We start from the raw sequence: 57,671 nt of genomic DNA on the forward strand, positions 1-57,671 counted from the left end.
AACTGCTCCTGTTCGGGCGTGAAACCGATGCGCATGGCCGCTACTCTAGAACAAGTTCTACTTGCTGTCAGGAGGCTGCGATGAAGGTCGGCGTCGACCCCGCGCTGTGCGAGGCGCACGGTGAGTGCGTGTCAATCCTGCCTGAGGTGTTTGACCTTGACGATGACGAGGTTCTGCAGATCCGGGATGGTGAGCTCGCAGCGGACGAGATCCCATTGGCCGAACGTGCCGTGGCGTCCTGTCCGATGGGCGCGCTGAGGTTTACACGCTGATGGGCCTTGTCAAGAACAGGAACAGATTCTAGTGTCCGACGGGTAGTTCGGCCGTGAGCTCAGCGAGGAGTGATACCGGTGAAGGCTGCCGTGCTCAACCAGGTAGGCGACGACAAGCTCGAGCTCCGGGACGACGTGACGACGACCGCGCCGGGGCCGCAGGAAGTCAAAATCAAGATCAAGGCGTGCGGGGTGTGCCACAGCGATCTGTCCGCTATGGACGGAACGCTGCCGGCGCTCGCACCCGGTGTCATCGGCCACGAAGGCGCCGGTGAGATCGTGGAGATCGGGAGCGCCGTCACGCAGCTCGCGGTGGGCGATCACGTGGCGATCACGTTCGTGCCGCCGTGCGGGAAGTGCGCCCAGTGCGTCACCGGCCAGTCCCACTTGTGCCTCATCCACACGATTTCCGCGTTCACCCAGCCGCGGTTCGTCGTCGGCGGCAACCCCGCCTTCGGTTACGCCGGGCTGGGCGCGTTCGCCGAGGAGATGGTCGTTCCGGCCGATGCCGCGGTGAAGATCGACGACGACGTGCCGTGGGAGGTCGCGGCACTGCTGTCGTGCGGCATCCTGACCGGCGTCGGCGCCGTGCTGAACACCGCGAAGGTCGAACCGGGCTCCAGCGTCGCGGTCATCGGCTGCGGTGGTGTCGGCGTCGCGGTGATCCAGGGCGCCCGGCTCGCCGCGGCGGCGAAGATCGTGGCGGTCGACCCGGTCACCGAGAAGCACGAGGTGGCCCAACGGTTCGGCGCGACGCACGCAACGGCACCCGACGGCGTCGCGGACCTCAACAACCAGCTCAACATGGGCATGGGCTTCGACTACGTGTTCGACGTGGTCGGCATCCCCGCGACCATCCGCCAGGCGTGGGACCTGACCCGGCGCGGCGGCCACACGGTCGTCGTCGGTGCGGGGCGGGCGGACGCGATGGTCTCGTTCAGCGCCCAGGAACTCTTCCTGCACGACAAGACTTTGCACGGTTCGTTCTACGGGACGGCGAACTTCCGCCGCGACGTGCCGCGCATGATCGCACTGTGGCGGCAGGGCCGGCTCGACCTCGAAGGCATGATCAGCAAGCGGATCAGGCTCGAGGACGTCAACGAGGGCCTGCAGGCCTTGCGCGGCGGAGGTTCTCTCATCCGCCAGGTGATCCTCTTCGATTAGGAGTCTTCTGTGGACCTTGCGGGGAAGGTCGCCGTCGTCACCGGTGCCGGTGCCGGACTCGGCCGGGCGGAAGCACTGGAACTGGCTCGTGCCGGTGCTTCGCTCGTCCTCAACGACCTGCCGGGCTCGGCCGGCGCCGCCGCGGCCGAGATCGAGGAGCTGGGCGGCAAGTGTGTGGTGGTCGAGGGTGACGTGGGGGAGCGGAGCACCGCTGATTCCCTCGTCAGCGCGGCTTTGGAGGAGTTCGGAGGGCTGCACGTCGTCGTGAACAACGCCGGTGTGTTGCGCGACCGGATGCTGTTCAACATGTCCGACGACGAGTGGGACCTGGTCGTGAAGGTGCATCTTCGCGGCCACTTCCTGTTGTCGCGCAACGCAGTCTCGCTGTGGAAGCAGCAGTCGAAGTCCGCGGGCGAACCGGTCTACGGGCGGATCGTCAACACCTCGTCCGAGGCGTTCCTGCTCGGGTCGGAGGGGCAGGCGAACTACGCGGCGGCCAAGGCGGGCATCGCGGCGCTGACGGTCGCGACCGCGCGCGGCACGTCCCGTTATGGCGTGCGTGCCAACGCGATCTGCCCGCGCGCCCGCACCGGGATGACCGCGCACGTCTTCGGCGACGCACCAGAGGGCGACGACTCGCTGGCGCCTGAACACGTCGCGAAGTTCGTGGCGTACCTGGCAGGCCCGTCCGGCGACAAGATCAACGGTCAGGTCTTCGTGGTGCACGGCGGAATGGTCGCGCTGATGGCACCGCCGACGGTCGAGCAGAAGTTCGGCGCTTTCACCGATCTCGACGGCTACTTCGCCGACCGTGATCCGGAAAAGACGTTCTCGTGCACTGAAACGATGTCTCTGTAGGAGGAGCTGTGACGCTCACCGTCCAACCGCATCGCGAGACGCTGGGCCTGAAGGACGGCCGGCTCCTCATCGGCGGAGAGTTCCGCGAGACCGACGAGACCTGGACCCACCACCACCCCGCGACCGGCGAGGAGATCGGCAGTTTCGCCGTCGCGTCGGCCAAGGACGTCGACGCCGCCGTGATGGCCGCGCGCAAGGCGTTCGACGAGGGCAGGTGGCCGCGCTCGGGGGCAGGTGAGCGCATCAAGATCCTGCGCAGGTACAGCGACCTGCTGCGCGAGCACTCGGACGAGCTGCGCGGCCTGCAGGCGCTGGACAACGGCGTGCCGCTGTCGTTCGGCCAGATCTACGCGACCTCGGTCGGCATCGCGGCGGACATCTTCGACCACCACGCGGGCTGGATCGACAAGGTCGGCGGCCAGACGCTGCCGCCGTACCAGGGCGGCGACCACCTGGCGATGACGTTCCGCGAACCGGTCGGCGTCGTGGCGGCGATCCTGCCGTGGAACGCGCCTTTCGTGCTCTTCGCCCAAAAACTCGCGCCCGCGCTCGCGGCCGGCTGCACGGTCGTCGTGAAGCCGTCGGAGTACGCGTCGTTCTGCGTGATCCGCATGGTCGAGCTGCTGATCGAGGCCGGTCTGCCCGAGGGCGTGATCAACCTCGTCACCGGACCCGGCGACCCGACCGGTGAAGCGCTGATCACCCACCCCGGCGTCGACAAGATCAGCTTCACCGGCAGCCGCGCGGTGGGCCGCCGGATCGTCGAGGCCTCGGCGGGCACGATGAAGCGCGTGTCCCTCGAGCTGGGCGGGAAGTCGCCCGCACTGGTGTTCGCGGACGCCCCGAACGTCGGTCTCGCCGCGATGACCTGCATGGGCATGGTCACCATGGGACTGTCCGGTCAGGCCTGCGTGGCGCACACACGTGCGTTGGTCGCGCGGGAGGTCCAGGACGAGTTCGTCAACATGGCGTCGATGCTCGCGAGCGCCGTGACGTTCGGCGACCCGTTCGACCCGGCCGTGCTCGCCAGCCCGTTGATCAACGCCAAGCAGCTCGAGCGCGTGCTCGGCTACATCGAACGCGGCCAGGAGGACGGCGCCCGCCTGGTCACGGGCGGCAAGAGGCTCGACGGCGACTACGCGTCCGGGAACTTCGTCGCACCAACGATTTTCGCTGACGCCAACAACGACATGGCGATCGCGCGCGACGAGATCTTCGGCCCGGTGCTCACGGTCGTGCCGTTCGACGACGAAGAAGAAGCCATCCGCATCGCGAACGACACCGAGTACGGCCTGGGCGCGGGCGTCTACACGAACGACGTGCGCCGCGCGTTCCGGGTGTCGAAGCGACTGCGGGTCGGCATGGTCGGCATCAACGGGTTCCAGCTCGAACCGCACGTGCCGTTCGGCGGCTACAAGCAGTCCGGACTGGGCCGCGAGGGCGGGCAGAGCGCCTACGAGGCCTTCACCGAGCTCAAGACCGTGATGATGCCGCTGACCGACGAGCTGATGTAGATGCGACTGGACGGCAAGATCGCCCTGATCACCGGCGCCGCCCGTGGTCAGGGCGCGGCCGCGGCGCGCAGGTTCGTCGCGGAGGGCGCGCGGGTGATGATCACCGACGTCCTCGACGACCAGGGCAAGGAGCTCGCGGCCGAGCTGGGCGCGGAGTACTGCCACCTCGACGTGTCCGACGAGGACGGGTGGTCCGAGGCCGTCGCGTACACGGTGGAAACCTTCGGCGACATCACGGTTCTCGTGAACAACGCGGGCATTCTGCACTTTTCGGCGTTGGCGGACACCACGCTCGCCGACTACCAGCGGGTGATCGGCATCAACCAGGTCGGCACGTTCCTCGGCATGCGCGCCGTCGTGGCGTCGATGAAACAGGCCGGCGGCGGCTCGATCGTCAACGTGTCCTCCGTCGAAGGCCTGGCCGGCATGCCCTACCTGGTGGCGTACACGGCGTCGAAGTTCGCGATCCGCGGCATGACCAAGGTCGCCGCGATGGAGCTGGGGCAGCACGGCATCCGGGTCAACTCGGTGCATCCCGGCGCCATCGACACCCCGATGGTGAGCGAGGCGCTGGGACGGCCGATCGACGTCTCGCCGATCGGCAAGAAGCTGGCGTTGCGCCGGATCGGCCAGCCGGAGGACGTCGCGAACGTCGTGTTGTTCCTCGCCAGTGACGACAGCGCGTACTGCACCGGCGGGGAGTTCGCGGTGGACGGAGGAGCGACCGCGACGCACGCGTTGAGCGGTTGATCCAAAACAGGAGGCAACCCGGAGCATCTCGATGGCGTCTTCGTGATCGAGAGGTATGACCTGGGGAGCTTCATTTGAAATCAATATTGATCGCGGCCGCGCTCCTGATCGGACTGGCGCCGGCCGTGTCGGCTGCGGAAGAGACGCAGACGCCCGTTTTGTCCTGGCAGGACTGTCAGGACGGGTTCCAGTGCTCGACGGCGAAGGTGCCGCTCGACTACGACCACCCCGGCGGCACGAAGATCGACCTCGCGGTCATCAAGCTGCCGGCGACCGACCCGTCCAAGCGGATCGGCTCGCTGTTCGTCAACTTCGGCGGGCCCGGCGCGTCCGGCGTCGACCGGCTGCGGGGCCGCGGCAAGTGGGAGTGGCTCTTCTCGCCCGAGCTGCGGGCGCGGTTCGACCTGGTGTCGTGGGATCCCCGCGGCATAGGCCGTTCGGCGACCGTTCGTTGTTTCGACACCGTTGAGGAGCAGCAGAACTTCCTCAACTCCCTTCCCGTCTACCCCGACACGGCGGCTCAGGAGCCGGCGTTCTACGAGGGGTACCGGGAGTTCGTCCGGCGGTGCGAGGCGAAGTCCGGCGACCTGCTGGACCACGTCTCGTCCGCCAACACAGCGCGTGACCTGGACCAGCTGCGCAAGGCCGTCGGCGACAAGAAGCTGACGTACCACGGCATCTCGTACGGCACGCACCTCGGCGCCATCTACGCGAACATGTTCCCGGACAAGGTCCGCGCGCTGGCGTTCGACGGATCGCTCGACTTCATCGGCAACGCGACCGGGCACGGGAACCAGGGCACGACCGTGCCGCTGGACACGCGCCAGGACGTGCCGCGCGGTGTGGCCGAGACGTTCGAGCAGTTCCTGTCGCTGTGCGCGGCTCCCGGGGCCAAGTGCGCGTTCGCCGGCGGCGATCTTCACAAGAAGTGGGCGGACCTGGTCGCCAAGGTGGCGGCCTCTCCGGTGACCACGCCGGACGGCCGGTTCGACCGCGTCACGCTGATCAGCACCGTCTGGGACGCGCTGGCGCAGCCGGAGACCTGGCAGGACACCGCCAGGATCCTGCAGGCCGTGTGGGACGCGCCGGCTTCGTTGCGTGCGGCCTCCGAGCCTTACATCACCAACCGGTTCGAGGGCTTCAACGCTGTCCAGTGCTCGGACAGCGACTTCCCGCGCGACACGGCGGCGTACACGGCCTACGGCAAGAGCGAGGACGAGCGCGTGCCGTACTGGGGCCGTGCGGTGGTCTACGACATGATGGCCTGCGCGTTCTGGCAGGGTCGTGACGACGACCGCTACACCGGTCCGTGGAACCGCTGGACGTCGGCGCCGATCCTGTTCATCAACAACAGGTTCGACCCGTCGACTCCGTTGCACGGTGCTCACGACGGTGCGGCGGAGATGTCTCGGACCGGGTTCCTGACGGTCGAGGGCTACGGGCACACCACGATGTTCGTGCACAGCGCGTGCGCGGAGAAGGTGAAGCGGGACTACCTCTTCACCGGTGTGCTGCCCGCGCAGAAGACGTGCGGCATCGACAAGGGGCCGTTCGCCTGACGTTGTGTTCTGAGGGGCTCCACCCGGCTGGGTGGGGCCCCTCTTGCTTTGGTCGCGTTGCCGTAGCTACGGTAAGGAAACTGAACCGGTAAGAAAAGTGAACCAGGAGGAACCTCGTGCTGGCAGCCGCGCAGACCGTGGCCGATCTGGCCCGTTCGGTCGCACCGAGGACGGAGGCCGGGCGCGCGCTCGCTCCTGAGTTGTTGGACCTGCTGCACTCGGAGCGGATTTTCGGGCTCGGCGTGCCGAGTGCTTTGGGTGGTCTCGAACGTCCGCCGGGGGAGACGCTGGCAGTTGCCGAGACCATCGCCCGAGGTGACGCTTCCGCCGGCTGGTGTGTGTCGATCGCGGCGACGAGCGGCCTGCTCGGTGCGTACCTGCCTGCTGAGGGTGCCTCGGAGGTGTTCGGGGATCCGCAGACGGTGGCTGCCGGCGTGTGGGCGCCCAAGGGTCGGGGTGTCGCTGTTTCCGGTGGTGTCGAGATCACCGGCCAGTGGTCGTTCTGTTCGGGGATCTCGCACGCTTCCTGGTTGTTCGCCGGGTTCGTCGACCCGTCCGGGGCGTTGAAGGTGGCGGCGATGCCGAAGTCGTCGCTGGAGGTGCTGGACACCTGGCACACGACCGGGTTGCGCGGCACCGGCAGTCACGACTGCGTGGCTCGTTCGGTGTTCGTTCCTTCGCATCGCTTGTTGTCTGTTTTGGGCGGTCCTCTGGGGGATGCTCCTGCGCTGTACCGGTTCCCGGTGTTCGGGTTCTTCGCGTTGTCGGTGGCCGCGGCGGCTTTGGGCAACGCTTTCGGTGCGCTGGACGACTTTCTCGCTCTGGCGGTCGATCGCAGTCCGCTGGGGTCCAGCCGGACTCTGGCGGAGCGGCCGTCGACCCAGGCCGCGGTTGCTTCGGCGTCGGCTTCTTTGCAGGCGGCGCGGGCGTTCTACTATTCGGCGGTGTCCGCGGCCTGGGAGGCGGCGCAGGGCTCTTCGCCGGTGCCGGTGGAGGCTCGGGCGTCGTTGCGCCTGGCTGCCACTCATGCGACCCGGACGGCTCAGTGTGTGGTTTCCTCCCTCTACGATCTCTCTGGTGGGGGCGCGATCTACGACGGGCCTTTGCAACGGCGGTTCCGTGACGCGCACACGGCCACGGCTCATTTCCAGGTGAACCTCGCGTCGTTCGAGCTGCCGGGCAAGGTTTTGCTGGGCCTGCCCGCTCGGACGGAGCAGCTGTGAACACTGTCGGTGTGGTGACGCCGTTCTGGCTCGACCGCCCGCCTTCCGAGGCGCTCGACATCGCTGTGGCGGCGGATTCTGCCGGGTTCGGCACGCTGTGGATCGGTGAGATGGCGACGTTCGACGCGTTCGCCCTGGCCACCGCCGTCGGTCTGCGCACGTCCGGCATCTCGCTGCGGATCGGTCCGCTTGCCGTTGGTGTGCGGAGTCCTGTGGCGCTGGCACTTGGGCTGTCCACAGTGGTCGCTGCTACTGGGCGGCGTGCAGACTTGGCCCTGGGCGCTTCTAGTCCACGGATCGTGTCGGAGTGGCACGGGCGGCCGTTCTCGCCGGTTCGCGCTATGCGTGGTGCTGTGCGTGACACGCGGGCGATCTTGAACGGCAATCGGGTGTCTGGATTTCGGTTGCAGCAACCGGTTCCGGGCACGTCGATCTCGGTTGCGGCGTTCGGGCCGGCGATGATGCGCGTGGCCGCGTCGGAGGGTGACGAGGTGGTGCTGAACCTGGTCAGCGCTGCTCATGTCGCTTCGGTCAGTCGGTCGCTTGCGTCGCTTGTGCGGGTGCCTCCGCCTCTCGCGGTGTGGGTGCCTGCCGCGCTCTCGCCGGGGCCGGAGACGCTGCGTCAGTTGCGGTCGCAGCTCGCTGTTTATCTTGCTCCGCCCGGCTACGGCGAGATGTTCACGGCTCTTGGCTATGGCTCGCTGGTGGAGCGCGCCCGTGCTGGGGTTGCGCGTGCCTCGTTGGCCGCGGACATTCCGGTCTCGTTGATCGAGGCTGTGGGTGCCATCGGTTCGGCTGCGGATGTCGCCGGGCGCGTCGCTGAGTATTTCGCGGCGGGCGCCTCGCACGTTGGTCTGGTGCCGGCTACCGCGTCGGATCCGGCAGGTGCGCGGCTGCTGACTACGCTTTCGCCACTGCTGACGGAGGGACACCGATGACCGACTCTGTCGATTCTCTTGGCCGCCGGTTCCGAGGCGAGTCCGTCGGGCGCGCGCTTGATCTCGTGGGGGAGCGGTGGACGCTGCTGATCCTGCGGGAGGCGTTCTTCGGGGTGCGGCGGTATGGCCAGTTCGTGCGCAACCTGACGATCCCGCGGCCCACGTTGTCCGCTCGGCTGAAGTCGCTTGTGGACGCCGGGTTGCTGCAGCGGGTGCCGTATGCGGAGGATCGTGACGAGTACCGGCTGACTGCTGCGGGGCTGGAGTTGTTTCCCGCCATCGTGATTCTGATGAAGTGGGGGGACAAGTACGTGCCGGATGGTGATGGGCCTGCCGTTGTGCTTGAGCACAGTGTTTGTGGGCAGGTGGGTGATGCTTACGTTGCTTGCCGGTGTTGTGGGGAGGAGATCACGGCGCACAACGTGAAGGCTTACTCCGGGTCGGAGGCTTAGGCCTGGGTGGGTCGCGAAGTAGAGATTTTGTTTGGGGGAGCTGAATCTTTGAAGCCCGCGTCCTGTACGACAAGACCGTCCCGCTGTCCGCCGATCTGGCGGCCGAGGTGGAGGTCCAGCGCATCGCCGCGGCGATCTGTTTCTCATGATGAGCGAGAACCTCGACGGCTTCCATGCCCACAATTCTATTCGAGATCAATTTCTCCAAATCGGGCCAGCGGCTGCGCGATGGAGTGAACTCGCAGGTCAGGCCGCATGCGAAACCGTGCGTCGCTTCTCTCTCTAGACGCAAAAAATAGGAAAACGACGCACGCGAACAAGGCGGTGGCAGCGGGCTGACAGCGCGCTGTGCGTGCGCTGACAGCGGCCGGGCGCACACTTCGGCTCGACCCACAGGGAGGGACGAACGATGTCGCTGGCGATCAGGGCACAAGGCCTGGTCAAGCATTACGGGGAGACCAAGGCTCTGGACGGGGTGGACCTCGAGGTTCCGGAGGGGAAGGTCGTGGGTGTGCTCGGGCCGAACGGCGCGGGCAAGACCACGGCGGTGCGGGTGCTGGCGACGTTGCTGCGGCCGGATGCGGGACATGCCACGGTCGGGGGATACGACGTGGTGAAGAACCCGCGTGCGGTGCGGTCGTTGATCGGGCTGACCGGGCAGTACGCGTCGGTGGACGAGGATCTGTCGGGGACGGAGAACCTCGTGCTGCTGGCGCGGTTGCTCGACTTCTCCCGCACGGGGGCGCGGGCCAGGGCGGCTGAGCTGTTGGAGCAGTTCGAGCTGTCCGATGCCGCGGGGCGAGCCGCCAAGACGTATTCAGGGGGTATGCGTCGGCGGCTCGACCTCGCGGCGAGCCTGGTCGGGAATCCGTCGGTGCTGTACCTGGACGAACCCACGACGGGGCTGGATCCGCACGCGCGCAACGAGGTGTGGGCCGTGGTCCGCAAGCTTGTGGCGAACGGGGTGACGGTGCTGCTCACCACGCAGTATCTGGAGGAGGCGGATCAGCTCGCGGACACGATCACGGTGTTCGACCACGGCAAGGTGGTGGCCGAGGGACGGTCGGACGAGCTGAAGCGGCGCGTCGGTGGGCAGACGTTGCAGGTGCGGCCGTCGTCGGCGCGTGATCTCGATGTGGTGCAACGGATTCTCGGCGATCTCACCGGGACTAGGCCGCATCGGGACGACGACACCGGGCTGCTGACAGCGCCCGTCAACGATCCGGTGCTGCTGTCCACATTGGTCCGCAAGCTCGACGAGGCCGGGATCACGGCGGACGAACTGGCGCTGCGGTTGCCCTCGCTCGACGAGGTCTTCCTGGCGCTGACGGGGAAGCGCGAGCCCGAGGGGAGCCTGGCATGACGACCATCTCGATGGACAGGGGTGTGCGGCACGGGCTCGCGCTGGCGTGGCGCGGCATCCTGAAGATCCGCAAGAACCCCGAGCAGCTGGCGGACGTCACGATCGCGCCGATCGTGTTCCTGGTGATGTTCACGTACCTGTTCGGCGGTGCGCTCGCCGGCAACACCGACGCGTACCTGCAGATGCTCGTACCGGGCGTGCTGGTGATGAACATCCTGCAGGCCAGCATGACGGCGGGCGTGCAGCTCAACACGGACGTGTCCAAGGGCGTGTTCGACAGGTTCCGCGCCATGCCGATCGCCCGGTCCGCACCGCTGGTCGGGGCGGTGCTGGCAGACATCGTGCGGTACGTGGTGTGCGTGCTGGTGTTGCTGGTCGTCGCGACGGTCATGGGCTTCCGGGTGCAGACCGGGCCGGTCGAACTGCTGATCGCGGTCGGGCTGGCACTGCTGTTCGGGCTGTGCTTCTGCTGGGCGTCGGTGTTCGTGGGCATGCTGCTCAAGACTCCGGGAGCGGTGCAGGGCATGATGTTCGTGCTGATCATGCCGTTGACGTTCGGCAGCAACGTGTTCGTCGGCACGTCGACCATGCCGGGCTGGCTCAAGGCGTGGGCGGACATCAGCCCGGTCTCGTTGATGGCGGACGCCCTGCGCGGACTGCTCAACGGCGGTCCGATCGCGGGACCGCTCACCGGCTCGCTGATCTGGATGGTCGGGGCGGTCGCGGTGTTCTTCCCGCTGGCCACCTGGGCCTACCGCAAACAGGTCTGAGCACACCGGAGGCGGGCGTCAGGAGTCGCTGACGCCCGCTTCCGCGCGAATCTCCTGCAACGCCTCGGCTTTCGTGAGCCCGAGGCGTTGCGGCGCACCGAGCGACGCCACCAGCCGCCTCAGGTCGGGCTCGCCCAGATCGAGCCGGCCGCGGATCACCTGCGCGAGCGCCAGCAACCGGGCCGCCCTGTCGTCGCGGCCTTGCGCGTGCCGGACGAGCGCGAGCAGTTCCGTCACCGACGCCACGTCCGGCATGTCACTGCGGTCCGAGGTCGTCCGGACCGCCACCGCGATGTGGGCCTCGGCTTCCGCAGGCTTGCCGGAGGCGAGCGCGATGCGGCCTTCGAGCATCGCCGACCACTCCGTGACGAACCCGTTGAGCACGACCGAATCCGTGGCCAGCCGCCTGAACCGGGTGCTGAACTCGCGTGCCTCGGCGACCCGGCCGGCGCGCAGTGCGACCTCCGCCCGCGCGTAGCCGATCATGATGGTCATCTGGTCGTTGCCGATGCCCTGGACGTACTTCTCCGCCTCGGCGACCTCGCGCGCGGCCGACTCGTGGTCTCCGGCCCGGGCGTACTCGACCGCGAGCCGCCACCGTTGCTGCACGGCGTCGTCCTGCGACCGCAGCTCCAGCGCCACCGCGAGACCCCGGTGGTACAGCTCGATCGCGGCCTCGTTGTCGCCGGTGTGCGAGACGAACGCGGCTTTCATGCCGAGCGTCATCGCCGAACCCCACCGGTCGCCGACGGCCATGAACTGCTCGTACGCGCGGTCGCGGGCCTCTTCGGCGCTGTCGAGCTCACCCTCGTCGGCGAGGATGAAGCTCAACGCCCAGTCCGCCGCCGCCCGCGCCCACGCGTCCTCGCTCGCCGCCGCCCGCGCCACCTCGCGGCGCGCCAGTTTCGGGTTCTGGCTCAGGAACGCGAGCATCGGCAGCGCGATCGACAGCGACGGCCACTTGTTCGTCGCGCCGGTGCGCACGCAGTCCTCGATGACCCCCACGGCCTCCGCCGGATCCGGCAGGCCCGGGATCGCGGTCATGATGAGGTGCATCGCCCGGAAGGTCGCCTCGAGGTCCGCCGGCAGGGCCTCCCCGAGCGCGAGCACCTCGCGCACCGACAGCTCCGCGCGCTCGTTGTCGCCCTTGACCAGCCAGTACCAGAAGACACCGCTGAGGAGATCCGCGGCCACCTCCACCTGGCGGTCGTCGACCGCACCGCGCAGGGCGCCCACGATGTTGTCCTGCTCGGCCTCGTAGACGCTGATCGCCTCGAGCTGCCTGGTGGTGCGGGTGAGCGGTTCCCACCGGACCAGCAGGTCGCGGTAGTACCGCCGGAACCGCGCCAGGATCTCGGGTTTCTCACCGGACGCGTCGAGCTGCTCGGCCGCGTACACCCGGATCGTCTCCAGCATCCGGTACCGCGGCTCACCCTCCATCTCGACGACGTCCACAATGGACTTCTCGACGAGTGACGTGAGCACGTACAGCGCGTCCTCGTGGCAGACCTTCTCGATGCCGGCGAGGTTCGCTCCCGCGGGGAAGACCGCGAGCCTGCTGGCGAGCCGGCGTTCCTCGTCGGTCAGCAGGTCCCAGCTCCACTCCACGACCGCCCGCAACGTGCGCTGGCGGGGCAGTGCCGTGCGGCTGCCCGAGGTCAGCAACCGGAACCTGTCGTCGAGCCGCTGCGTGATCTGCCGGATCGTCATCGACCGCAACCGCGCGGCCGCCAGTTCCAGCGCCAGCGGCATGCCGTCGAGCCTGCGACAGATCTGCTTCACGTCGTCCACAGTGGACTCGTCGAGCCGGAACCCCGGCTTCACGGCGTTCGCCCGGTCCAGGAACAGCCTGACCGCGCCGAACCCGGCGATGTCCGCCTGACCGTCGGGCACCGAGAGCGGACCGACCGGGCACAGCGACTCGCCGTCGATCGCGAGCGGTTCCCGGCTGGTCGCGAGCACGCGCAGGTTCGGCACCCTGCGCAGCAGGTCGCCGGCGAACTCGGCGGCCGCGGTGATCAGGTGCTCGCAGTTGTCCAGCACCAGCAACGACTCGCCCGCGCCCAGCACCTCCACGATCCGGTCCACGCCCTCGGCCCGGCGCCGCAACGGATCTCCGCCGATCGTCAGGTCGAACTCGGCCAGCACCGCACCCGCCAGGTCCTCCGCCGCCCGCACGCCGGCCAGCGCGGCGAACCACACGCGCCCCTTGCCGTGCAACGGATGCCGTGCCGCGGTCTCGGTGGCGAGCCGCGTCTTGCCCGCGCCGCCCGGCCCGACCAGGGTCACCAGCCGGGCGTTGTCGAGCTGGTCGTTGATCTGGGCGAGCTCCTCTTCGCGGCCGACGAAGCTGGTGAGCCGCACCGGCAGCCGGTCGACCGTCGTCCGCGGCTTCAGCTCACCCCGCAGGGCCGCGAGGTGCACGTCCTGGAGCTCCTGCGACGGGTCGACGCCCAGCTCGTCGGCGAGCCTGCGGCGGACCTCCTCGTAGACGCGCAGCGCCTCGGACTGCCTGCCTTGCGCGCACAACGCCCGCATCAGCAGCCCCGCCAGGCGTTCCCGCAGCGGGTGCTTCTCGTGCATCGCGGTGAGCGCCGAGACGTCCAGGTCGCCGGTCTGGAAGCGCTCTTCCTCCGCGCTCAACCGGGCCTCGTCGAGCCGCACGGCCGCAGATGACGCGAACGGCGCCTCCCGCACGTCGGCGAGCGCCTCACCGCGCCACAGCCCGAGCGCCTCGTCGAGCCGGCCCGCGGCACGCAGCCGTTCGAACCGGTGCACGTCGACGTCGTCCTGGGCGATCGCGAGCCGGTACCCACCCGGCTCCAGCGTCACGTCAGGGCAGACCTTGCGCAGCCGCGACACGAGCGACTGCAGCGCGTTCGACGCGTCCGCGGGCGGCTGCTCGCCCCACAGGTCGTCGATCAGCGTGGTGGTCGGCACCGGGCGGCCCGGGTCGAGCGCCAGGCGGGCCAGGAGCATGCGGACGCGGGCACCACCGATGTCGACCGGTGTGCCGTCGTCGGCCTCGACCGTCGTCGGGCCCAGCAATGCCACGCGCACACGTCCAGCTTTCCAGATCACTTGCCGCGATCACGCGAGAACGTCGAGTGTGCGCGTGAGCGCGTCAGTGATAAGGCTCTCCGACCGGGGATCGGAAGTCGCCCGCGGCACCCGCTCGACCAGCATGATCGAGTACAGGTACGCCTGGTAGGAGGCGAGCCGGACCCGCGCCGAGTCGGTGAACTCGAAGCCGTAGCTCGTCAGGAAATCCGTGTCCGGCTCGATCGACCCGAACAGCGCGAGCGACACGAACTCGGCCACCGGATCGCCCCAGAACGCCCGCTCACCGTCGACGAGCCCGGTCAGGCCGGTGTCGGTGAGGATGTTGCCGTCCCAGAGGTCGAAATGCACCAGCGACGGCCGCTTGACCTCGTCGAACACGGCGGGATGCAGCGGGATCTCCGGCAGTGCGACGCCGAAGCGCCGGGCGTCGGCCCGCACTGCGTCGACCATCGCCCGGAACGCCGACGTCCACGTCGAGTGCAGGCCGAGCTGCGGGTAGCCGAAGCCCGGCCCGGTGACCTCGTGCAACGCCGCCACGGCGGCCCCGAGTTGACGGCGGATCAACGGCCGGTCGACGTCGGTCCGCCCGAACAGGGGCTGACCCGGCAGCCAGGTCGTGAGCAGCGCGTCGCTGTCCACCAGAGCACGGGAGAAGTCGGTGTGCACGACCTCCGGCACCGGTGCGACCGCGTGCCCCAGCCTGCAGAACATCGCCTCGGTACGCATCAGATTGCGCTCGTAGGTCAGTCCTGGCCGGTCGGACGGCGAGACCTTGAGCACGAAGTCGCCCTCGGGTGACGTCACCCGGTACACGTCGTTGTACGTGCCGCCACCCAGCGGGCGGATGGTGAACTCGGTCAGGTCGGCCTCGGCCAGAATCAGCTCCACCGTCACACCGGCAAATGTAATGATCGTTCGATGGACGCGTACTGGGGGACCGCCGAGGCAGCCTGGCGGTGGGTACTGGATCTGGTCCACTACGACGACGCGGTGTGGATACCGCCGTCGGTGGGCGTCGAGCTCGATCCTGAGGACCGCGACAGCATGTACGCGGGCGTCGGCGGCCTGGCCCACGTGCTGGCGGAGATCCGGCTGTGCCGCGAGTGGACCGGCGAGGAACAGCGGCTCGCGGAGGCCATCACCGAGCAAATCCGCGCGGGCTTCGGCACGGCGACCGACTACATGTTCTTCAGCGGCCTGGTCAGCGCGATCGGTGTGCTGACCGTGCTGGACGCGCCCGGCTCCGACGCCGCCGTCGCCCGCCTGGTCGAACTGTCCACACCGGACGGCTGGGCGCACGAGTACTTCAGCCCGCCGCGCTTCCTGGAAGGCGCCAAGTGCCACGACCTGACGCTGGGCACCGCGGGCGTGCTGCTGGCCGCGGTGCACGCCAGGCGGCACGGCGTGGAGGACGCGGACAAGCTGGCCGACCTGGCCGCCGAGATCCTGCTGGCAGAACGCGAGGAGACGCCGACCGGCCTCAACTGGCGCATGGTGCCGGTGCGCCACTCCGTTGTGCAACGGGAGAATCCGAACTTCTCGCACGGCCTCTCGGGCATCGCGACCGCGCTCGCCCTGGCCGGTGCCGAGTTCGAACGGCGAGACCTCGTCGAGGCCGCGAAAGCAGGCGCCGAGCATCTCGTGGCGCTCTCCGACGTCAGCGACGGCGGTTTCCGGGCCCCGCTGCGCATTCCCGCGCTGGAGGACATGGAGCCGTTCAGCTACGGCTGGTGCCACGGCCCGACCGGAACCTCGCTGCTGTGGCGGGCGCTGGGGCTTGCCGGAGTGGCCGAGGTGGCTGGAAGGCAGGTGACCGACTGGCACGACCGCTGCCTGCACAGCGTCCGCGTCTCCGGCCTGCCCGAACGCCGGTATCCGGGCTTCTGGGACAACGACGGCCGTTGCTGCGGCACCGCGGGCGTCGGCGACCGGCTGCTCGACGCGGGTGAGCACACGGACTTCGCGCTCCACCTGGCTGATGTGCTGGTGGAACGGGCGATTCCGGACGGATCTGGCGTGTGCTGGCGGTTCATCGAGCACAGGAACGAGGACCCGCTGCTGCCGGCAGGTGTGGGCTGGATGGCGGGTGCGGCGGGCATCGCCGGATTCCTGTTCCACGCCGGCCGCGTCGCTCAGGGCGACACGACCGCCGTGCCGCGCATGGACACCTGGTGGGCCCTCTAAGCGGGCTGCCAGCCCAGTTCTGGGCCCAGCTTCGTCGCGATGTCGGTGAGGATCTGCACGTAGTCCTCGTGCTCGAAGCTGAACGGCAGCGCGAACGCCACCTCGTCGACCTCCTGGAAGGCGAGGTGCGCGTAAAGCTGCTCGGCGATCTCCGCGGACGTGCCGATCAGGTCGCGCGCGAACATGAACCGCCGCGGCCCGAACGGCGTGCGAGTGCGTTCCGTGCGCTGGTCCACGTAGTCCTGGTACTTCGCGCGCTGTTCAGCAGTTGCCGAGTCGGTCGGGATCACGACGAGACCCTGCGAGACCCGCCCGCCGCCGTTCTCCCGGAACGCCCTGACGTGCGACAGCTGGATCTCGGCGAAGTCCTCCGACTCCTCGGCCTGGACCACGTTGCTGCACAGCAGGTTCAGGCCGTGCGAGCCCGCCCACCGCGCCGACCGCAGACTGCCGCCGCCGTACCACATCCGCTCGCGCAGACCGGCCGAATGCGGCTGCACGTGGTCCGAGAACTGCTCGATGCCCCTGGTGCCGCTGAACTCCGTGACCTTCTCGCCGCCCACGAAGTCCAGCAGCCGCTGCAACCGGTCGTAGCCGAAGTCCTCGACGTCCGCGGTTTGCGGGTAGAGCGCGTGCTTGACGTCGTCGTAGAACATCGGCGGCCCGACGCTCACTCCGGGATTGAGCCGGCCGCCGGACAGCACGTCGACCGTCGCCAGGTCCTCGGCGAGCCGCAGCGGGTTCTCCCAGCCCAGCGGGATCACGGCGGTGCCGAGGCTGATCCGGCTGGTGCGCTGGGAGGCCGCGGCGAGGATCGCGACGGGCGAGGAGATGCCGAACTGCAGGTGTCGGTGCCGCACCCACGCGCTGTCGAACCCCAGCTCCTCGCCCAGCTCGATGATCTCCAGGGTCGACCGGTGGCCCGCGCCGGGGCTGTGCTCGTCGAACAGCCCGATGGTCAGAAAACCCAGCTTCCGCAACGGTTCTGTCTTGCGCGGCACGGGCGCCTCCTCGGTCAGGTCTCCTTCCGAGTTTAGGTGACGTTTCAACTAGGTCCACATGCTGGAATCAGGGGGTGAAGGTGACCGAGAAGCTCGCCTTCGCGGCGTGCAGCCGGTACTGCGGCAGCACACCCGGCCCGCACGACGCCGTACCCAGGCCCTGCTGAGCCAGGTCGAGGTTCACGTAGACGTGGTCGCGGGGCTCGAGGTCGGTCGTGTGCCGGGCGGCGTCGAGGTCCTCGGTCGTCCAGCGGCGAGCGGTGAAGTCGAACACCGGTTCGCCGGTGATCTGGACGGACCCGAGCCGCAGCCAGCGGGCGTCCTTGCGGTTGCCGTTCTCCTGCGGGAAGACGTACGGCGTCTGCAACGCGTCCACAGTGGACGAGAAGCGGCCGATCCTGGCGGACTGCCGGCTGTCCGCGTACGCCTCGCCTGGACCGGCACCGAACCATTCGACGGTGTCGAGCGTGCCGGGCAGCGCCAGGCGGAGACCGAGGCGGGGCAGCGTGCACGGCCACTCGCCGTCGGGGGTGACGTCGACCTGCAGCCTGAGCTGGTTGTCGTCGGCGGTCCAGCGGTAGTCGGCGAACATGCCGAAACCCCGGCTCGGCGGCGCCACCCTCGTCCGGACCACCAGCGCGGTCTCCTGGGCGTCGACCTCGATCACCCGGTGTTGCAGGCGGTGCAGGCCTGCTTCACGCCAGGCGCGCTCCTCGGGGTGGTCGGAGCCGCGGTCGTTGTCGGTGGGCGCGCGCCAGAGGTCGAGGCGAGGGCCGTCGACCTGGTGCTCGCCGAGCCTCGTCAGGCGACCGGTGGTCGGGTCGAACTCGCCGGGGCCGAGCCACAGTACGTCGCCCACGCCGACCAGTTCCACGCCGCTGATCGGGGTGACCGAGGTGGCCTCCGTGATCGCGATCTGACCCCACGCGATGACGTGACCGGCTTCGGCCCAGGTCGTGGCGGTGGCCAGGGACGCCCGGACGGTCAGCCAGCCCTCACCGGACACCGCGGGCAGCTCGGGAAGCGGCAGGTCTGCCTGTTGTCGAGCCGAAACGGCCGGTACCGCGAGCGACCCCGCCGCCACCTCGACGCCGTCGGCCTCGTACAGCCACTCGAAGCGCAGGTGGTCGAGCGAGACGTGGTCGTAGTGGCTCTCGATCCGGATGCCCCCGGCGGTCCCGGTGATCCGCACCGGCTCGAAGACCTTGGCGAACTCCAGCAGGCCCGGCGACGGCGTGCGGTCCGGGAACACCAGACCGTCGATCACGAAGTTGCCGTCGTGGATCGTCTCGCCGAAGTCGCCGCCGTAGGCGTAGTGCCCGCCGGCCTCCAGCCCGTGGTCGATCCACTCCCAGATGAATCCGCCCTGCACGGTCCGATGGCGCTCGAACAGCTCGCGGTACTCCAGCATCCCGCCCGGCCCGTTGCCCATGGCGTGCGCGAACTCGCACAGCACGAACGGCAGGCCGTGCCTCCGCTCGCGCCCGATCTGGTCCACCTCCTCGTGCGAGGCGTACATGCGGCTGTAGACGTCGACGTACTCGCAGTCCAAGTCACCCTCGTAGTGCACCGGGCGCGACGGGTCGCGGTCGCGCGTCCACGAGGCCATCGCGGCGAGGTTGCGGCCGGTGTGGGACTCGTTGCCCAGCGACCACAGCACAATTGACGGGTGGTTCTTGTCGCGTTCGACCATCCGGCGCATCCGGTCCAGATAGGACTCGGCCCAGCGCGGGTCGTCGCTCGGGTTGCCCGCCCAACCCAGCTCGCCGAAACCGTGCGTCTCCAGGTCGCACTCGTCGATCACCCACAGGCCGTACTCGTCGCACAGGTCCAGGAAGTGCGGGTCCGGCGGGTAGTGGCTGGTCCGGACGGCGTTGACGTTGTGCCGCTTCATCAGCAGCACGTCGGCGAGCATGACCTCCCGTGGCACCGCGCGCCCGAACCGCGGGTGGTGCTCGTGCCGGTTCACGCCGCGGAACACCACGCGCGAGCCGTTGATCAGGATCACGCCGTCCTCGATGACGACCGTCCGGAACCCGATCCGCACCGGTACCCGTTCGGCGGCGGTGTGCACGAAACCGTCGTAGAGCCTGGGGTTCTCGGCGCTCCACGGCTCGACCGGCACCTCGGCGGACTGTGCGTTCTCCACGCCCAATTCCGGCACGGTGACCAGACCACCCTCGACGGACAGCGTGCCGAGTCCGGAAACGTGGTCGTAGGAGGCCTGCACGTGATAGTCGGCGACACCGCCGCGTGGCCGCGACAACAGCGTGACGTTGCGGAAGATGCCGGACATCCACCACATGTCCTGGTCTTCGAGGTAGCTGCCGGACGACCACTGGTGCACGCGCACCACCAGCACGTTCCCCTGCGGGCGCAGCAGGTGGCCGACCTCGAACTCGGAAGGAAGCCGGCTCCCTCGGGTGATGCCGAGTTCGGTGCCGTTGAGCCAGATCCGTCCGCACGAGTCGATGCCGTCGAACCGGAGCACAGCCGGTTCGCCAGGCCAGTCCGCGGGCAGGTCGAAGGAGCGGCGGTAGTCGCCGGTCGGGTTCTCCGACGGCACGAACGGCGGCTCGACCGGGAACGGGTACACCACGTTGGTGTACGCGGGCGAACCGTGGCCCTGCAGTTGCCAGTGACCTGGAACGGTGATCGTGCCCCACTCGTCGTCAGCGGAGTCCGCTGCGGCGACGGAGGAGGACAGCCGGAACTCCCAGGTCCCGTTGAGCGACGACGAGGCCGCGTCGGAGGTGAAGAAGGCACGCGGTGGCAACGCTCCTGTGCCCGGACCCATGTCTTCGAGGTACAAAATCTCAGCCTTTCAACGCGCCGGCGGCGATGTTGCGGATGAAATGGCGCGCGCCGATCAGGAACACGATCACCAGCGGCACGATCGCCACCAGCGTCCCGGCCATCACGACGGCGTAGTCCTTCAGGTACAAGCCGTTGAGCTGTGACAACGCCACCTGCAGCGTCACGTTGTTCGAGTCGATCAGCACGACCAACGGCCACAGGTAGTCGTTCCAGGTGTTGACGAACGTGAAGATGCCGAGGAACGCGAGCGCGGGCCGCAGCACCGGCAGGCCGACGGACCAGTAGGTGCGGAAGAAACCCGCGCCGTCGGCCCGCGCGGCCTCCAGCAGCTCGTCCGGGATCGCACCGCGGGCGTACTGGCGCATCCAGAAGATGCCGAACGCGTTGGCCGCCGCGGGGATGATCAACGCTTTGAGATCGCCGACCCAGCCGAACTTGGCCATCAGGGTGAACTGCGGGATCGCCGCGAGTTGCGTCGGCACCACGAACGTCGCCAGCAGGAGTCCGAAGAGGACGTTGCTGCCAGGGAAGTCGTACTTGGCGAACGTGAAGGCGGCCAGCGAGTCGAAGAACAGCACCAGCAATGTCGTCGCGACCGCCACCACGAGCGTGTTCAGCACCGAACCGAAGAAGTCGACCTTCGCGAACACCTCGCCGATGTTCTCGACCAGGTGGCCGCCGAACCAGAACTTCGGCGGCGACGAGTAGATGTCCGCGGTGGTGTTCGAGGCCATCACCGCGAGCTGGTAGTAGGGGAACAGCGTGATCAACGCGCCGATCGCCAGCGCCGCGGAGGTGAAGGCGCGGTTCACCGGCTCGCTCCCTTCAGCTGTGATGTCAGTCTGGGCGGGCGCTGCACGAGCCGCCAGTTGAGGATCGAGAAGAGGACGACCACGACGAAGATGCCCCACGCGATGGCGGCGCCGTAGCCGAAGTCGTTGTCGGCGAACGCGGTGTTGTAGAAGTAGAGGACCATCGTCATGCCCGCGCCCTCGGGGCCGCCGCGGTTGCCGAGCAGGATCTGCGACTCGGTGAAGATCTGCAGCCCGCCGATCGCCGACATCACCACCGAGAACAGGATCACCGGGCGCAGCAACGGAAGCGTGACCCGGAAGAACGTCTGCACGGGCCCGGCGCCGTCGAGCTTCGCGGCCTCGAAGACGTCGCCGGGCAGCGCCTGGAGGCCGGCCAGCAGGATGATCGCGTTGTAGCCGGTCCAGCGCCAAATGATCATCAACGAGATCGCGGTGCGGATCGCCCACGGATCGTTGAGCCACTGCACCGGATCCACGCCGGCGAGGCCGAGGAACCAGTTCAGCACACCGAACTCGTTGGAGAAGAACGACCCGAACACCAGCGACATCGCGACGATCGACGTGACGTTCGGCAGGAAGTAGGCCACCCGCAGCACGCCCTTGTGACGCACCGACGAGTTCAGTCCCAGTGCGACGAGCATCGACAGGACCAGCATCGGCACCGTCGACATCACCCAGATGACGAACGTGTTGCCGATCGCGTCCCAGAACGCGGTGTCGCTGATGAGGAACCGGAAGTTCTCCAGCCCCACGAACTTCATTGGGCTGACGCCGTTCCAGCGCTGCAGCGACAACCACAGCGAGTACAGCACCGGGTAGACGCCGAACACCGCGAACAGCACGAAGAACGGCGCGATCGCCAGGTACTGCGGGAGATACCGCCTCACGCCAGGACCCCCTGACGGCGCAGCAGCCGTTCGACCGCCGTCCGAGCGTCTTCCCACGCGCGTTCCGGATCCTTGCCCGCACTCTCGACGTTGGCCAGCTCATCGGTGTAGGTGTCGCTGATCGTGATGTCGTACGGCGAGAAGTAAACGGGCTGGACCTCCTCGGCGATCTTGCCGAAGACGGTCATCGTCGACTGGCCGCCGAAGAACTCCTCCGGCCGCAGCACGCGCGGATCGCCGAACGCGGCGGGCGCGGACGGGAACAGGCCGAGCTCCAGGTAGGCCAACGCCAGGTTCTCCGGCGACAGCAACCACTTCACGACCTCGTACGCGCCGTGTGGATCCGGGCAGTACTTCGTGATCGCGAGGAACGACCCGCCCTGGTTGCCGGGACCGCCCGGTGGCCTGCACACGTGCCACTTGCCGGACGTGCCGGGCGCGGACTGCCGGAGGTTGCCGGTGATCCAGGAGGCGTTGACGAACGCGATCTCCTTGTCGTTGTTCCAGGCCGCGAGCCGGTCGACGCCCTCGCCGCCGGCCGAGTTCGCGTACCCCGCCGTGAGCCCCATCCGGAACGCCGTGACCGCGCGGTCCCACGCGCGCCGCACCTGCGACTGGTCGGCGAGGTAGCGGTTCTGCCGGTCGAGGTACTTCTGCCTCTCCTGTGCCAGCGAGTACGTGAACACCATCTTCGTGTCGGTGACCAGGTACTTGCCGGGCAGCTTCTCCTTGACCCGCGCGGCGAACTCGAAGTAGTCGTCCCAGGTGGACACCGCCTGCGCCACCTCGTCGGGCTCGCTCGGCAGCCCGGCGCGGGCGAAGAGGTCGTGCCGGTAGTAGAGCGCGGCCGGTCCGATGTCGATGGGGAAGCCGAGCTGGAAGCCGTCCGGGCTGCGGCCCGCCTGCCACTTCCAGAGCAGGTAGTTCGGCTCGTCGGCGGCCGCGCCGAGCGCGGCGAGGTCGGCGAACCGGTCGGTGGCGGAGAAGTACGTGGAGATGCCGTCGCCGAGCATCGTGATGTCCGGCAGGTACGCCTCGCCGGACAGCGCGGCGAGCAACCGCTGGTTCAGCTCGCCGCTGATCTTGGACGGCGTCAGCTTCTGCGCGGGGAAACGCCGCACGGCTTCCGCGAGCACCTTCTCCGACATGCCGCCGGAGGAGTGCCAGAGCGTCATGCGGCCGGGGTTGGCCGTGGTCGGGCTGCTGCACGCCCCCGCACCGAGCGCGGCCACCGCCGCCGTGCCGGTCAGGAACCTGCGTCGAGTCAACGTCATCGGGGACCCTCCGAGGAGCCCGTGAACGCTCCCGTGAACGTTCACGGCATGGCGCGAAGCATGAGCTGAACAGACGAGGAGTGTCAAGCCCCGCCTGCTGGAACAGCAGCTCAGGCCGATGTGTGCAGGGTCAGGCCGAAGTGTGCGGGTTAGGCGGACTCGCGCAGGAGCAGCGTGGCCTGCACCACCAGTTCCTCACCTGACAGCGGCTGTTCGCCGGCCAGCAGCCTCGCGGCCTGCTCGACTGCGAGCGCGCCGATCCGGCGCGTGTCGAGCGCGACGGTGGTCAGCTCCGGATCGACCACGGTGCCGAGCTGCAACCCGTCGAACCCGATCACCGCCAGGTCCCTGCCGAGCCTGCGGGTCGCACGCAGGGCACCGATCGCGATGATGTCGTTGAAGGTGAAGACGGCGGTGACGTCCGGGTGTTCGTCCAGGAGGTCGCCCAGCGCCCCGGCACCCCCGGCGACCGACTGCAGGGCGCCCGCGACGGCGTCCGTGGCGAGCCCGTGCGCGGTCATCGCGTCGCAGAACCACCGGTGCTTGTCGCTGGGTTCGGCGTGCGCGTGGTCGAGCATGCCAATGCGGTGGTGACCCGCGGCGACGAGGTGGTCGACGGCCGCGCGGACGCCCTGGGCGCCCTCGATGCGGATGGAGCTGAAGCGCGGCGCGTGGTGCTCGCGGCCGATCAGCACCACCGGGATACCCCGCGTGTGCTGGTCGAGTTCGGACTCGGGCAGGTTGAAGTAGCCGACCACGGCGTCGACCTGCGTGCCGATGACCTGCAGCGTGCCGCGTTCCTCGTCGGCGCTGTCGGCCGTGTCGTAGATGACCACGTGCCAGCCGCGGGCGCGGGCGGCGTCCAGCGCGGCGGCGGCGACCTCGGTGAAGAACGGGTTGAGCAGGTCGGGGATGACCAGGCCGATCGAGGTGGTGTCCGGCCGGACCAGGCCGCGGGCGAAGCGGCTGGGCCGGTATCCCAGCTCCCGTGCGGCGTCGAGGACGCGCTGCTTGGTGTCGCCGTCGATCTCGCCCTTGTCGTTGAGCGCCCGCGACACCGTCTGCCGCGACACTCCTGCGGCGCTCGCGACGTCGTTGATCGTGACCCGTTGCTTCATGATCACCTCCCCTCCGGCAGGGACCGAGTATGCAGGGCGTCGAGCACCACTGTGATCGCGGCGCGCGAGTCCCGCCGCACGGCCGCGGTGATCCTCCTGGTCACCGGCAGCTCGTTCGTCACGACGTCGAACCGCGGGTCGACGGCCAGCGCGGGCAGCACCGCGACCGCCAGACCCGCCTCGACGTGCTTGAGCGTCAGCATGTAGTTGCTGAACCGGCCGACCACCTTCGGCTCGAACCCCGCCTGGCGGCACAGGCGGGTCGCGAGAGCCGCCATGTAGGAGCCGGGGATGTCGAACGCCCAGGGCTCGTCCTCGCAGTGGCCGACCTCGGTCGCCGGGTGGTCCGGTCGTGTGACCAGCACGATCGGGTCCTGCCCGAGCGGGACGACGTCGATGTCCTTCGGCACCGGCAGCTCGACGAAGTCCGTGGTCGTGATGATCACGTCCACCTCACCCGCGAGCAGCGCGGGCATGCTCCCGTGCGGTTCCAGCTCGACCAGTTCGACGTCGAGGTGCGGGTGGTTCAGGGTGTGGACGGCGGGCACGGCCAGGGTGTGGATCGAGCTCTGGAAACCGCCCAGCCGCACCCGTCCGGACGGCTCCTCGTTCAGGCCGCGCAGCTCGGCCTCGACCGCGTCCATGTGGTCGAGGATCGACCTCGCCCGCCTGGCCAGGATCAGGCCGGCCGACGTCAGCCTGACCCGGCGCCCCGTGCGTTCGAGCAACTGGGTGCGGGTCTCGCTCTCCAGCACCGCGAGCTGCTGCGACACGCTCGAAGCGCTCAGGTTCGCGGCCTGCGCGACCGCTCTCACCGTGCCCAGCGCGTCGAGCTGGCTGAGCAGTCTGAGCCGCCACGGGTTGAGCGTCATGCTGTGCAGTATTACCGAACAGCGAGCGTGGAATTGTGAGATGGACCTGATGCTCGCGGGTTCGTAGCGTCTGTCGCATGGACACTTTCTGGGAGGACGCCGAACGACACCTCGTCCGCTACGGCGGCACGTTCACGCGAGCGATCATCGACAGCGCGTCGGGGAGCTTCCTGTTCACCGAGGACGGCCGCCGCGTCCTGGACTTCACGTCCGGCCAGATGAGCGCGATCCTCGGCCACTCGCACCCGCGCATCGTCGCGACGGTGCAGCGGCAGATCGCGAACCTCGACCACCTGTTCAGCGGCATGCTCTCGCGCCCGGTCGTGGACCTGGCCCGGCGCCTCGCCGAGACGTTGCCGCCCTCGTTGTCGAAGGTGCAGCTGCTGACGACCGGTGCCGAGTCGAACGAGGCCGCCCTGCGGATGGCGAAACTCGTGACCGGCAAGCACGAGGTGGTGGCGTTCGCTCGCTCGTGGCACGGCATGACGGCCGCGGCTGCGTCGGCCACCTACAGCGCCGGGCGCAAGGGCTACGGGCCCGCCACGCCGGGGAACTTCGCGATTCCGGCGCCGTCCGGTGACTGGCAGGCTCAGCTCGATCTGGCGTTCGAGCTGATCGACGCGCAGTCGGTGGGCTCGCTGGCGGCGTGCATCGTGGAGCCGATCCTCAGCTCCGGTGGGATTCTCGAGCCGCCGCCGGGCTACTTCGCCGCCCTGCAACAGAAGTGCCGTGAGCGCGGGATGCTGCTGATCTTCGACGAGGCGCAGACCGGGTTGTGCCGCACCGGGACCTGGTACGCGTTCGAGCGCGACGGCGTGGTGCCGGACATCCTGACGCTGTCGAAGACTCTGGGCGCCGGGCTGCCGCTCGCCGCGGTGATCACGTCTGCCGAGATCGAGGAAGAGGCGTTCGCGCGCAACTACCTGTTCTTCACCACGCACGTGTCGGACCCGCTGGTGGCCGCGGTGGGCAACACCGTGCTGGACGTGCTCGTCGAGGAGCGGCTGGACGAGCGGGCGGTGAAGCTCGGGGCGTTGCTGCGCAACGGGTTGGACGACATCGCCGCCCGGCACTCGCTCGTGACGGACGTGCGCGGGCGCGGGTTGCTGGTGGGGCTGGAGATCGCGGACGAGTCGCTGAGCGCGCCGATCACGCAGAAGTGCCTGGACCTCGGGCTGCACATGAACATCGTGCAGATCCCCGGGATGGGCGGGGTGTTCCGGATCGCGCCGCCGTTGACCGCTTCGGAGGAGGAGCTGGCGTTGGGGCTGGGCATTCTCGACGAGGCGATCGGGGCGGCCGGCTGAGGCCAGGCGTCATCGCTCGCCGGCTCGCGGCGATGTCAGTGGCCCTGCCGGCTACTTGGTGGCCGGCGCGGGCAGTTTTCCGAGCAGCGCGCGTGCCTTCCGCACGATGTCGGCCTCCTCGTGGCCGAACTCCGAGAGGTAGTGGCGCAACGCGTGCCGGAGGAGTACGAGCTCCTCGTCGGTCAGCTCCAGGGTGGTACCCATGGCTCCATGTTAGGCCTGCTCACGGCGCGGCGCGGTTCTGAGACCGCGCCGCGCCTGAACAGCTAGCCGAGCAGGTACTGCATCGACCTGGCCATCACCGTGTTGCGGGTCGCCGCGCTGGTGATGCCCTCGAAGCCGAACCCGAAGTACAGGGTGTCGGCGGTCTTCACCACGGCGCCCTCGGGGAACCCGGCGGCGGTGGTGCGGATGAAGTTGTTGCCGTTCGGCGCACTGCCGGCCGGCGGACCGGTGGCGGCCCAACCGTCCAAACCGGACTCGAAGGACGTCGTGCCCTCGCCGGTCGTGACGGCGACGTCGTCGACGAACACGCCGAGACCCTGCGTGGCCCAGTCGCTCGCGTAGGCGATGGAGACCTCGACCTGGCTGCCCGCGTAGGCGGTCAGGTCGACGTTCCACTGCTGCCAGCCGCCGGACCCGCCGGACGCCGCGTTCCAGCTACCGGTGGTGCCGGTCGGCGAACACGTGCCGTCGGGGTTGAGCGTCTGGTAGTGGTCGAGCTGTGGATGCAGGTCACGCCACCCCGCCGGGCAGCTTTCCCCGGTCGCGTTCGTCGTGTGCCCGTTGGTGTCGGGCAGCGTCGTCCAGTTGGTGCCACCCGCCGTGCGAGCCTCGACGAACAGGTGGTCCCACGCGGCCTCGGTGTCGTACGACGTCCAGAAGGACATCTGCGCGCCACCGGCCGGAACGGTGATCGTGCGCGTCAGTCGCTTGTACGACACGTCGCTGATCTGCGAGTACATGTAGTAGTCGCCGAAATGCGGTGCGAACGGGCCGCCGGGACGGTCCCAGGCCGCGGCGACGTCGCTGGCGAACTGCGGGTACTGGTTCGCCGGGAGCAGGCCGCTCGTCGTCAGGAACGACGCCGTGTGGTCCTGGTTCTGCGCGCTGTCCGCGCCGTTGAGGCTCAGGGAGACGCCGGTGAGCGGGTTGGCGACGCCGTTGACGGCGAACGGGTCGCCGTTCTCGTCCTGGCCGGTGCCCTCGTTGATGATGGAGGCGCCGAACCAGTACTCGATGACGTCGTTCACGCCGTCGCCGGAACCGGACAGCGGACGGCAGCGCAGGTCGGCGTTGGGAAGCGTGCTGCACTGCTGGTTCTCGAACGGGTCGTAGAGCTGCGTGCCGTGCCCGCCCGCGTACTGGTGCCCGGCGTACTTGCCGGTGTAGAGCACCTTGCCGCCCTCGTTGAGGTAGTCGCGGATCTCGAACAGCTCGGTCTGCGCGAGACTGGACGCGTTGCCCGCGCCCCAGCCGGGTTCGCGCGTGACGACGTCGTCGCCGGTGTACCAGACGACGGCCTTGTAGTGGCTCAGCACGCCGAGCGCGTCAGGTGCCTTGCGGCCGTTGGCATCCACGTCGTACACGTCGCTGGCGATGCCGTTCGCGGTGAGCGCGTCGGTGTAGTAGCTCAGGTACTTCGGCGCGGTCACGCCCTGAACCGGTGACGCGCCGGTGTAGTCCTCGGCCGACAGGACGAGCACCTTGTCGTTCGACTCGGACACGGCGCGATAGGTGAACGACTTGCTCACCTTGCCGCCACCCTCGAACCACACCTTGACCTGGTCGCCGGGGCTGGTCCCGGTGACCGTGCCGCGCATGACGTGGAAGTAGTTGGCGTTGCCGATGCCGTACTTCTCGCCACCGGTCCACTCGCTCGTCGTCGTGCTGTGCACCGGCCCGGCGCCGATCTGCCACTTCGCGGTGACCGCGCCGAGCGACTTCTTCGCCAGCACGCGGACCTCCTGCGGGTCGCCGTACGAGACGTCGAAGGTGAAGTCCAACATGGACAGTGGCGCGTTCTCCGGGTCGATGTCGGCCTGGTCGAGGTAGAACGGTTCGACCGTGATGCCGACCGAGGACTTCGGGTCGTCCGGGTCGAGCGCGGACCTGGCCTGCGACAACGAGAACGGCAGCGTCTTCTGGAACTCGGCCTCGACGAGCGCCTCGTCGTCGGGGAAGACGAAACCACACCCCTCGCAGCCTTCGCTGAGCTCGGGCGTGAACGCCACGGTCCCGGCGTGAGCGTCGGCGTAATCGGTGGTTTCGCCGTTCGTGACGTACAGCTCGTCCGAGCTGATTCCCGGGTCGAAACCGGGGATGGCGGGCTTCGCGTCGGTGCCGGCCATCGCGACGTAGATCGGGTTGTCGGCCTCGGGCGACCCGGTCTGCCAGCCCTGCGGGTAGAGGATCTGCTGGGCCGCGGAGTGGAAGTTGGTCTGGAACTTGGGCTTGATCCGGGTCAGCAGGCCCTGCATGGTCCTGGTCTCCGGTTCGGAGGCGGCGCTGGTGCCGCGGTAGGTCTCGCTCGCCGTCGCGGTCGAGGAGCCCTCGTTGTCGTAGTTGAAGTGCTCGTCGAAGTTGCGGTTCGGGTCCACACCGTCGCCGACGGTGATCTGCCCGTTGCCGTCGTTGTCGCGCAGGTTCTTGCGCCACAAGCGTTCCGCGTCGAACGTGTACTGGTAGCCGTCCGGGTTGGCGACGAGCACGAACCACAGTTCGGTGCTCTTGAGGAGGTCCTTGATCTCCTTGTCGTTGGCCTTGAACCGGTTCACGTAGTGGTTGAGCAGCCTGCGGTTCACCTCGGTGCTGATCCACTCGCGCGCGTGCTGCGTCGACGAGTAGAGAACCGCCGGGCGGCTGCCGTCGCGCTGGCCGTTGGCGCCCTGCGTCACCTTGACCGCGATGATCTCGCGTCCCTGCCCGGTCTTCCCGAGCACTTCGAGCTTGACGAGGTTGGGGTTGGTGCGAGCCAACGCGTACAGCTGGTCGCGGATCCCGCCCGGTTCGTCATAGGACCGCCACACCGTGAAGCCGTACGCGGCCTGTTCGGCGGCGAGCTGCCTGGTGGTCTTGCCGTCCTTGGTCTTCTTGAGCTGCGCGTCGACACCGCGTTTCGCCAGTTCCTTCTGCTGGGCGGTGTCGAGCACGAGCTCCACCTCGACCTTGTCGCCGGACGTCTTGGCGGCGGCGACGTCGAAGCCTTGTCTGGACAGGGCACCCGCCTGTCCGGGGTTCACCTTGGCGACGTAGACGTCGAGGGGGTCGGTCGGCGGGGCGGCTTGGGCGGGTGACGCCGCTGCCCCGCCGATGACGAGGGCCAGTGCGGACAGGACGATCGTGGACCGCTTCATTGCGTTCCTCCGGGGCGTGCGTGGTCAACGCAAGACCCGACGACGCTACGCCGATCGGCCGTTACATTGACGAGCCTTTCGGCCCTACACGTTCGGCCCAACGGTCGCACGTCGTGATCGGGCGGTCACTTCTTGTACGTCCACATGTACTTCTTGACGGTCGGCCCGGCGCAGAGGTCGTCGAACACGTCGTAAGCCGACTTCTCGCCCAGCTCCGCCATCTTCGCGGCGACGACTCCACCAACGTAAGCGGCGGCGCACGACGTGCCCACCCAGGACGCGAAGCCGCCGGAGAAGTCGGGACTGGAGGCGTCGTCGAGCATCTTCACGTTGTCGTCCTGGAGGTACGTGCTGACGAACCGCTTCTCCCCGATGTCGACGACGCAGTTGACCCACGGCAGTTCGGGGCTGTACGTCGCGCCGGCCACCCCGACGGCGACGACGCGGGGGAGTGCGGCGGGCCAGGTCGCCGAGGTGCGGGTGATGTGGATGTCGGACGTCATGCCTTCGACGATCCCGTGGTTGCCCGCCGCGGCCACGATCATCGTGGTGGCGCCGAGTCGTTCCATCGCGCGCTCGATGATCAGCGGAGGGCGGCCGTCGAGGGTGTTGCGGCAGCCGCTGGCCAGCACCAGGACGTCGACGGGGTCCTCGAGGAACTCGGCGAGCTTCGTGACCACGTCCCACGCGAAGGCCTTGCCGTCGGACCCCAGCACGTGCCTCGCGACGAGGGTGGCTCCCGGCGCCTGCTGCAGGATGAGGCCGGCCGTGAACACGCCGTGGCCGTCCTCGATGGTGTACTGCGTGCTCTCGTCCTTGTCGAACCTGGTGGTGGGGTCGGGAGTCACGATGTCGCAGCCGGCGAGCGCGGGATGGTTGTAGATCCTGGTGTCGAGCAGACCGACGCGGATGCCGTGACCCCAGGCGCCGGTGAAGGACGGTGTGGGCTCTTCCTCGGACTTCGCGATCGGATCCCACAGGCTCATGCCCTTGGTCTGCGGGTACGCGCCGAACACGCTGGCCATCCTGCGGTTCTTGCCCAGGATCGGCGACCAGCCGGCGCCTCGTCCCGCGAACCGCGCCCTCAGCTCGGCCAGCACGGGGTCGATGTCGTTCAGCGGCGCGCCGCCGAGCTCGAGCGTCAGCAGCGCGAGGTCGAACGCCTCGATCTTGTCCCGGTGCGAGACCGAGATCCCGAGGTCTTCCAGAACCGACTCGACGGCGTGGATCTCGGTCAGGTCCACGACGAGGGTGTCGGGTGCGATGTCTTCGTCGTTGTTCACGTCAGCCTCCCCAGCTTCCGTCGAACCGATGCTCGCACGCCCGGCGCTGATACCTGGCACATTGGTCATCATGGCGCCGGGATCCGCGTTACAAGCCGCACGTGAGGCGATGCGGCTCGCCGACGTCGACCCGGCGCGCGCGATCCCGCTGGCTTCCGCGGTCGTGCGGGACGTTCGTGATCCTGCCGCGCGGGCGCTGGCCTCGCAGGCGTGGGGACACGCGCTCTCGCAGACCGGGCGGGTCACCGAGGCGGTCACGCACCTGCGCCGTGCGGTCCGGCTCGGGGTGGGGAAGGCGGCGGCCGAGAGCCGGATGAAGCTCGCGTTCGCGCTCGTGCACCAGGGGCGTGCGCTGGCCGCCCTGCGCGAGGTGGACCTGGCGGTTCCGGTGCTGGGCGCGCGTGCTCGCGGGCAGCGGGCGGTGATCCTCTATCACCTCGGGCGGCTCGACGACGCGTTCGCCGACTACCAGTCCGCTGAACGGGCGTTGCGCCGCAGCGGGGACGAGCTGGCGTTGCAGCGGATCCTGGTCAACCGGGGGATCCTGCAGGCCGAGCGGCAGAACTTCGGTCTCGCGGTGAAGGACCTGCTCGAGGCCGAGCGGCTGGCCCGCGAGTTCGGGCGCGACCTCGCCGTGGGGATCATCGCCGAGAACCTGGGGTTCGTGGAGAGTCGCCGGGGTGACGTGCCGGCCGCGCTGGCGCACCTCGACCGGGCCGAGGAGATCATCGCCCGGAACGGCGGCCAGCTCGCACCCGTGCTGCAGGACCGGGCCGAGCTGTTGCTCTCGGTCGGGTTGGCCGGTGAGGCGCGGGAGCACGCCTCGCAGGCCGTGTCGGCGTTTCGATCTGATGGCCGCCAGCTCAAGGTGCCCGAGACGCGGCTCCTGCTCGCGGACGCGGCCTTGCTGGCGTCCGACTGGGATGCCGCCGGGCGCCACGCCCGTGCCGCGCTGGCCCAGTTCGTCCGGCAGGGGCGCTCGCACCACGCCGCACTGGCGCGGGCGACGGTGCTGCGGGCCGCGTTGCGCGCCGGGAAGCCCTGCCGGATCAGTGATCCCGAGGCGCTGGTGGCGGCGTTGCGCGGGAACCCGGCCGCTGTCGTCGAGGCGCACATCGACCTGGCTTTCGTTGCCACGCGCCGAAGACAGCCGGCTCGTGCGGTCGCGCACCTGACCATCGCTCGTGAGGCGCGGGTGCGCGGCCCGGCTGCGGTGCGGGCTCGTGGCTGGTATGCCGAAGCTTTGTTGCTCGAGCGCACCCACCCTCGTTCCGCTGCTTCCGCGGCACGACGAGGACTTCGGGTTCTGGACGAGAACCACGCCGCCCTGGGTGCGGGCGATCTCCGGGCCCACTCGGCCATGCACCGTGCCGATCTGGCCTCGCTGGGTCTTCGGACGGCTCTGCGGACCGGCAAGCCCGCCGACGTCTTCGAATGGGCCGAACGCGGGCGTGCGAGCCGGTTCCTCCCGCGTTCCGTTCGCCCGCCCGACGACCCCGAGCTCGCCTCGCTGCTGCCGTTGTTGCGCGCCACGGCCCTGGAACTGGAAAGCGGCCCCACACCGAAGCTCCGCCACCGCCAGGTCGAGCTGGAGCGGCGGATCAGGGACCGCAGCCGCCTGCTCCGTGCTGACGCCGGTGGTCCAGCCGACCCGGTTCGTCCGTCCTCTGTGGACCTCGGAGACCGGGTGCTGGTCCAGTTCATCGAGATCGACGGTTCCCTGCTGGCGTTGCGGCTCGCCGACGGCCGGCTGGACCTGCGGACCGTGGGCCCGGTCAGCGAGGTCGCCGGCCTGCTCGAACGCGTGCCCTTCGCGTTGCGGCACCTGGCCAAGCGACCACGACCGGAGATCGGCGCGCTGCTGCGGTCGACCGCAGCGAAGCTCGACACGCTGCTCCTGCCGCGGTGCGACCGGCCGCTCGTCGTGGTGCCGACCGGTGTGCTGCACGACGTCCCGTGGTCGACTCTGCCCTCGTGCCGGGGAAAGCCGGTCGTCGTCTCGCCCTCGGCAACGCTGTGGCACACCGCTGCCAGCCGGCCTGCTCGCCCCCGCACCTTCGCGGTGGCGAGCGGTCCAGGTCTGCCCGGTGCCGAGGAGGAAGCCGCGGCCGTGGCGGAGATCCACGAGATCGCCAACCCGCACCACGCCACGGTCGACGATGTTCTGAAGGCGTTGAGCACAGCGAGCACGGTGCACCTGGCGGCACACGGGCGACTCAACCCGGACAACCCGTTGTTCTCGGCGCTGTCCCTGCACGACGGCCCGCTCGTGGTCTACGACGTCCAGCGGCTCGACCAGGTCCCGGAGACCGTGATCATGGCTGCCTGCGACGTCGGCCGCTCGGTGGTCGTGTCCGGCAACGAGCTCCTCGGGCTCGCCGCGACGTTCCTCGAACGCGGTGCCTCGCAGCTGATCTCCTCGGTCGTGCCGGTCCCGGACGCGGAGACCAAGGAGCTGATGATCGCGGTGCACCGCCGGTTGCGCGACGGCCGGACGCCCGCGGAGGCGCTCGCCGAGGCACAGGAGGAGCTGGATCGGCCGAACGGATTCGTGTGCGTGGGGGCATAGCGCACGCTGCTCTCAGCGGTTCCGCACCGAAGGCGCCGCCTGCCACGATGATCGGGTCAGTGCTCGTGCTCATGCCGGAGGTGGTCATGCAGCGTGGCGACGTCGACGGCAGCCTGCTCGCCTACCTCGCCGAGCCCGACCGCGACTTCCTGCTGGCGCAGGGCATCACGCGACCGTTCGCCGCCGGTGACGTGCTGCTGCACGAGGACGACCCGTCCGACCACGTGCTGGTGATCACGTCCGGCTGGGTGCGCGTGTCGACGCTGCTGGAGGACGGGCAGGAGGTCATCTACGCGCTGCGCGGGCCGGGGGACGTGCTGGGAGACCTGGCGGCGTTGCAGGGAAGCACGCGCTCGGCGACGGTGCGGGCCATCGAGCCGGTCGAGGTCGTCCAGTTCTCCCGCGTGCAGTTCCTCGGTGCGCTCAAGGATCGGCACGCGGTCGTGCTGGCGTTGCTGAAGACCATGGCCAGGCGGTTGCGCGACGCGGAACGGGCGCGGGTCGGGTCCGCCACGCTGGACGTCAGCAGGCGGCTCGCCCAGTACCTGGTGCAGCTGATCGAGGAACGAGGAACCCCTACCGCCGGCGGGATCGAGATCCGGTCGCCGTTGTCGCAGGAGGACATCGCTCGTCAGCTCGGCGGCTCCCGGCGGGCCGTGGCCAGGGCGTTGAGCGTGTTGCGGGCTCGCGGGGTGGTCACCACGGGCCGCAAGCAGATCGTGGTGCACCGGCCCGACGTTCTGCGCTCGCTCGCCCAGATGTGAGCCAAAGGGCACACACGGTGTGTGCCACGGGGCGCGGTACTGATCCCGCCGCCCGGCCATTCTGATGGGGCGCCGAAAAGTTCCGGCGCTTTCTCCCAGAAAGAAACCGGCTGGAGCTGTCGTCAGGAGTGTGCCGTCGTGGGTGTCTACTGCTCGATTTCGACAATGGTGCGGGTTGTCGTCATCGCATTTGTTCTCGGTGTCGCGGCAGGAGCCTTCACGGTGGCGCGCGCAGGGGACGTGGGTGTGCCCGAGGTGGCTCCCCCCAGCTCCCAGCTGGTCATCGGACCGGAGGAGGTGTGCTGTGGAGAGCCACTCGATCATCTACCTGCTCGTGCTGCTGCTGGGTCTGTGACCGTCTGAGAACGACTCAGTTTCCGGGAATGTGCAGCCAGGCGCGTTCGGTGAAGTTCTTGTTCGGGAGGTTGACGAGAGCTTCACTGAATTCGCCCGGCGACATTCCTTCATAGCCGTGCCGGGCCACGTCCTGGTAGATCGTGTCGGACACGATGATCGCGCAGTCCCGGTCCGGGTGGTCCGCCAGCGCGGCCCGCACCGGCTCCGAGTCGAGCAGGCGGTGCACGGCGATCGTGGACCGGCCGACCCAGCCGTTGACGCTGGGGGTGACCAGGCCGCGGTCCAGGGCGACGCGCACGCGCAGCCGTGCGTGGTCGTTGAGGTCGTTGTTGACCGCGCGGGCGGCGCGGTCGAACCCCGCGAGCAGGCGTGGCACCACGACGGTCTCGTCGAGTCCGGCCGGGAGGATCGCGTACTCGCTGTCTCCCGCGCTCTCCCTGTCGACCTCGGCTTCGTCGATGCCCGCGTGGGCGCGAGCGCGTCGCATCAGCTCGACGAACCGTTCCTGCGCGCGCATCGCCTCCAGATTGTGGAATCGGCTGTACTTCTCGATGTCCGCCGCGACGCACAGCCTGATCGCGCCGTTCACTGGCACCGCGGCGGCCGGCTTCGGTTCCGCGGCGGCGTGATCGGCGGGCAGCGTGAGCCGGAAGGTCCACGGCTCGGCGGCGCGGGCGTGGTCGAGATGCCTGCGGACGGGGAATCTCGGACGCCGGAACGAGCCGTCCACGCGCACGGTGAGCTCGACCTCGCGTTCGTGTCGTTCGGCGGGGACGACGGCGTGCACGACCAGCGGCTCGTCCGGCAGCCGGCCGTGCTCGAAGTCGCCCAGGTACCAGCTGAACGCGGACTCGCCGAGCCCGGAGACCGACGTGGTGACCTCCTGCGGCCCGCCGAGGTCCAGCACCGTCGTCGCGGGCGTCAAGCGGCCGCGCACGAACGCCACGGCGTACTCCCAGCCTTCCGGGAGCGGCCCGAACGTGACCGCGAGGCGCAGCGCGACCGTGTGGTCCGCCGCCGGGGTGGCCCCGGTCACCACGCAGTCCACAAAGGACACCACTTCCTCGTTGACGACCAGTGCGTGCCTGCTCATCGCAGTGCCGGGAGGTCGGGCCACGTCCGTTGCTCACCAATCAGATAGGCGGAATGGGGTGCGATGAGCGCGCTGCCGGCACGTCCGTGGGCGATGTCGCCCGCGCTCGCCGAGATGATCGTGGTGACGGCCGGGTCGTCGGCCAGCTCGAACAGCCGCCGCTTCAGCTCGGCCGCGGCCTGGCCGGTGCACAGCAGGTCGTGGAACTCGAAGCGGCGCGACTGCTTGAACGGCTTCCCCGGGGTCGCGCGCGGCCCTTCGACGATCGTGCGCAACGGCGTGAACCGCAACGACCCGACGTCGGCGGCCAGCTCGGGAAACCCGACCTCGGCGAGCTCCTCGACCAGCTCGCGGTGCAGGCACTCGACGGCGTCCTCCCGGTACGCGCCGCTCGCGAACCAGCGCCGGAACTCGGGAACCGCCTGCGCGGGCAGCACTCCGCGCAGGTCGGCCCGCATCCCCGCGCCCCGTTCGACCCACCGGTCGGCCTGGAAACGCATGCGGTCCAACAGGTCCGCGGCCGGCGCGAAGTACTTGAACACCCCACCGGGAGGCGTGAAGGCACCCGGTCTCGACCCGGAGCCGAACAGCACGTGCCGGTCGTCGTCCCTGATTCGCAGCAGGGCGGCGTACGAGACGCGGACACCGCGTTCCGGTCCCCACCACGCCATCACCGAACCCCTTTCCTCGACGGCTTGTCGCAGCCGCACCGTCATTCGTTTCGCCTATCAGCTGACGGACCGTCCGTCAGTAGTCACAGGCCTGGCAACAGGAAGGAGTGCGAGATGACCGCCGACCACCAGAAGTACGGCGTCGACGACACGAGCGGCGCCGGCGTCGTCGAGCAGCTCCTGCGCCAGCCACTCGCCCGTCGCGTCACCGTCGCAGAACAGCTGGCGGACCACCTCGGGCACGACGACCTCGGGTCGTTCGCCGCGGCTCAACCTCCTGGTGATCCTGTTGATGGCGAGCGCAGCGAGGTACGTCTCCGCGGACTCGTGCTCGGTCAACTCCAGCGGCGGCAGGGGATCGGGGTTCGGCGCGGTCGGCGTCTGCTTGTGCCCCATGGGCTTTTCCACGTGATCGGAGAACCACCTGGTCCTGGTGCGCATCGCCGCCAGGACGATCTCGACCTCACGCGCGACGACCTCCGGCGTGCTGCCCTGCCAGTCGCCGGTGGCCTCCGCGCGCCACTCCGCCCACGTGCCGAGCGGCCACGGCCAGGCGCCCGCCGTGGTGGGCACACCGACCCATTCGAGGACGTGCACGGCGAGCTGCCTGCGCCACGGGACGTCACCGAGTTCCTCGGCGAGCCACCCAGGCAGCCGAGGTCGTTGCAGCGCACCGATCTCACCGCGCCGCCGCCGGTACGCGTCGACGGTGGCGGACTTGGCCATCGAGGCGATCCACGCCCCGAGATCGGCGATCGGCCGGGTGGCGCGCCGGACGACCTCGTGGATCACCGCGGCGACGTCGTCGTAGAACCGGTCGGCGCACTCCGGCAACAGCTTCCCGAACCCCTTGGCGCATCGCCGGTGGCCGCGCCTGCTCTCTGCCGGACGGGTGATTCTGCTGAACACGATGGGCCACACGACGTCGTAGAGCGAGCGGAGCAGCCCGCGGCGCTCAGGACCGTCCGCGGCGGCGAACGCGCTGGCGAGGAGGCCTTCTCGAGCGAGGGTGGCGAGGGTCGGGTCGTCGTGCGGCAGCACAGAGATCTCCTTGGAACCCTTGGTCTGTTCGGGGGGATGGCGAATGCTCTCGTGGCCCCGAATGCCGCTGTGGCCAAGAACGTGGCCAATTTCTCCGGCAGCCTGTCGTGACCGGCTCGGAGGAACAGCTGCGCGCCGAACTGGGTGCCCTGTGCCGCGGCTGGGGCTTGCAGCGCAAGAAGCTGCACACCGTGCTGGGAAGCGCGGTCGCCGCGTGGGCCAACGTGCCGGGCAACGCGTCGGACCGCGACGTGCGGACGCAGGTCGAGCAGGCGATCGACCGGCTGATCCAGTACGGCCTGAACCCCGACGCGGTGCGCGCGGTGCGGGTGGCCGTCGCGCTGGACCGGAGCGTTCCCTTCTCCAGCCTCAAGGTGCGCACCGACACCCTGGCCGCGGAGAACAGCGTCTCACCTCGAACCATGCGCCGCAGAATCGAGCGCGCCCTCGACCTGTGCGCCCAGTTGGCGATCGCCACGGTGGGCGCCGACGACCAGGACCACGGCTGGGTCGTCGAACGCATCAGCGCACTGGTCAGCCTCGACCGCGCGGTCCCGCAGGTGATCGAACGACGCACGATCCTCGCCACCGTCGACGGCCTGCGCCGCATCAACGCGCGCTTCAGCCTCCCGTGCGAACCCGGCACCCCGACCCACGTCCGCGACCTGGCCTGCGAGGTCCTGCACGGCGCACAACTGGGCGCGGAACACCGCGACGGTCTGGGCCACTTCTGCTACGAGCTGCACCTGCCCGACCCGCTGTCGCGCGGCGAGGAAGTCACCTACACCATGGCGTTCCACGTGGTCGACGGCCTGCCGATCCGGCCCTACTACGCCGTGGTGCCGACCATCACCTGCTCCTCGCTGCTGGTGACCGTCCGGTTCGCCCGCGACCACCCGCCTTCCGCCGTGTGGCTCATCGACGGCGTCCACCACCGGGTGCTCTCGGACCCGCTCACGCCCGGCTCCCACCTGTTGGAGCTCAACAGCGCGGGCGAGGTGACCGTGTCGTTCGCCGCTCTGAAGCCCAGCTTCGGCTACGGCCTCGGCTGGACGCCGTCAGAGTCGTGAGACGAGCTTGCCGTCCTTCTTCTCCATGTGGCGCTTCAGTTCGGCGAAGAGCGAGCGCCGCTCTGGGGTCAGGTCGTGTGTTCTTAGCGCGTTGTCCAGCCACAGTGCGATGTCACCCGCCGGCTCTGGTGCCCAGCGCTTCACGGCGTTGGCCCCTGCGGCGAGCACCGTCGGTTCGTCGGAGGAAGTGAGCAGCGGTACCCAGTCACCGAGGTAGGCCAGCCCGATGAGTGCGTTGTGCTCGCGCAACAGCTCGTGGACCCGTGAGGCTTCCGCGGTGCCGCGAGCGAGCAGTCCGATCGCGGCGCCGGTGATGTCGTCGATCAGGTCCAGGAGATGGGGAAGGGTTCCCGGGAGTCCGGCAGCAGCCACCGCGAGAGCCCACTCGGCCCCGTCGGTGTCCTGTTGTTGCGCCAGGATCTCCTCAGCGGCAGCAGTCAGCTTGATGCGCGGACGCAGTGCGGCGGTCCGGTGGTAGTCGCAGAACGCGAGCGCGCGCACCGCACACTCCCGGCCCTCGGCATCGGACTCGATCAACGCGCTGAGATCAGAAGAGCTGCCGCACATCTGGTACAGCAGGCCAACCCATGGCCAGCGCTGCTCTGTTGTGGCCGACCACAGCATGCGCATACCGCGCATGTGGTCCTGTTGGAACACTTCCCACATGCGCAGCGCCCGACTCCTGTCGGGATGCTCCGTGAACGTCGACAGCCCCAGGGCAACCCGCCTGTCGTCGCGTTCGGCCTCCACCGCCTGGATCTCCCGCAAGTTCGACAACGTCGGCAACCGCTGCTCCAGCTCGGCGAGCCGAGCCTGCAAGAGGTCGTAGTGGGCCACCCTCATCCTGGTCGGGCGAGCGACTCCCAGATGCATCAACGTTTCCGCGGCCTCGAGTGCTGCGGGCGAGTCGGGAATGAGGTCGGCGATCACTAGTTCAAGACCAGTGAACTGGATGGCTGCGATCAACTCGAGCACCGCGACGAGTACAGCGTTGGGATGGTGACCGGTGAGGATGCAGTCGAAGGCGTCGCAGAACACACGCCTTCTGGCGGGACGCTCGTCGGGTGTTGTCCCGTGCCACCACAACGTGCGCATTGTGTCGAGTACTTCGGGAGCACCGTTGTGTGCCAGCAACGCCTCCGTGAGTTGCTTGTCAGCGCCCAGGACACCCAGCGCGTTCGCCGCCGAACGGTGGTGGAACGAGCCGGCGGTGGCGTCCGCGAGCACAGCTTCCAGTGCTGTGGTCAGTTCGTCGGTGAGTCCGGCGGGAGGTTTGACAGCGGCTGCGAGCAGCTCAGCCGCGTACTCGGGGTCGTCCGTCCACACCGTGCGGACGAGCTGTTCCACGACTCGCTCCGGCGTCTCTCGCAGACGTGCGGCGAGCAGACAGGACTCCCTTCGGATGAAGCTCCGTGCGCAGGCGGCGAGCTCCTCATCGCTCGCCGCGCTCAGGAACACGGACTCGGCGATGAGCGGACGAGCTTGGTGGTCGGCGCCATATCCCTTGCCGAAGAACTCTCCGAGGACTTCGTCAACGGACCTGAGGTCACCGAGCCTCTTGACGTGGTCGATCGCCATGCGCAACAGCGCGGGCGACCTGATCGGGCTCTTCGAGTTGGCGATGAGGTCGACCAGTCTGGCCCGCGCGGTGGGCTGGAGCCGATGGCTCATCGCCATCCTGGTGACGTAGTCGACTGCTTGTTCGTCGCTGATCGGTTCCAGCCGGAACACCGGCCAGCCGGATTCTTCCGGCGCTTCACGCATAGCCAGAAGCACCGGGGTGTGCGGATGGTCAGATCGGAAGTCCAAGGCCCACTGGAGGTCCTCCTCAGTAGCGTCGTCGACCAGCACGTGGACGGCACCGAGCTTCAGCAGTTCGGAGCTCACCGCTGGAAGGTCGCTTCTCTCGATCGGCATCCGCAGAGGCAGCCTTGGGTGATCGGATCGGCCCGCTCGCGAGACGCTGCGGCACAATCGGTAGTTCAGTTCGTTGATCAGCGACGTCTTCCCCGAACCGGCCTCTCCAACGAGGATCGATTCACGCGCACGGCTCAAGGCGGTGATCGGGTCCAGATAGCTGCGGTCGCGGCGGACGACGAGGTGGATGTACTCCTCATGCGACAACTCCAGGTCCACATGCCGATCGTTGGCCTGCTGCCGGAACAGTTGCACTGCCAGTCTGCTACCGAGATCTCTGGCGAAAGACGGTGGCTCCTTGCCGGTGGTGAGGCCGGCCGCCAGTTTCACCGCTTGGGACTTCGTCAGGTCGAGCAGCGGGGCGATCACCGACAGAATCTCGTCTGTGCCCGCCCAGTGCTGGAACGGCGTGTCGTCCACCAGCCACTCGGAGCAGACGGCGAGAACGGAGTGCACCGCGCGGACGCGCACGGTGTCGTTGTGGTCCTTCCACTTCAGGGTGCGGTAGCCGCTGAAGTAGAGCAGAGCGAGGTAGTTCTCCCACGCGTCGTCACCACGGTGCAGCGCGAGCGCCTGACAGCGCAACGTGAACAGCACCTTGAACGGCACGGCCAGGTTGTCCGGAACTAGTCGGAGACACGCCTCCTCGACGTCGTCCGGCTGCTGCGCCAGTGACCTCATCCGGCACGCCACCGCCAGCAGTCGTTGCAAACGGAGGAGATCGGCATGGGGAAGGTCGGCGAACACATCGCGCATCAGGCCGACTTCGAGCCACGCCGGGTCCCACAGCAAGGGCAGACCGTCGGCGGTCTCCGCGAAGTCGATCACGTACGTCTCGTCGCCGACGAGAAGAACGTTGCGGGGGTTGAGATCTCCGTGACCGACGCATTTCATCCGGCCGAAGCGCGTGTCGGTGAGGACCTTCCGGAGGGCGCTCGACGGGTCGGCGGACGGAGTGGCCGGGTCGACCGCGTCGGCGAGCAGGGTGTGACGGTCGTCGTAGCGGACGTTCTCGATGACGCCTTCCGGTCGCCAGTCGGCCATGCCCACGACCGTGACACCGTCGCCGCTCGCACGGTCGAGCTCGATGACCGAGCCCGGTTGCAGCAGGTCGCCGCCGACGGTGGTTTCGAAGACGACTTCGCGTGAGGTGAGCGGGTGCTTCTGCAGGGTGGCGGTCAGGACGAGGTCCGGGCCCAGCCGGGGGTTGAACTGGCGCAGGCTCGCGGTGTCCGTCGTGGTGCGGCGGTCGTAGAACGCGCCGCCCAGCCGGATGAACAAGGTCGAGATGACGCGGAGCACTCGCTTGAGCGCTTCCTCGTCGCCTTGGTAAGCCTGACGGACGACCTCTTCGAGCGTCGGCGTTGGTTCCGAGAGCAGACCGGCGAAAGACGCCACATGCTGATAGGCGACGGCGTTGCCGATCTCCTTGACGATCGGGGCGCAGGTGACGGGTCGGCGGGGCTCGACCAGTTTCTGGTAGGCGAAGAACTCCCTCGCCATCTCGTTGGGCGGACCGATCTTGACGACCCAGCGCTGGTCCTCCTGGCCGCGGCGCAGCGAGACCTCGAAGACCGTCGCGCTGGTGCGGCCTTCGGAGATCAGGCGGACGACGTGGGCGTGCGGCACGTCGTCGTCGACCAGTTCGTGCAGCACACTGCGAATGAGCCCGCGAATTTCCACCGCGGGCTCATGTTCGAAGGTGATTTCCAATTGGCTACCCCAGGACCACGCGGCGGGTGCCGGTGGAGCGGTCTGCGGCGGGGCGTGCCTTGCCCGAGGCCGGGATGGCGCGGTCGCGGAGCTGGCGGATCTCCTCGATCTTCTCGGGCGTGGTGCGGACGAGCGGCACGACGTTGCGGAAGCAGTCGAGGAAGTAGTCGAGGCGGACGTTGGCGTCGCCGACGCGCAGGGCCTCGTGGCCGATCTCGGCCACGGCGGCCTCGATGTCGGAGCCCGCGAAGCCCTCGCTCAGCCGCACCAGCTCGTCGACGATGTTGTCGGGCACCGGGACGTGCAGGTAGCGGCGCAGGTAGATGCCGATGATCTCGCGGCGCTCGTCGGGTTCGGGGAGGTCCACGAAGAACATGTCGTCGAAGCGGCCGCTGCGCAGGAGTTCCTGGGGGAGGGTGCGGACGTCGTTGGCGGTGGCGACGACGAAGACTCGCGCGCGGGACTCCTGCAGCCAGTAGAGGAACTGGCCGACCAGGCGGGTGGTCACGCCGGTGCTGTCGGTGCCCGAGCCCGCGAGGCCCTTCTCGATCTCGTCGATCCACAGGACGCAGGGAGCTACGGTGTCGGCGGTGGCGAGGGCGTCTCGCAGGCGGTTCTCGGACTGGCCCACGTAGGCGCCGAGCACCGAGCCGATGTCCAGGCGGTACAGGGGGAGTTGCCAGTCGGAGGCGATCGTCTTGGCGGACAACGACTTGCCGCAGCCCGGCACGCCGACCAGCAGGACGCCGCGCGGTGGGCGCATGCCCCGGTCGCGCAGGTCCATGGTCAGCAGCGGGCGTTTGCGGTCGAGCCACTGGCGCAGGCCGGAGAGGCCGCCGACCTGGTTGTCGCCGGGGCGCAGCGTCACGCGTTCGATGCCGGACAGCTCGCTGAAGATGGAGTCCTTGGCGCGGCTGAGTTCTACCAGGTCTTCCTTGGTGACGGCCTTCTTCACGACGAACGTGGCGAGGATGTTCAACGCCTCGGTCTTGGTGACGCCGGCCAGGATCGAGGCGGCCTGCTCGAACTCGGCCGGGCCCCACTCGATGCGGATGTCGGTCGCGTACGGGCGCAGGAACTCGTGGACCGCCTGCAGCATCTCGTCGAAGTCGGGCAGGTCGAGGCGGACGGACATGCCCATGCGCTGCAACATGTTCCACACCGGGTCGGACGTGATGATCACGATGCAGCCGCCGTGCTCCTCGGCGAGCGCGGCCAGGTCGGCGAAACGGCGCGAGATGTCGTTGTCGTCGGAGAGGTGCTGCACGTCGGTGAAGACGATGGTGAGGTTGGCGCGGGACTGGAACCACTCGCCGGCGAGGTCGAGCGCGCCGAGCAGGGACTTGTCGTCGAACACGACCTGCTTGGTCCGCAGGTCCCGCAGGCCCTGGCTGAGCGTGTGCAGCAGGATGTCGAGCTGCTTGTCGCGCGCCAGCTCGCCGAGCAGGTCCAGCACCCGGCCCCGCTCGACCGTCCGCACCGACACGAACGGGATGCGCGCGAGGAGGTAGGACTCCACGCGCGTCTTGGTTTCCGCCCCGTTGGGCATGAATGGTCCCCCTGCGGTTCAGGTTCAGAAGATGACTCGGCGGCCCATCGGGCGTCCGGCGGGCGGTGGGGAGAACTGGGGTCGCGTCAACGCGGCGAGCAACGAGTTCGTGCGCACCGCGGCCTGCAGTTCAGCCGGGGTCTGCCGGACCGAGTCCTCCAGACTGCGTTGCGCGGAACGGACAGTGGTCTCCAGTGCCTCGCGCAGACTCGTCCGCAACGCCTCGGGCAGCTTCGTGTTCTCGGTGAGATGCCGCAACGGAGTGAGCATGTTGCGTGCGTTGACCTGCATCACGGCCAACGCGGCCGACGCGCGCGACGGATCGACCAGCAGCAGCGCCTGGTCGCGCCGCATCGCGTCGGCCCACCGCTTCTGCCGCTGGGTGAACGCCTCGGACACGTGCCGGAACAACCGTTCCTGCTGGTGCGGCCCGAGCGCGTCGGTGATCGGCGCCAGGTGGTCGGGCGGCAGGTCGACGCCGCGGCCGAACGCGTCGAGCCACTCGATCCACGACGCGTAGTTGCCGCTGGGGGAGCGCACCGCGTCACCGCTTCCGCGGGTGGCGGTTGAGGAACTCCGCTGGTGGCAGGAGATCCCACTCCGGCAGCCGCAGGGCGACCTCCCGGTCGTCCAGGCCGTGCCGGGGCGGCGCCGGCTGGTCGCGGTCCGAGGGCTTGTCGAACACCGGTCCTGGCACGCTCACGCACCTCGCTTCTGGTCGGGCGCGTTCGCCACGAACGCGGTGCTGTTGAGGCTTTCCGCGTACTGGCGGAACGACGCGGCCTGGCTGATCAGCTGCTCCCACTCGCGGCGCAGGTCCACCAGTTCGGCGAGACCACCGCGCAGCTGGGCGACGGCGTGGGCGGTGCGTTGCGCGCCGCGCTTGCGGATCTCCGCTCGCCGCGCGGGGAGGCCCCGGACTTCGGAGAAGCACCAGATGCCGAGGACGGCCGCGACGATCAGCATGAAGGACGCGAACCCCGCGCCACCGTCGATCGCCGCGATCAACGCGATGAACAGCGCGATCCCGCCGAAGATCGCCCCGGCCAGTGGCGCGCCGGTGAACTTGACCTTCGCGACCTCGGCTTCCGTCTCGCGCTTGATGTGCGCGGTCAGGTTCTGCACCAGGCGTTCCTCGTTGGCCGACCCGTCGACGACGTCCGTCCAGCCCTCCATCGCGAGCTCGACGACGTTCGGCATCGCCTGCATGTTCGCGGCCTCCAGGCGTCCGGCGCCCTGCACCGCCCAGTCGCGGGCCAGCGACACGGCGAACCGGCGCGTGCCCAGCGACACCTGGGCCCGCTCGCCGTGCAGCGCCGCGTTGCTCAGCAGCGTGAGGAAGTCCGTGGTCTGCTCGTGCAACGGGTCCTCGACCTGCATGACCTGGGACGCTTTGACCTTGTCCCCGTCGGCGTCCACGATCGCCTGCAGGCCGGCCTCCTTGCGCCGCAACGGTGCTTCCTCGGCGTCGAAGCCCCCGACCAGCCGCGTCAGGATGTCGTCCACCCGCACGCGCAAGTCGTCGCTCTGCGGCACGGGCCCGGTGAACATCGCGCGGAACATCTCCTCCGCCGCTCCGTGCACGGTCGCGCCCTCGTAGAGCTCCTTGAGCTGCGGCCAGGTCGGGCTGATCACCGGCAGGATCTGGTACTGCGGTGGGATCGGGCGGCGCAACGTGTCGATCATCTGCGCCCAGCGCGCGACCTGCTTGTCGACGGTGTCCTGGTCCGCGCACAGCTTCGTGTACCAGTCGCCCATGTGTTCCAGCACAACGGGTTTCGCCTCGCGGCCGAACGCGCCGGTCGCCACCGCGTCGAGCACGACGGTGAACTCCCGCGACAGCACCGACGGGTTCTGCCGCGCCGTGTACTGGCTGATCCACCGCGCCGTGGCCGAGTCCCGCTGGTGCCTGCGCAACGTCAGCGCGAAGAACAGCGAGGCCTTGTCGTTGTCCCGGCGCACCGCCTCGTTGAGCGCCTTGCCCGCGAGGTCCGGGTCGTCCCTGATCCAGGCCGCGAGCGCGACGAGGGCGGGAGCGAGCCAGTACCGCGGCGTGAGCAGCATCAGCTCCTCGGAGAGCTCCCGCATCGTGCCGTGCGAGACGATCCCGGCGTCCAGCGCCTGCAACGTGCCGGTGGCGAGCCGCCGCACGTCGCCGAAGTGCCCGTAGTGGGTGGTCAGCTCCTGCCGCACCTCGATGATCTGCGTCTGCGCCAGCTGGAGGTTCTTCTGCAGCTCGTCGCGCAGGATGAACGCGTCGAGCACCTGGCGGATGCTCTGGACGTCCTTGTTGGTCCGGTCCTGGTTCTGCTGCACGACCTGAACGGCGGCGCCCAGCATGTTCTGCTTGTCGTCCAGGACCTTCTGGTTGTCGAGGACCGTGTTCAGCCGATTCACCAGCGGTGTCAGGTCAGGCCCTTGCACGTAGTTCATGACTCACTCTCCAGCAGGACGGCGGAACCGTCGGCGCGGATGCACACCACGCGGTCGGCGTAGACCTCGATGGCGAGGTACATCGGGGACTCGGCGAGCGTCCGGGCGCGTTCCATTCCATCCGGGAGCGACTCACCCCTGCGGTAGTGCTCGATGATCGACCCGTCCAGCGCCAGCGTGTGCACCTCGAACGGCTCGCCCAGGTAGCACTTGCCGATGATGCCGAGCGGCTCGGAGCAGTACTGCTCGCTGAACTCCCGGTGCACGTCGTCGACGATCTTCGCGACGTCGGCCGCGGCCACGTGCCCGCCGGCGTCCAAGGCGCGCAACGCCTTCACGTACCGGTCGGACCTGCGGTCGGTCCTGACGCGTCCTCCCGGCGCTCTGGCCGCCCTCGTCACCTGCTGCGACGGAAGCCCCGTGGCGGTGGTGGTCTTCTTGTTGATCAGCGGCCTCGGCACGCCACCATCTCCAGTGTCTCTTGTGGACGATCAAGTTCCTGCCGGTGTTCGCCTACGTCCCATCGGGCCGGACGGGAGAACCATTACGCCGAACTGCGACTGGCCCGATCAGTCACTCGAACGGACGAGCGGTGTCAGCTGAAAGCCAAGAGCCAGGCCAGGAACACGACGGTGGCCGCCTGCAGGCCGATGACCAGCCAGGTCGCCGCGACGTGCGCGACGACACCGAACGGCAGCCGCGGCCTGCTGACCTCGCCGTTCGGGTTCACGAGTCGACGCACCATGATCACGCCCGTGGGAGAGCGCTTGCCGTAGACGTCCACGGAGGATCCCTGCTGCGGCGGTCCCTTCGGCAGCTTGCCGCGCGCGAGGCACTCGTGTTCGGCGCCGCTGACCTCCTTGACCCAGAACGGCAGCTCGTCGGCCATCCGCGGCTGCGGCCCCCAGCGGTGCACGACGATCACGGCCAGCGCACCTGCGCAGGCCGTCAGAAGTGCCTTGACCAGCAACGACACCCCGCCGATGAACGGCGCCAACGTCACGCCGAGCACGCACGGGATCGCCATCAGCCAGGCGAGCAGGGTGGTTCTTCGTGTCACAACATCTATCTGACGGACGAGCGCGACGCGGGTGACGGTGCCAACGGCGAGACGGCCGTGGACGCCGCTGTCCGTCAGGTCGGGTGTGGACGACTGGTTCGGCTGGTTCATGGGGCGGTCTCCTCATCACGTGCGAAACATCACGCGGGGTGGTGGCGATTGTGTCGGGTGAACGCGGTCACGGGAAGGGGTGACGGACGTGGACCAACCAGAAAGTGCCGGTGCCACAAGCGAAAGCGGGGCACCGGGCGGTCGCGTGCCGCTGTGGGGCTCGGCGCTCACACCGACCGCCGGGGAGTCGTGGACACCCGCACCGCTGCCCGAGGCACCGCCCGAGGACAGTCCACAGCGGTCCAACGGCTTCCGCATCGCGGTCGTCGTCGGCGCTGTCGCCTTCCTGGCGGTGAGCGCGGTCGTGGTCGTGAGTTTGGTGCGTGACAAGGACAATTCCACGCCGGGTGGCACTGCGGGAGGTCCCGTGGCCACACCCGCGTTCACCACGACGCAAGCGGTTGCGACGAACCCTGCGACGACGTCGTACCGGTATCCGACCACGAGCGCTCCTGTTCGCCCGACCACGACGACGGCGAGCCTGCTTGTACCGCAAGGTTTCCAGCGCGTGTCCGGCCCAGGTGGAATCACGCTGGCCATCCCGCAGGGCTGGCCGATCACTCCCGGTTCGCTGGCCACGCACGTGCAGGCCGACGACCCGGCCACGCCCGGTTCGCTGATCCGGTACGGCGGCAGCCCGTCCGAAAGCCGGCCGTTGCTCGACGCCGTGGCGAGCAACGAACAGGACAACTCCGGTATTCAGAACGGCTATCAGCGCCTGAAACTGGCCAGCGTCCCGTCCGCGACCGCAACCGACATCGTCGAATGGGAGTTCACCTATCTCGCGAACGGCATCACCAAGCACGCCTTCGCCCGCTACTGGCGCCTCAACGGCACGGACTACATCGTCTACGCGGGAGCCACCGCCGCGGCCTGGCCCGCCATGGCCTCCGTTGTGGACGTCATGGTGCGCACCGCGGGCCCGCTGTCCTGAGCCTCACCTCCCCATCTGCGTGAAGCCCGCCCAGGACTCCACCTCGGCCGGACCGAAGCCCGCGGACGGCAGGACCCGCAACGAGTCCGGCATGCAGGCGGGGAACTCGCGGCCGTCGTCCAGCATCCACAGCTGTGCCCTGCGCAGCGCGCCGGCCGGCCGTTCGGTCCGCAGGTAGTGGTAGAACATGAACATCAGGTGAGCCGTGCTGCGGCCGGCGGGCACCCGCCACAGCGAGCCGACCACCGTGCGCGCCCCGATCGCGAGGAACGTGGTCGCCAGGCTCAACGCCTCGTCGTAGTCCACACCGGACACGTTCGTCGTGCACCCGGCGAGGTTCACCGTGCCCAGCGGCAACATGTCCACCGGGCTGAGCTCCAGGAGCTCCACGGCCGAGAGCTGCGCGGTCGCCAGCTTCACGTGCGACTGCAGCGGCTGCCGCATGTCCGCCACGGCGTGACAGGCCAGATGTAGCAACGGCAACGGTTTCAGCAACGCGGCCAGCACCTGCGCGGGCGTGCCCGATCCGTCCGGCGACGGCTTCCACGGCCGTGGAGCCCGGGAGAACCCGCCGAGGAACACCCCGTCCGGGTAGAAGGCATCGCGCACCGCGGTCGCCTCGGCAGCGCCCGCCGGCAGGTCGCGTGCCGGGTTGCCCACCAGCACGGGCTTTCCTTCCGCCACCTCGGCCCGTTTCAGCACATCGCAGAACAACCGCGCGGACGGCGCATAGGAGATCGCCATGTCCTGCACGAGATACCGGCCCTGCTCGTCTCGCGCCGCGTGCCACGGCACGATGCCCAGCGGCCCGACCGGCACCAGCACCACCCGGCTGTCAGGCCCGAGCAGCCGCAGCAACTCTCCACCGGCAACCGTCCACGCCCAGTCGCACAGGAGACCAAGTTCCTCGCGCCACCGCTCGCACGCGGGCCCGCTGGTCTCGGTGTCCCAGGCGTCGTAGGCCTCGCGATAGCGTTGCGGAGCGTCCTCGACGTCGAGGAGTGGCAACGGACTCGCGAATGCCTCGCCCTCGACCGGCACGACCACCGCTTGTCCGCTGTGGCGCTTGTTCGTCGGCAGCAGATAGACCAAGGCCTCCGAACCGTGAACCCGCAGCGCGTCCTGGATCTCTCTGATGGACGGCGGCGCGATCAGCTCTTCCGATCCGTCGGCCAGCTTGCGCAGAACTTCTCGCCGCAGTCCGCCGAAGTTGTCCGCAGTCGCGTCCCAGCCTGGCAGGAGCGGCGCGTCGCGGCCCTCGGTCTCCACCCACCTCCTGGCCAGGTCCGCCTGACCGGCCTCACCGAGCTGGTCGACGAGCGAATGTCCTGTCGTGGCAGCCTTCAGCACGAGGCCGCGGCGGGCATCGATGACGCGGATCAGGTCGTCGATCGCGTCGTCTTCCAGGCACCACGCGGTGAGCTCGTCCACCTTCGTGGTGGCATTGCGGGCGTACTCCAGCGCGTGTTCGGGGCTGGACTGCTGAAGCACGTACCAGTTCGCGTGCCACAGCGCGTCCTGACCGAGCTTGCGGCTTTGTCGCTTGTCACCCGGCTCGTTGCGGCGGCGCAGCAGCTTGCCGAGTGTGATCGCAACGGAGTCCATCTGCGGGTGGTACCGCTTCTCGATCTCCGCCACCCGTTCGACGTTCGCTTCGATCGCCTGCTCCAGGACGGCACGATCCTCTGGCACGAGAGTGACGAGAGCATCCAGCGCGGCAGCCAGCATGATGCGCCCGGGATCGAGGCCGACGAGACGCGGATCCACCTGCCTGGCAGCGAGTTCCGCGCAGATCTCACGAAGCTTGCCCGCGTCGCGGTCCTTCAAGGCCACCGCGACGTGCTCGCCCATTTCGAGCGGGCGCATCAGCTCCTCGACGTACGCCAGGTCCTGATCGAACCGCCGGGGGCCGAGGGGGATCGAGTGCGCTGTCGCGATCATCCGGTGGAACGTCTCGCAGTACGACCGGAGTCCGGCGTAGTCGGACGTGGCTGGAAGCTCGGACACGAACTCGAACGCCCTGGTGCTCAGGTCGAGCATGTCGGCATTCAGGGGATCGACCTGAATGCGTTCCGCCATTTCGTAGACCAACCGGGTTGCTTCCAACTCGCGCTGCTTCAGCTCGGTCCTCGGCTCGTCGACCGGCCTGTTGAAGATCCGGTGCGCGGCGCGGAGTGGCCCGAGTGCCTTGGACCGAAGTCCCACCTGGCCGCTCAACGTTCCGACCATGTCGGTGAAGGGGGTGTGCGCGGTGGCGTAGGCGGGGTTGGCCAGGAGTTCTCGGAAGGCGGAGAAGTCGCCATCGCCGTCGCCCGTCGAGACGCGGAGCAGATTGTCGTTCAACTGGCTGAACAGCCTGAGGAGCATGGCGTGATCGGGATCAAGACCGGGAGAGCGCAGGGCCAGGCGGAACAAGCTCCGGACGCGCGTCAGCACCGCCAGGACGTCGGCGGCCGTCGGGACGGCCAGGTTCGGCGCTTCACAGATCGCCCACATCCAGGACAGCCCGACGGCGGCGGCGAGCAGCTCCGGCTCGTCCGACCCGCTGATCGCCTTCTCGGCGTCGGTGAGCCACCCGACGAACGGGTGGTCGCGGAGGAACTCGGCGAGGCCGGGGCGATTGCCGCCCTGGAACGCGCAGATCAGCCGGTAGCGGTGCAACGTCGCGACGGCATGGGTGTCGGGCGAGGAACATTTCAGCAGTTCCGTGGCGCAGTCGATGACGATGTCGGCATGTCGTGGCCCCTGGTCGAGCCCGTGCAGCTGGTAGTGGGTTTCGACGAACTGGGCCCAGGCCGACCACGCGTCGTCCGCACCGGGGTGCTCGGCTGAACGCCGATACCAGTCGGCCGCGCTCAGCAGGTCGGCCACGCTGTCGGTGTCCGCACCGCGCTCCTGCAACCCGCTGGCGTACCAGGCCCAGGCGGTCGGGTCGTCGGCCTTCGCCGCTCCGGCCATGTGCTCGATGATCCGGTCCCGCTGCTCGGGATCCTCGTTGAGGACAAGCAGAAGTGCGGCGAGACTGTGGTGCTCCGCGAGATCGGGATCGTCCTCCGCCGTGAGTGCGATCGCCTTCTCCGCCGCGGCGACGGCCTGATCGACCGGAACGAGCGAGGGATCGTGCTTGTCCTGCATCAAGCACAGGTCGCCGAACATCGTCAGGTCCTCGACCTGGTACCAGTAGCCGTCGGGGATGAGGAACACCGTTTCCGTCATCACCCGCACGGCTTCGTGCAGATCCGTGACGTCCTTGCCGATGAACCAGCGGATTCCGTGCACCCTGGCTCGGCGCACGTCCGCGATGGCGCGGTCGGTCGGATGATCGAGGCGATCGGCGAGTTTCGCCATCACGCCTGGGGTGTCGCCGATCTCCTGGAGCGCCTGGTGGACGTCCAGCGCCTCGCCCCGGAACGCTGCCTGGATCGCTTCCACCCGGCCGGTGTGCAGGTCGATGACCTCGAGCAGGGCATCGACGGCTTCTTCCTCGTCGGCCGGCGGGTAGTCGGTCGCGAACGTGCCCCAGTCGACTGCGCGTTGCCAGTGTTCGAGAGACTTCAGGCGTTCGGCGAGTTCGGCGTGGCAGATCGCGAGACTGAGCCGCCAGGCGCTGACCGCGGGGTTGGTGCAGGCGTACGTGCTGCCGTGCAACAGCAGACGCATGATGATGTCGAGTTCGTTGTCGTCGGGTTCGGTGTCCTGGTAGCCCTGCAGGGCGGCGTGGGCGAGTGCACCCGCGTAGTCGGGGTCGACCGAGTTCACGTTGGTGCTGAACCGTTCCCACATCACCGCCAGCTCGCGGCGGACGTCGTCGTCAGTCCATTCGGTCTCGGGCATCGCCGATCCACTCCCGCCAGAGTCCCTGGTAGCGCTTCAGATGGAGCTGGGCGAGGTTCTCATCGCCTACCCGCGCGGTGCGGGCGAGCGTCGTGAGGTCCTCCACCCGGCCTGGTTCGGGCCACGGCCGGTGCGGGCACACCTCGTCCGGTCGCCGCGGGGTGCGCAGGGAGTGGAGGTCGGCGCCGCACGCGCAGTCGAGCGGGCGGTCGGGATCGGCGGCCTGGTGCACGTCCTGGTGAAGGGAACGCACCACGACGCTGGCGACCAGCATCGAGATCGGCCAGGTCGCCGTGTTCGTCTCCAGGCGGAGCTTGCTCGCGGCCAGGTTGATCGCCGCGCTCCGGTCGGTCCACAGTGGAGGGAAGCTGAGTCCGTTGCGGACGGCCGCGCTGACGACCGGGCGCACCCGTTCGAGTTCTGGCAGGTCGAGCCGAGGTGCGGGGGAGGGGCAGCAGGCCAGTCTGCGTTCGACCCGCCGGATCCGGTCGACCAGGAACGCGAGATCGTCCTGGGAGGTGGGGGAGCGCAGGCCGGTCAGCCACTCGGTGACCACCCGGCGCTGGGAGCTGGACGTGCCCGCGTACAGCTCGGCGAGCAGCCAGCTCGTGATCGTCTCGGAGTCTGGAGAGGTTCCGTCGCAGACGACCTCGTCCAGCTCAGGCACGTCCAGTTCCGTGCGGGTCAGCTGGACGAAGAGCTCTGCGCCGCCCAGGAACTCGGCGAACGCCTGCATCGTGCCGGGCGACGCAGTCAGGTCGCGCAGGTACCTCTCCAGGTCCGGTTCCGAGCCGGTCAGCTCGTCGAGGGCGGCGCGGTATTCCGCGATCTGCCAGAGGAGAGGGCCCGGACCTGGCCCGTCCTCGGGGAAGCGCCGGCTGGCCGCGCGGTTCAGGACGGTGCGCGCCGCCGCGACCGGATCGCTCAACTCGGGACGGCTGAGCACGGCGGTCGTCACCATCGTCACCAGAACAGGCGGTAGTTCGGGGCGTGACACCTCCTCGATCACCTGGGTGGCGAGGACCAGATCGTCGATCCCTGCCCGCAGCGACACCGCCAGAAGCGGGTAGGCGTCCTCCGGCACCGGGCGGGAGAGTCGTTGTGCGAACTGGATTCCGCGCTCGACCACGGCGTCGATGGCGCCGGGGTCGATGCCGGGAAGCCGGGCCGCCGCGTCTCTCAGCAGGTCTGGATGGAACGGCTCGGCCATCGTCCCTCCGTTCGGAATCGCAGGGCGGGCTCGCCTCGTCCAGGCACGACAGGCAGCTCGGCGACGAGGAGCGTCGGGTCGTCCGGGTCCGGTTCGAACACGACCCAGCTGTCATCGCGGTCGTCGAGGCCAGCGTGGAGATCCTTTCTGCGGCCGGGCAGGGCCGTCGCATGGATGACGACGCCGGACTCCTCCACGCCGTCGGCCAGCTGCCGGTAGGCGACCCAGCGCGCCAGCGGTTCGACACCGGCGTCCTGCGCGAGTGGAACGGGAAGGCGAAGCGGCTGCCAGGCGAACCCGCAGTCGTCGCCAGCACGGTAAACGGGATCGGCGGCCACCGGCAGGCTCCTGATCACCTTGGCGAGGCCGAGTTTCAGGAAGGACGTCCAGAACCCATCTGCCAACCTCCCGGACTCCGCGGGCACGCCCAGGACCTGGCTGCGGTACGGAGCCCACCGGTCGGCGAGCGCCGCCACCTCGTCGAGCTCGAGCCTGATGCTGCGCGAGCGCGATCCGGGACCGCGGATGCCGGTGATCACGTCCATCAGACGTGGGCCGAGCAGGAGATCCTCGGTCTCACCCCACCCGACGTCGAGTTCGAGGACCGCCGGCGGACCCGTCAGGTCCCCAGCGGCGAACGCGCAGGCGAGACCGCGGCGGATCCGGCGGTGCACCACGGGCTCGACGGTCAGCAGTGAGATGCGCACCCGTCCTGGGGCGTGCAGGTAGTCGACGCGCGTGTATCCGTCCCAGGCCGTCAGCATCAGCCGTCACCTCCGCACAGGCTTTCTGACGGACGGACGCGGAACGGGGGTCCCAGCCAGCGCTGGAACCCCCGTCGAACAACAGCTGTCAGCGGGCGAACTGGAACCAGTTCACGTTCGCCAGGTCGCCGCCCGTGCCACCGGCCGCCACCAGGTAGAGCCGGTGCACCCCGGTCGCCCCGGACGCTGCTGCCGTCCGCGACGTCCACGTCTGCCACCCGCCGGTGCTCGCCGCGGACACCGTGGCGACGAGAGGACCGGTCGGGCTGTCCAGCCGGTACTGCAGCGTGCCGTTGGCCGTGGAGCCGGACGCGAGGCGCGTGGTCACCGACGTCGGCGGCGTGGCACCGAAGTTGACGTCCGCGTAGGCCACGTAGTCGCCCGGCGTCAGGTAGCCGACGTTCTGGCCGCAGCCCGAGTCGGTGCACCGCTCGACCTGGGTGCCGCGCTGCTCGTCGTAGTACGAGGCACCGATCAGCGCGTAGGCGTTCTGCGTGGCCGGGAACTGCGCGCCGAACCCGTAGGCGAACAGAGGCGTCTTGCCGTCGCCGGCGTTGATCGGCTGCTGCGAGGCGCTCTGCATCCACGTGAACGGCAGCGTGCCGGTCGGGCGGTAGTCGCCGAACAGCACGTCCGCCACGCCGTTGCCCTCGGTGCCCGGCAGCCAGGCCGCGACCAGGGCGGTCCACTGCGGCAGCTGGGCCGCGATGTCCAGCGGGCGGCCGGACACGAGCACCACCACGACCGGGACACCGGTGGCGCGCAACGTGGTCAGCGTCGCCAGGTCCTCGGCGTCGAGGCCCATCGCGCCAGGCTTGTCGCCCGCGCCCTCGGCGTACGGGGTCTCACCGATCACGGCGATGGCCGCCTGGTAGGTGCCGTCGACGCCCGTGCCGTTGCGGTTGTAGGTGACCGTCGTGGACGACGACACGGCCGAGCGGATCCCTTGCAGCACAGTGGTTCCCGGCTGGGTCGGGCCGCTGCCGCCCTGCCAGGTCAGCGTCCAGCCGCCGCTCTGGTAGCCGATGTTGTCCGCGCTCTTGCCCGCCACGAACAGCTTGCTGGCCGTCTTCGGCAACGGCAGCACGCCGTTCTGGTTCTTCAGCAGCACCTGCGACTTGCGCACAGCCTCACGGGCGAGCGCGCGATGGGCCGCGTTGCCGACGGACGGCGTGTACGAGCGGTCGGTCAGCGGCCTCTCGAACAGGCCCAGCTCGAACTTCTTGGTCAGGATCCGGCGGTTGGCGTCGTCGATGCGCGACATCGGCACGCGACCCGCCTGCACCTCGGCCTTGAGCAGCGTGATGAACGAGCGCCACTCGGTCGGCACCATGATCATGTCGAGGCCCGCGTTGATCGACGTGCGGACCTCGGCCGCGGTGAAGCCCGGCTGGCCGTCGATCTGGTCGATGGCGTTCCAGTCCGACACGACGAGGCCGCTGAAACCCAGCTCGGTCTTCAGCACGTCGGTGATCAGGTACTTGTTGGCGTGCGTCTTGAGGCCGTTGACGCTGCTGTACGTGATCATCACCGAGCCGACGCCGCGCGCCACCGCCTCGCGGAACGGCGGCAGGTGCGTCGCCCGCAGTTCGGCCTCGCTGACCTGCGTGTTGCCCTGGTCGTCGCCGTCGGTCGTGCCGCCGTCGCCGATGTAGTGCTTGGCCGTGGCCAGAACCGAACCGGGGTCCGACAGCTTGGCGCCCTGCAGGCCGGTGATCAGGGTGGTCATCGACGTCGCGTTCTCCGGCGTCTCGCCGAACGACTCGTAGGTGCGGCCCCAGCGGTCGTTGCGCGCGACGCACAGGCACGGCGCGAAGTCCCAGTCGATGCCGGTGCCCGACACCTCTTCGGCGGTGGCCCGGCCGATCCGCTGCACCAGGCCGGGGTCGCGGGTCGCGCCGAGACCGATGTTGTGCGGGAAGATCGTGGCGCCGGCGACGTTGTTGTGGCCGTGCACCGCGTCCACGCCGTAGATCAGCGGAATGCCCAGCGGCGTGGCCCTCGCCGCGTTCTGGAAGCTGTCGTACATGTTCGCCCACGACGTGGCGTTGTTGGGCGACGGCGCGGAACCGCCACCGGAGAGCAGCGACCCGATCCGGAAGTTGGTCAGGTCCGCGTTGCTCACGGCGTTGCGCTCGGCCTGCGTCATCTGCCCGACCTTCTCGTCGAGCGACATCCGGCCGAGCAGGTCGGCGACGCGCGCGGGAATCGGCTGGGCCGGGTCCTTGTAGATCGGGTCAGCCGCAGCAGCGGTGCCCGTGGGGACTGCTGAGGCCGTCAGCAGGAGCACGGCCGCGAGGAACTTTCTCATGGGGCAGACCTCCGGGGGACGAGGTCCTGTTTACCTTGCGGCACAACAGGGTTGGCCGAGCGTAACCCCTGCCCCCAAAGTGGTATAGACCATCGGGGAACCGGAACGAGGACCGGTTCCCCCGGTGGCGTTCAGCGGCACCAGGACTCGACGGTCTGGTTGAACTCGGGGAACTCCGAGCGCGCGGCGGCGAGCACCTCGGCCGGCGTGCGGGGCGCCACACCCGAGTACTTCTCCGCCACGGCGCGCAGTTCGGCGTGCGGCACCCCGCTGTCGGACCCGAACTCGACGGCCTCCTGCGGACCCACGCCACCCGCCAGCAGCCACAGGAACTCGCCCAGGCTGGTGGCCACGACGCCGGTCTCGCCCTCGGAGCCGAAGAACGCCACGGGCTGCTCGGTCAGGGGACGACCCGGCCGCACCAGCCAGAGCGCGGCCAACCCGCCCGTGCCGTCCTGGCCGAACACCCGGAACGCGTCGCCGTCGAGCTCCTTGTTGCCGGTCCAGGCTCTGATCCAGTCCGTCGTCTCCGCGGCGGAGTCGAACTCGTCGTACGGCTCGTAGTCGATGTTGCCCGGCCCGGACTCCTCGGTCTTCTCGTCGTAGTCCCACGGGAAGTCGATGCCGCTCAACGCGGCCAGCGCGGCGGGGAAGGCGCGGTCGTCAGTGATCTCCACGCGCGCACGGTACCGGCCGGCACCGACAATTCCGCGCGCCTCAACGCGAAGGCGTGACGAGACCCGACTCGTAGGCGACCATGACTGCCTGCGCCCTGCTGGTGAGCGAAAGCTTCGTCATCGTGCGGTTGAGATGGGTCTTCACCGTCGCCTCGCTGATCGTGAGCCCGGCCGCGATCTCCGTGTTGGTCCTGCCGGTGGCCACCAGCCGCAGGATCTCCAGCTCGCGCGGCGTCAGTTCGCTGAGGCTGGGCGCCGAGGGCACGTCGGGACGGTGCACGTAGGCGTCGATCAGCCGCTTGATCACGGTGGGGGCGAAGAGCTTCTCGCCCTCCGCGACGACCCGGATGGCCGAGACCAGTTGCCGCGGCTGGGTTTCCTTGAGCAGGAACCCCGACGCGCCGGCCCGCAACGCCTCGTAGACGTACTGGTCGAGGTCGAACGTCGTCAGCATGATCACCCGCGGTGGCACCGATCCGGCCTCGGCGAGAATGCGCTTCATCGCGGTGATGCCGTCGACTCCGGGCATGCGGATGTCCATCAGCACCACGTCCGGCCTGGTCTCTGTGGCGCGCTGGATCGCGTGCATCCCACCGGCCGCCTCGGCGACGACCTCGAACCCCGGTGTGGCACGCAGAAGCGCCGCCAGCCCCGCCCGGATCAGGCTGTTGTCGTCCACGACCATCACCGTGATCATTCGAGCACCCCCATCTCGCCCACGGGCAGCGTCAGCTCGACCGTGTACCCGCCCTC

Annotated in this window: 47 protein-coding genes and 1 pseudogene (2 of these 48 only partly in view); 17 read left to right on the forward strand and 31 right to left on the reverse strand. The window is 68.9% G+C overall.

The features are described from left to right. Positions 1-35 carry the 5' end (the start) of an acyl-CoA dehydrogenase family protein gene (locus tag ABZ345_RS08235; RefSeq protein WP_359844247.1) on the reverse strand. 1,126 nt of this gene lie to the left of the window's left edge, so the window shows 35 of its 1,161 coding nt (coding positions 1-35); the start codon lies at positions 33-35; its stop codon lies off the left edge, out of view. Between the two features lie 45 nt (positions 36-80). Here ABZ345_RS08235 and ABZ345_RS08240 point away from each other — a divergent pair, with 45 nt between their 5' ends. The 11 genes from ABZ345_RS08240 to ABZ345_RS08290 all read left to right on the forward strand — a co-directional run bounded on the left by ABZ345_RS08240 (position 81) and on the right by ABZ345_RS08290 (position 10,863). Further along, positions 81-272, forward strand: a complete 192-nt coding sequence (locus ABZ345_RS08240) for a ferredoxin (RefSeq protein WP_359844248.1) — start codon at positions 81-83, stop codon at positions 270-272. Positions 273-350: 78 nt separating this feature from the next. Further along, the gene (locus ABZ345_RS08245; protein WP_359844250.1) at positions 351-1,436 is read left to right on the forward strand and encodes a Zn-dependent alcohol dehydrogenase; all 1,086 of its coding nucleotides are present in this window, start codon (positions 351-353) and stop codon (positions 1,434-1,436) included. 9 nt (positions 1,437-1,445) lie between these two features. Further along, a complete protein-coding gene (locus ABZ345_RS08250; protein WP_359844252.1) occupies positions 1,446-2,294 on the forward strand; it encodes a 3-oxoacyl-ACP reductase in 849 nt (282 codons plus the stop codon). 8 nt (positions 2,295-2,302) lie between these two features. Continuing rightward, the gene (locus tag ABZ345_RS08255; RefSeq protein WP_359844254.1) at positions 2,303-3,808 is read left to right on the forward strand and encodes an aldehyde dehydrogenase family protein; all 1,506 of its coding nucleotides are present in this window, start codon (positions 2,303-2,305) and stop codon (positions 3,806-3,808) included. Continuing rightward, entirely contained in the window at positions 3,809-4,558 is a 750-nt protein-coding gene (locus ABZ345_RS08260; protein ID WP_359844256.1) for a glucose 1-dehydrogenase, read from the forward strand. A gap of 74 nt (positions 4,559-4,632) precedes the next feature. Then, on the forward strand, positions 4,633-6,117 hold the full coding sequence (locus tag ABZ345_RS08265) for an alpha/beta hydrolase (protein WP_359844258.1): 1,485 nt from the start codon (positions 4,633-4,635) through the stop codon (positions 6,115-6,117). A 116-nt stretch (positions 6,118-6,233) separates the two neighbouring features. Further along, entirely contained in the window at positions 6,234-7,340 is a 1,107-nt protein-coding gene (locus ABZ345_RS08270; RefSeq protein WP_359844260.1) for an acyl-CoA dehydrogenase family protein, read from the forward strand. Beyond that, positions 7,337-8,278: an LLM class F420-dependent oxidoreductase gene (locus ABZ345_RS08275; RefSeq protein ID WP_359844262.1), complete on the forward strand. Its 942-nt coding sequence runs from the start codon at positions 7,337-7,339 to the stop codon at positions 8,276-8,278. Before ABZ345_RS08270 ends, ABZ345_RS08275 begins: the two co-directional genes overlap by 4 nt. Next, a complete protein-coding gene (locus ABZ345_RS08280) occupies positions 8,275-8,730 on the forward strand; it encodes a helix-turn-helix domain-containing protein (protein ID WP_359844264.1) in 456 nt (151 codons plus the stop codon). The genes ABZ345_RS08275 and ABZ345_RS08280 overlap by 4 nt, the downstream gene beginning before the upstream one ends. Positions 8,731-9,139: 409 nt before the next feature. Then, the gene (locus tag ABZ345_RS08285; protein WP_359844266.1) at positions 9,140-10,093 is read left to right on the forward strand and encodes an ATP-binding cassette domain-containing protein; all 954 of its coding nucleotides are present in this window, start codon (positions 9,140-9,142) and stop codon (positions 10,091-10,093) included. Further along, a complete protein-coding gene (locus ABZ345_RS08290) occupies positions 10,090-10,863 on the forward strand; it encodes an ABC transporter permease (protein WP_359844268.1) in 774 nt (257 codons plus the stop codon). The genes ABZ345_RS08285 and ABZ345_RS08290 overlap by 4 nt, the downstream gene beginning before the upstream one ends. An 18-nt stretch (positions 10,864-10,881) precedes the next feature. Here ABZ345_RS08290 and ABZ345_RS08295 read toward each other — a convergent pair whose 3' ends face one another. After that, positions 10,882-13,917: a BTAD domain-containing putative transcriptional regulator gene (locus ABZ345_RS08295; RefSeq protein WP_359844270.1), complete on the reverse strand. Its 3,036-nt coding sequence runs from the start codon at positions 13,915-13,917 to the stop codon at positions 10,882-10,884. A gap of 36 nt (positions 13,918-13,953) precedes the next feature. After that, positions 13,954-14,820: an aminoglycoside phosphotransferase family protein gene (locus ABZ345_RS08300; RefSeq protein ID WP_359844272.1), complete on the reverse strand. Its 867-nt coding sequence runs from the start codon at positions 14,818-14,820 to the stop codon at positions 13,954-13,956. A gap of 24 nt (positions 14,821-14,844) precedes the next feature. On the opposite strand from ABZ345_RS08300, the gene ABZ345_RS08305 reads away from it, so the two are divergent. Continuing rightward, positions 14,845-16,110 (forward strand): lanthionine synthetase LanC family protein, encoded by a 1,266-nt coding sequence (locus ABZ345_RS08305; RefSeq protein WP_359844274.1) that lies wholly within the window; start codon positions 14,845-14,847, stop codon positions 16,108-16,110. On the opposite strand, the gene ABZ345_RS08310 is transcribed toward ABZ345_RS08305, so the two are convergent. From ABZ345_RS08310 to ABZ345_RS08340, 7 genes are all read right to left on the reverse strand, one after another. Further along, positions 16,107-17,111, reverse strand: a complete 1,005-nt coding sequence (locus ABZ345_RS08310) for an LLM class flavin-dependent oxidoreductase (RefSeq protein WP_359844275.1) — start codon at positions 17,109-17,111, stop codon at positions 16,107-16,109. The genes ABZ345_RS08305 and ABZ345_RS08310 overlap by 4 nt on opposite strands. Before the next feature lie 67 nt (positions 17,112-17,178). Continuing rightward, positions 17,179-19,908: a glycoside hydrolase family 2 TIM barrel-domain containing protein gene (locus tag ABZ345_RS08315; protein WP_359844277.1), complete on the reverse strand. Its 2,730-nt coding sequence runs from the start codon at positions 19,906-19,908 to the stop codon at positions 17,179-17,181. A gap of 19 nt (positions 19,909-19,927) precedes the next feature. Continuing rightward, positions 19,928-20,740, reverse strand: coding sequence for a carbohydrate ABC transporter permease (locus ABZ345_RS08320; protein ID WP_359844279.1), 813 nt, complete (start codon positions 20,738-20,740; stop codon positions 19,928-19,930). Continuing rightward, entirely contained in the window at positions 20,737-21,630 is an 894-nt protein-coding gene (locus tag ABZ345_RS08325; RefSeq protein ID WP_359844281.1) for a sugar ABC transporter permease, read from the reverse strand. The genes ABZ345_RS08320 and ABZ345_RS08325 overlap by 4 nt, the downstream gene beginning before the upstream one ends. Beyond that, the gene (locus tag ABZ345_RS08330; protein ID WP_359844283.1) at positions 21,627-22,904 is read right to left on the reverse strand and encodes an ABC transporter substrate-binding protein; all 1,278 of its coding nucleotides are present in this window, start codon (positions 22,902-22,904) and stop codon (positions 21,627-21,629) included. Before ABZ345_RS08330 ends, ABZ345_RS08325 begins: the two co-directional genes overlap by 4 nt. A gap of 149 nt (positions 22,905-23,053) precedes the next feature. Continuing rightward, positions 23,054-24,022 (reverse strand): LacI family DNA-binding transcriptional regulator, encoded by a 969-nt coding sequence (locus ABZ345_RS08335; protein ID WP_359844285.1) that lies wholly within the window; start codon positions 24,020-24,022, stop codon positions 23,054-23,056. Between the two features lie 2 nt (positions 24,023-24,024). Further along, entirely contained in the window at positions 24,025-24,894 is an 870-nt protein-coding gene (locus ABZ345_RS08340) for a LysR substrate-binding domain-containing protein (RefSeq protein ID WP_359844287.1), read from the reverse strand. 77 nt (positions 24,895-24,971) lie between these two features. On the opposite strand from ABZ345_RS08340, the gene ABZ345_RS08345 reads away from it, so the two are divergent. Further along, a complete protein-coding gene (locus ABZ345_RS08345) occupies positions 24,972-26,201 on the forward strand; it encodes an aspartate aminotransferase family protein (protein ID WP_359844289.1) in 1,230 nt (409 codons plus the stop codon). 51 nt (positions 26,202-26,252) lie between these two features. Here ABZ345_RS08345 and ABZ345_RS08350 read toward each other — a convergent pair whose 3' ends face one another. The 3 genes from ABZ345_RS08350 to ABZ345_RS08360 form a co-directional block, all read right to left on the reverse strand. After that, on the reverse strand, positions 26,253-26,405 hold the full coding sequence (locus ABZ345_RS08350) for a hypothetical protein (RefSeq protein ID WP_359844291.1): 153 nt from the start codon (positions 26,403-26,405) through the stop codon (positions 26,253-26,255). 62 nt (positions 26,406-26,467) lie between these two features. Then, on the reverse strand, positions 26,468-29,557 hold the full coding sequence (locus ABZ345_RS08355; protein WP_359844293.1) for a M14 family zinc carboxypeptidase: 3,090 nt from the start codon (positions 29,555-29,557) through the stop codon (positions 26,468-26,470). A 125-nt stretch (positions 29,558-29,682) separates the two neighbouring features. Then, complete coding sequence (locus ABZ345_RS08360) at positions 29,683-30,840, reverse strand: S8/S53 family peptidase (RefSeq protein WP_359844295.1); 1,158 nt, start codon at positions 30,838-30,840, stop codon at positions 29,683-29,685. A gap of 70 nt (positions 30,841-30,910) precedes the next feature. On the opposite strand from ABZ345_RS08360, the gene ABZ345_RS08365 reads away from it, so the two are divergent. After that, positions 30,911-33,409 (forward strand): CHAT domain-containing protein, encoded by a 2,499-nt coding sequence (locus tag ABZ345_RS08365; RefSeq protein ID WP_359844297.1) that lies wholly within the window; start codon positions 30,911-30,913, stop codon positions 33,407-33,409. A 47-nt stretch (positions 33,410-33,456) separates the two neighbouring features. Beyond that, a complete protein-coding gene (locus ABZ345_RS08370) occupies positions 33,457-34,173 on the forward strand; it encodes a Crp/Fnr family transcriptional regulator (RefSeq protein WP_359844299.1) in 717 nt (238 codons plus the stop codon). A 370-nt stretch (positions 34,174-34,543) separates the two neighbouring features. Here ABZ345_RS08370 and ABZ345_RS08375 read toward each other — a convergent pair whose 3' ends face one another. The 3 genes from ABZ345_RS08375 to ABZ345_RS08385 are packed head-to-tail and all read right to left on the reverse strand — an operon-like array spanning position 34,544 to position 37,335. Continuing rightward, positions 34,544-35,623 carry a hypothetical protein gene (locus ABZ345_RS08375; RefSeq protein ID WP_359844301.1) on the reverse strand — a complete coding sequence of 360 codons (1,080 nt, stop codon included), beginning with the start codon at positions 35,621-35,623 and terminating at the stop codon, positions 34,544-34,546. Next, on the reverse strand, positions 35,620-36,339 hold the full coding sequence (locus ABZ345_RS08380) for a hypothetical protein (RefSeq protein ID WP_359844303.1): 720 nt from the start codon (positions 36,337-36,339) through the stop codon (positions 35,620-35,622). Before ABZ345_RS08380 ends, ABZ345_RS08375 begins: the two co-directional genes overlap by 4 nt. Before the next feature lie 12 nt (positions 36,340-36,351). Beyond that, positions 36,352-37,335, reverse strand: a complete 984-nt coding sequence (locus ABZ345_RS08385) for a hypothetical protein (RefSeq protein WP_359844305.1) — start codon at positions 37,333-37,335, stop codon at positions 36,352-36,354. 107 nt (positions 37,336-37,442) lie between these two features. Between ABZ345_RS08385 and ABZ345_RS08390 the strand changes: the two genes are divergently transcribed. Then, positions 37,443-38,405, forward strand: coding sequence for a hypothetical protein (locus ABZ345_RS08390; protein WP_359844307.1), 963 nt, complete (start codon positions 37,443-37,445; stop codon positions 38,403-38,405). On the opposite strand, the gene ABZ345_RS08395 is transcribed toward ABZ345_RS08390, so the two are convergent. The 7 genes from ABZ345_RS08395 to ABZ345_RS08425 all read right to left on the reverse strand — a co-directional run bounded on the left by ABZ345_RS08395 (position 38,394) and on the right by ABZ345_RS08425 (position 47,188). Continuing rightward, a complete protein-coding gene (locus ABZ345_RS08395; protein WP_359844309.1) occupies positions 38,394-42,005 on the reverse strand; it encodes a hypothetical protein in 3,612 nt (1,203 codons plus the stop codon). The genes ABZ345_RS08390 and ABZ345_RS08395 overlap by 12 nt on opposite strands. A gap of 34 nt (positions 42,006-42,039) precedes the next feature. Further along, the gene (locus ABZ345_RS08400) at positions 42,040-43,584 is read right to left on the reverse strand and encodes an AAA family ATPase (RefSeq protein ID WP_359844311.1); all 1,545 of its coding nucleotides are present in this window, start codon (positions 43,582-43,584) and stop codon (positions 42,040-42,042) included. Positions 43,585-43,608: 24 nt separating this feature from the next. Beyond that, positions 43,609-44,124 (reverse strand): hypothetical protein, encoded by a 516-nt coding sequence (locus ABZ345_RS08405; RefSeq protein ID WP_359844313.1) that lies wholly within the window; start codon positions 44,122-44,124, stop codon positions 43,609-43,611. A gap of 4 nt (positions 44,125-44,128) precedes the next feature. Continuing rightward, on the reverse strand, positions 44,129-44,281 hold the full coding sequence (locus tag ABZ345_RS08410) for a hypothetical protein (RefSeq protein WP_359844315.1): 153 nt from the start codon (positions 44,279-44,281) through the stop codon (positions 44,129-44,131). Positions 44,282-44,283: 2 nt separating this feature from the next. Continuing rightward, positions 44,284-46,017: a hypothetical protein gene (locus ABZ345_RS08415; protein WP_359844317.1), complete on the reverse strand. Its 1,734-nt coding sequence runs from the start codon at positions 46,015-46,017 to the stop codon at positions 44,284-44,286. Further along, complete coding sequence (locus ABZ345_RS08420; protein ID WP_359844319.1) at positions 46,014-46,478, reverse strand: hypothetical protein; 465 nt, start codon at positions 46,476-46,478, stop codon at positions 46,014-46,016. The genes ABZ345_RS08415 and ABZ345_RS08420 overlap by 4 nt, the downstream gene beginning before the upstream one ends. A 134-nt stretch (positions 46,479-46,612) precedes the next feature. Further along, the gene (locus ABZ345_RS08425) at positions 46,613-47,188 is read right to left on the reverse strand and encodes a hypothetical protein (protein ID WP_359844321.1); all 576 of its coding nucleotides are present in this window, start codon (positions 47,186-47,188) and stop codon (positions 46,613-46,615) included. Positions 47,189-47,276: 88 nt separating this feature from the next. On the opposite strand from ABZ345_RS08425, the gene ABZ345_RS08430 reads away from it, so the two are divergent. Continuing rightward, on the forward strand, positions 47,277-48,122 hold the full coding sequence (locus ABZ345_RS08430; RefSeq protein WP_359844323.1) for a hypothetical protein: 846 nt from the start codon (positions 47,277-47,279) through the stop codon (positions 48,120-48,122). Between the two features lie 3 nt (positions 48,123-48,125). Here the strand turns inward: ABZ345_RS08430 and ABZ345_RS08435 are convergent, their stop codons facing one another. The 8 genes and pseudogenes from ABZ345_RS08435 to ABZ345_RS08470 all read right to left on the reverse strand — a co-directional run. Further along, positions 48,126-51,956, reverse strand: a complete 3,831-nt coding sequence (locus tag ABZ345_RS08435) for a CHAT domain-containing protein (RefSeq protein ID WP_359844325.1) — start codon at positions 51,954-51,956, stop codon at positions 48,126-48,128. Then, positions 51,934-53,166 (reverse strand): hypothetical protein, encoded by a 1,233-nt coding sequence (locus tag ABZ345_RS08440; RefSeq protein WP_359844327.1) that lies wholly within the window; start codon positions 53,164-53,166, stop codon positions 51,934-51,936. Before ABZ345_RS08440 ends, ABZ345_RS08435 begins: the two co-directional genes overlap by 23 nt. Further along, a complete protein-coding gene (locus ABZ345_RS08445; RefSeq protein WP_359844329.1) occupies positions 53,136-53,930 on the reverse strand; it encodes a hypothetical protein in 795 nt (264 codons plus the stop codon). The genes ABZ345_RS08440 and ABZ345_RS08445 overlap by 31 nt, the downstream gene beginning before the upstream one ends. 88 nt (positions 53,931-54,018) lie before the next feature. After that, on the reverse strand, positions 54,019-54,408 hold the full coding sequence (locus ABZ345_RS08450; RefSeq protein WP_359844474.1) for a carbohydrate-binding protein: 390 nt from the start codon (positions 54,406-54,408) through the stop codon (positions 54,019-54,021). Positions 54,409-54,432: 24 nt separating this feature from the next. After that, a pseudogene (locus tag ABZ345_RS08455) lies at positions 54,433-56,241 on the reverse strand (glycoside hydrolase family 3 protein); the annotation flags it as partial. Between the two features lie 131 nt (positions 56,242-56,372). Further along, positions 56,373-56,918, reverse strand: coding sequence for an SMI1/KNR4 family protein (locus tag ABZ345_RS08460; RefSeq protein WP_359844331.1), 546 nt, complete (start codon positions 56,916-56,918; stop codon positions 56,373-56,375). 40 nt (positions 56,919-56,958) lie between these two features. After that, the gene (locus tag ABZ345_RS08465) at positions 56,959-57,615 is read right to left on the reverse strand and encodes a response regulator transcription factor (RefSeq protein ID WP_359844333.1); all 657 of its coding nucleotides are present in this window, start codon (positions 57,613-57,615) and stop codon (positions 56,959-56,961) included. Then, a protein-coding gene (locus ABZ345_RS08470; protein ID WP_359844335.1) for a histidine kinase crosses the window boundary here: on the reverse strand, positions 57,612-57,671 show its end. It continues 1,083 nt past the right edge of the window; the window shows 60 of its 1,143 coding nt (coding positions 1,084-1,143); its start codon lies beyond the right edge, outside the window — the gene reads right to left on this strand; its stop codon occupies positions 57,612-57,614. Before ABZ345_RS08470 ends, ABZ345_RS08465 begins: the two co-directional genes overlap by 4 nt.

It is taken from the genome of Lentzea sp. NPDC005914 (assembly GCF_040629405.1).
In the GTDB taxonomy this organism is placed as follows: Bacteria; Actinomycetota; Actinomycetes; order Mycobacteriales; family Pseudonocardiaceae; genus Lentzea.

Coding starts and splice junctions, on each gene's coding strand:
- ABZ345_RS08240 (WP_359844248.1), top strand. CDS start 81: ATGAAGGTCGGCGTCGACCCCGCGCTGTGCGAGGCGCACGGTGAGTGC.
- ABZ345_RS08260 (WP_359844256.1), top strand. CDS start 3,809: ATGCGACTGGACGGCAAGATCGCCCTGATCACCGGCGCCGCCCGTGGT.
- ABZ345_RS08280 (WP_359844264.1), top strand. CDS start 8,275: ATGACCGACTCTGTCGATTCTCTTGGCCGCCGGTTCCGAGGCGAGTCC.
- ABZ345_RS08285 (WP_359844266.1), top strand. CDS start 9,140: ATGTCGCTGGCGATCAGGGCACAAGGCCTGGTCAAGCATTACGGGGAG.
- ABZ345_RS08290 (WP_359844268.1), top strand. CDS start 10,090: ATGACGACCATCTCGATGGACAGGGGTGTGCGGCACGGGCTCGCGCTG.
- ABZ345_RS08305 (WP_359844274.1), top strand. CDS start 14,845: ATGGACGCGTACTGGGGGACCGCCGAGGCAGCCTGGCGGTGGGTACTG.
- ABZ345_RS08315 (WP_359844277.1), bottom strand. CDS start 19,908: ATGGGTCCGGGCACAGGAGCGTTGCCACCGCGTGCCTTCTTCACCTCC.
- ABZ345_RS08330 (WP_359844283.1), bottom strand. CDS start 22,904: ATGACGTTGACTCGACGCAGGTTCCTGACCGGCACGGCGGCGGTGGCC.
- ABZ345_RS08335 (WP_359844285.1), bottom strand. CDS start 24,022: ATGAAGCAACGGGTCACGATCAACGACGTCGCGAGCGCCGCAGGAGTG.
- ABZ345_RS08340 (WP_359844287.1), bottom strand. CDS start 24,894: ATGACGCTCAACCCGTGGCGGCTCAGACTGCTCAGCCAGCTCGACGCG.
- ABZ345_RS08345 (WP_359844289.1), top strand. CDS start 24,972: ATGGACACTTTCTGGGAGGACGCCGAACGACACCTCGTCCGCTACGGC.
- ABZ345_RS08350 (WP_359844291.1), bottom strand. CDS start 26,405: ATGGGTACCACCCTGGAGCTGACCGACGAGGAGCTCGTACTCCTCCGG.
- ABZ345_RS08355 (WP_359844293.1), bottom strand. CDS start 29,557: ATGAAGCGGTCCACGATCGTCCTGTCCGCACTGGCCCTCGTCATCGGC.
- ABZ345_RS08365 (WP_359844297.1), top strand. CDS start 30,911: ATGGCGCCGGGATCCGCGTTACAAGCCGCACGTGAGGCGATGCGGCTC.
- ABZ345_RS08370 (WP_359844299.1), top strand. CDS start 33,457: ATGATCGGGTCAGTGCTCGTGCTCATGCCGGAGGTGGTCATGCAGCGT.
- ABZ345_RS08375 (WP_359844301.1), bottom strand. CDS start 35,623: ATGAGCAGGCACGCACTGGTCGTCAACGAGGAAGTGGTGTCCTTTGTG.
- ABZ345_RS08380 (WP_359844303.1), bottom strand. CDS start 36,339: ATGACGGTGCGGCTGCGACAAGCCGTCGAGGAAAGGGGTTCGGTGATG.
- ABZ345_RS08400 (WP_359844311.1), bottom strand. CDS start 43,584: ATGCCCAACGGGGCGGAAACCAAGACGCGCGTGGAGTCCTACCTCCTC.
- ABZ345_RS08415 (WP_359844317.1), bottom strand. CDS start 46,017: ATGAACTACGTGCAAGGGCCTGACCTGACACCGCTGGTGAATCGGCTG.
- ABZ345_RS08425 (WP_359844321.1), bottom strand. CDS start 47,188: ATGAACCAGCCGAACCAGTCGTCCACACCCGACCTGACGGACAGCGGC.
- ABZ345_RS08435 (WP_359844325.1), bottom strand. CDS start 51,956: ATGCCCGAGACCGAATGGACTGACGACGACGTCCGCCGCGAGCTGGCG.
- ABZ345_RS08440 (WP_359844327.1), bottom strand. CDS start 53,166: ATGGCCGAGCCGTTCCATCCAGACCTGCTGAGAGACGCGGCGGCCCGG.
- ABZ345_RS08445 (WP_359844329.1), bottom strand. CDS start 53,930: ATGCTGACGGCCTGGGACGGATACACGCGCGTCGACTACCTGCACGCC.
- ABZ345_RS08465 (WP_359844333.1), bottom strand. CDS start 57,615: ATGATCACGGTGATGGTCGTGGACGACAACAGCCTGATCCGGGCGGGG.